This window comes from Streptomyces pratensis (genome assembly GCF_037137275.1).
In the GTDB taxonomy this organism is placed as follows: Bacteria; Actinomycetota; Actinomycetes; order Streptomycetales; family Streptomycetaceae; genus Streptomyces; species Streptomyces pratensis_B.
On the sequence record NZ_JBBBEN010000059.1, the window covers coordinates 1 to 56,007 of the forward strand.

The window sequence follows — 56,007 nt, forward strand, 5'->3', positions numbered from 1 at the left end:
GTGGTCAGTCCTCCGAGGGGGTGAGGCGCTGGAGCTCTGCCTGGGTCGACTTGAGCAGGTCGTTCCAGGCCGCTTCGAACTTGTCGACGCCTTCGTCTTCCAGTAGCTGGACGACTTCGTCGTAGGAGACGCCGAGGTTCTTGAGGGTGTCGAGGTCGGTGCGGGCCTGGTCGTAGCCGCCGGCGACGGTGTCGCCGGTGATCTCGCCGTGGTCGGCGACCGCTTCCAGGGTCGCTTCCGGCATGGTGTTGACCGTGTTGGGGGCGACCAGGTCCTCGACGTACAGGGTGTCCTTGAGGGAGGGGTCCTTGACGCCGGTGGAGGCCCACAGCGGGCGCTGCTTGTTGGCCTGTGCCTTGTCCAGGGCGGCCCAGCGGTCGCCCGCGAAGACCTCTTCGTAGGCCTCGTAGGCCAGGCGGGCGTTGGCCAGGGCGGCCTTGCCCTTGGCGGCCTTGGCCTCCTGGGAGCCGATGGCGTCCAGGCGCTTGTCGATCTCGGTGTCCACGCGGGACACGAAGAAGGAGGCCACCGAGTGGATGGCGGAGAGGTCCAGGCCCGCGGCCTTCGCCTTCTCCAGGCCCGCGAGGTAGGCGTCCATGACCGCGCGGTAGCGCTCGAGGGAGAAGATCAGCGTCACGTTGACGCTGATGCCCCGGCCGATCGTCTCGGTGATCGCGGGGAGACCCGCCTCGGTGGCCGGGATCTTGATGAGGGTGTTGGGCCGGTCGACCAGCCAGGCCAGCTGCCTGGCCTCGGCGACGGTGGAGCGGGTGTTGTGGGCCAGGCGCGGGTCCACCTCGATGGAGACCCGGCCGTCCTGGCCGCCGGTCGCCTCGAAGACCGGGCGCAGGATGTCGGCGGCGTCACGGACGTCCGCCGTCGTGATCATCCGCAGGGCTTCCTCGACGGTGACCCCGCGGGCGGCGAGGTCGGTGAGCTGCTGCTCGTACCCGTCGCCCGAGGAGATCGCCTTCTGGAAGATCGACGGGTTGGTGGTGACACCGACGACATGACTCTGATCGATCAGCTCGGCCAGGTTGCCCGAGGTGATCCGCTTGCGCGACAGGTCGTCGAGCCAGATCGCCACGCCCTCGTCGGAGAGGCGCTTGAGTGCGTCTGTCATGAGTTGCATCTCCTCCTAGTGGTATCTACCGGCGTCAGCGCGCTGCGGCTTCGAGGGATTCCCGTGCTGCCGCGGCCACGTTCTCCGCGGTGAAGCCGAACTCGCGAAAGAGGACCTTCGCGTCGGCCGAGGCGCCGAAGTGCTCCAGCGACACGATCCGCCCGGCGTCCCCGACATACCGGTGCCAGGTCAGGCCGATGCCCGCCTCCACGGCCACCCGCGCCCTCACTGACGGCGGGAGCACACTGTCCTTGTAACCCTGATCCTGCTCCTCGAACCACTCCACCGACGGCATCGAGACCACCCGGGCCGGCACCCCGGCCGCCTGGAGCTGCTCGCGCGCCTGGACGGCGACGTGGACCTCGGAGCCGGTCGCGATGAGCAGCACCCGCGGCTCACCGCCCTCGGCCTCGAACAGGACATAGCCGCCCTTGGCCGCGTCCTCGTTGGGCTCGTAGACCGGCACGCCCTGGCGGGTCAGCGCCAGACCGTGCGGCGCGCCCTCGCCGAACACCTTGGTGTGCCGGCGCAGGATCTCACGCCAGGCGATGGACGTCTCGTTGGCGTCGGCCGGACGCACCACGTTCAGACCCGGAATCGCCCGCAAGGACGCCAGGTGCTCCACCGGCTGGTGGGTCGGCCCGTCCTCACCCAAGCCGATCGAGTCGTGCGTCCACACATAGGTCACCGGCAGGTGCATCAGCGCCGACAGCCGCACCGCGTTGCGCATGTAGTCGGAGAACACCAGGAACGTGCCCCCGTAGACACGGGTGTTGCCGTGCAGCGCGATCCCGTTCATCGCGGCGGCCATCGCGTGCTCACGGATACCGAAATGGACCGTGCGGCCGTACGGGTCGGCCTCCGGCAGCGGGTTGCCCACCGGCAGGAACGAGGACGCCTTGTCGATCGTGGTGTTGTTCGAGCCCGCGAGGTCGGCGGAGCCGCCCCACAGCTCCGGCACGATCTCGCCCAGCGCCTGCAGCACCTTCCCGGAAGCCGCACGCGTGGCCAGTGCCTTGCCCGCCTCGAAGACCGGCAGCCTCTCCTCCCAGCCCGCGGGCAGCTCACCCGCCGAAATCCGGTCGAAGTCAGCGGCACGCTCGGGGTTGGCGGTGCGCCACGCGGCGAACTCCTTGTCCCACGCGGCCCGGGCCTCACGGCCGCGGTCGAGGGCCTGGCGGGTGTGGCCGATGACCGCGTCGCAGACCTCGAAGGTCTGCTCCGGGTCGAAGCCGAGGACCCGCTTGGTCGCCGCGATCTCCTCGGCGCCGAGCGCCGAGCCGTGGGCCGCCTCGGTGTTCTGGGCGTTCGGCGCGGGCCAGGCGATGATCGAGCGGGCCGCGATGAACGAAGGACGCCCGGTCTCGGCCCTGGCCGCCTGGAGCGCCGCGTACAGACCCGCCGGGTCCAGATCGCCGCTCGGCAACTGCTCCACCCGCTGCACGTGCCAGCCGTAGGCCTCATACCGCTTCAGGGTGTCCTCGGAGACCGCGGTCTGGGTGTCGCCCTCGATGGAGATGTGGTTGTCGTCCCACAACAGGACCAGATTGCCCAGCTTCTGGTGCCCGGCCAGCGAGGACGCCTCGGCCGCGATGCCCTCCTGCAGACACCCGTCCCCGGCCACCGCCCACACCATGTGATCGAACGGAGAACTGCCCGCCGGCGCCTGCGGATCGAACAGCCCCCGCTCGTAACGGGCGGCCATCGCCATCCCCACCGCGTTCGCCACGCCCTGCCCCAACGGGCCCGTCGTCGTCTCCACCCCCGCGGTGTGACCGTACTCCGGATGCCCCGGCGTCCGGGAACCCCAGGTCCTGAACGCCTTCAGATCCTCCAGCTCCAGGCCGTACCCGGCGAGGTAGAGCTGGATGTACAGGGTCAGGCTCGAGTGGCCGGCGGACAGCACGAACCGGTCACGACCGATCCACTCCGGGTCCGCGGGGTCATGCCGCATCACCTTCTGGAACAAGGTGTACGCGGCAGGAGCCAGGCTCATCGCCGTGCCCGGGTGGCCGTTCCCGACCTTCTGTACGGCATCCGCGGCGAGAACACGAGCAGTGTCCACGGCCCGCTGGTCCACATCGGTCCACTGCAAGTCTGTGGTGATCGGCTTGATGCTCACCCTGAGTCAGGGCTCCTCTCCACTGTTGTAGCCGGTGACCGTTACCGCACCGGGCGTGGTCGAGCCTACCCCCGCCGTACGCCGCGCTTCCCGAGTACTTTCCAGAGTGCGGGCACCCCCGGGAGTTCGCCTCCCGACGCAACGTTCCAGCCGCCGCGCCGTCACGTCCCGGCCGCCGCACAGTCACCCCCAACACGACCCCACCCCCGCGAAGGACGGCGTATCCGCAACGTTTAGAGTGGTCGGGTTCGCGCAAGTCTTCACCGGGCCTCCACGCCCGGAGCTTGCTGGGATTTCTCTGTCAGGGGTGTGCGTGACGGCCGTCGAGTCCCGACCCGCAGGGGTCGCCTTGACTCCGAGCCCGGGGGGCCATCGCCCGTTCGGGGCCCGTGTCAAGGCGTTCGTGGCGCTTACCAAGCCACGCATCATCGAGCTGTTGCTCATCACCACCGTTCCGGTGATGTTCCTCGCTGCCCAGGGCGTACCCGACCTGTGGCTCGTCCTCACCACCACCGTCGGGGGGTATCTCTCCGCCGGTGGTGCCAACGCGCTCAACATGTACATCGACCGGGACATCGACGCGCTGATGGACCGGACCTCGCAGCGCCCGCTGGTCACCGGCATGGTCAGCCCTCGCGAATGCCTCGTCTTCGGCATCGGCCTCGGGGTGGTCTCCACCCTCTGGTTCGGTCTGCTGGTCAACTGGCTCTCCGCGGCCCTCGCGCTCGGCGCCCTCCTCTTCTACGTCGTCGTCTACACGATGCTGCTGAAGCGCCGCACCTCGCAGAACATCGTCTGGGGCGGCATCGCGGGCTGCCTGCCGGTCCTCATCGGCTGGTCCTCCGTGACGAACTCGCTCTCCTGGGCCGCCGTCGTCCTCTTCGCCGTCATCTTCTTCTGGACGCCGCCGCACTACTGGCCGCTGTCGATGAAGGTGAAGGACGACTACGCCAGGGTCGGCGTCCCGATGCTTCCGGTCATCGCCTCCAACCGGGTCGTCGCCAAGCAGATCGTCCTCTACAGCTGGGTGATGGTCGCGGTCTCGCTGCTGCTCACCCCGTTGGGCTACACCGGCTGGTTCTACACCGCGGTGGCACTGCTGGCCGGCGGCTTCTGGCTCTGGGAGGCCCATGGGCTGCAGAACCGGGCCAAGGCCGGGGTGACCGGCGGCAAACTCAAGGAGATGCGGCTCTTCCACTGGTCCATCACCTACGTCTCGCTCCTCTTCCTGGCCGTCGCGGTGGACCCCTTCCTCCGCTGACGCGTTCGCCGGACCCTCTGCGGGCGGTTCGCGTGGCCCACGCCACGTGACCCGCCCGTCGCCAGTTGGTCTACTCGTCGGTAGCATCCTGTCCATGGCAGAGACGGCAGCAGACGCAAGCGACACGGAACAGACTCCGCGGACGGACGCCAGGAAGGCCGCGCGCGCGGAGCGCAAAGCGGCGAAGCTCGCCAGCGAGATCGGCTCCTTCGCCAAGGAGCACGGCGGCGCGGAGGGGCAGCTCGCCTACCTGGGCCAGGCGGGCACCCGTATCGTCCTGGTCGGCGGGGACGGCGCCTGGGGCGACCTCGTGGCACCGGCGTACGCCGTCGCCGAGAACGCGACGCGCAAGGCCGGCATCACGATGCACGAGACCTTCGACGGTGAGTTCGCCGCCAAGGTCCGCACGGGCCCGTACGAGTGGTCCCGCATGGCCGGGATGCAGATCGGCGGCCCTTCCAACGACCGCTGAACCGCCCGGCGCGGGCCGCCGGTGGGCCCGGGGGGAGCGCGGCGCTCACCGCGCCGCACGCGAGCGGGGAGCAGAACGAGGGGCGGCGGGCTGGAAAAGCCCGCCGCCCCTCGTTTCGTTCTGCCCCCGTCGGCCCGGTCAGACGGCCGTGGCCGAAGCCGCCTCCGGCCGTTCGGCGGGCGGCCGCGGCAGCGGGGCGCTCAGGTCGTCGGTGCGCTCACGCACGCTCAGGACGAGGCGGAGCACGGCGATCCACATCACGGCCGAGCCGAACATGTGGACGCCGACCAGGATCTCGGGGACGTCGCTGAAGTACTGCACGTACCCGATCGCGCCCTGGGCCAGCAGCACGACCAGCAGATCGCGGGCGCGGGCCCGGGTGTCGGCGGGTGCGTCGACCACCCGCAGGGCGAACCACATCGCGACGGCCAGGGCGCAGACCACCCAGGCGGCGATGGCGTGCACATGGGCGGCCGCGGACCAGTCCCACGGCATCCGCGGTACGTCGCTGCTGTCCCCGGCGTGCTTGCCGGAGCCGGTCACCGACGTGCCGAGCACGATCAGCACCACCGAGGCCGCCACGATCGCCCAGGCCAGCCGGCTCACCGGCAGCGGAACCCGGGGGCGGGGCGGTCCGTCGCCCTCGCCGATCCGCACCCAGGTGAGCACCGTGAGGGCGAGGAGCGCGTTGGCGAGCAGGAAGTGCCCGGCCACGGTCCAGGGGTTCAGCCCCGCCCAGACGGTGATCCCGCCGAGGACGGCGTTCGCCAGCACGACCCAGAACTGCGCCCAGGCCAGCCGGGTCAGCTTGCGGCGGCGCGGCTTCAGGCTGCTGACGGCGACGATCGTCCAGCCGACGGCGGCCGACAGGACGTAGGTCAGCAGCCGGTTGCCGAACTCGATCGCGCCGTGCAGCCCCTGTTCGGGCGTCGCGAACAGGCTGTCGTCGGTGCACTTGGGCCAGGTGTCGCAGCCGAGGCCCGAACCGGTCAGCCGGACGGCCCCGCCGGTGACGATGATGAGGACGCTCATCATGACGGCGGAGAGCGCGGCACGCTTCACCACCCGGGTGGACGGCGTCCAGCGCTTGGCGATGAGGGAGATGGGGGTTTCCACGCCGACCATGGTAGGACGGGGCTTGTGCACGATTTCACGAGGGGGGGTGGGTTTCCACCCGCTTGCCGTGTACGTCCCGGGGCGCGAGCCGGCTCGTGTCCCGTCGGCGGGAGCCCCCCGCGTCACTCCCAGCGGAAGAACCGGGCGGCGGCCCCCAGCCCCAGCACCGCCCACCCGGCGAGGATTCCCGCGTCCGCCCACGGCAGCGACGCGCCGTGCTGGAGCACGTCGCGCAGGCCCTCCGAGAGCGCGGAGACGGGCAGCAGCCCCAGCAAGGACTGCGCGGTGTCCGGGAACTTGTCCAGCGGGACGATCACCCCGCCGCCGACCAGCAGCAGCAGGAAGACCAGGTTGGCCGCGGCGAGTGTCGCCTCCGCCTTCAGCGTCCCGGCCATCAGCAGCCCCAGCCCGGAGAACGCGGCGGTGCCGAGCACGAGCAGCAGCAGCACGCTCAGCGGGCCGCCCTGCGGCGACCAGCCGAGCGCGAGGGCGATGGACGTCAGCAGGACGATCTGGAGCGCCTCGGTGACCAGCACCGACAGGGTCTTCGCGGTCATCAGGGCCCAGCGGGGCAGCGGCGAGGCGGCGAGCCGCTTGAGGACCCCGTAGCGGCGCTCGAAGCCGGTGGCGATCGCCTGGCCGGTGAAGGCCGTCGACATCACGGCCAGGGCCAGGACGCCCGGAGCCAGGAAGTCGACCGACGCGCCCGAGCCCGTGTCCACGATGTCGACGGTGCTGAACAGCACCAGCAGCAGCGTCGGGATGATCACCGTCAGCAGCAGCTGCTCGCCGTTGCGCAGCAGCATCCGGGTCTCCAGCGCGGTCTGCGCGGCGATCATCCGGCCGAGCGGGGCGGCGCCGGGGCGTGGGGCGTACGTACCGGCGCTCATGCGCGCAGCTCCTTGCCGGTGAGTTCGAGGAAGACGTCCTCCAGCGTGCGCCGCTCCACGGAGATGCCCTCGGGCATCACGCCGTGCTGGGCGCACCAGGAGGTCACGGTCGCCAGCAGCTGGGGGTCGATCCGGCCGGTGATGCGGTACGTGCCGGGGAGCGGCTCCGCGGCCTCGGAGCCGCCGGGCAACGCCTTGACGAGCGAGCCGAGGTCGAGCCCCGTCCGGCCGGTGAAGCGCAGGGTGTTCTCCGCGCCCCCGCGGCACAGCTGCTCCGGGCTGCCCCGGGCGATGACCCGGCCCGCGTCGATGATCGCGACGTCGTCGGCGAGGGCTTCGGCCTCGTCCATGAAGTGGGTGGTGAGCACGGTGGAGACGCCGTCGGCGCGCAGCTCGCGCACCAGGTCCCAGGTGGAGCGGCGGGCCTGCGGGTCGAGCCCCGCGGTCGGCTCGTCCAGGAAGACCAGCTCGGGGCGGCCCACGACCGCCATGGCGAGGGCGAGCCGCTGCTGCTGGCCCCCGGAGAGCCGCCGGTAGGCGGTGCGGCCGCAGCCGCCGAGGCCGAGGCGCTCGATCAGTGCGTCCACGTCGAGGGGGTGGGCGTGCAGTCTCGCCATGTGGCGCAGCATCTCGTCGGCCCGTGCGCCGGAGTAGATCCCCCCGGACTGGAGCATCACCCCGATCCGCGGGCGCAGCCGCTCCGCGTCGGCGACCGGGTCGAGTCCCAGGACCCGTACGGTCCCCGCGTCGGGGCGGCGGTAGCCCTCGCAGGTCTCGACGGCAGTGGTCTTCCCGGCTCCGTTGGGGCCGAGCACGGCGCTCACCGCGCCGGCCCGGACCACCAGGTCGAGGCCGTCCACCGCGGTCTTGGCGCCGTACCGCTTGACCAGGCCCCTGACCTGTACGACGGGCTCGTTCTCCATGGCGGGCCATTCTAGGCAGCGGCCGCCGGAGGGCCTGCCGCGGGGCCGGATTAGGTAACCCTAAGTGATGAACCGCACCGTAGATCGTTCCGGACCGTGGTTGTCAGGGCGGGGCGAATTACGCAACAATGGTGTTGTGAAATACGACGGACGGGCTCCTCAGGAGGACCTCGCGACCGGTGAGCGCTCGACGCGCAACCGGGTCGCGCGCTCCATCCTGGACCACGGCCCCTCCACGGTCGCCGATCTCGCGGGACGGGTGGGCCTCACCCAGGCCGCCGTCCGCCGCCATCTGGACGCCCTCGTCTCCGACGGCGTAGTGGAGGCCCGTGAGAAGCGGGTCTACGGGACACGGACCCGTGGCAGGCCCGCCAAGGTGTTCGCCCTGACGGACTGCGGCCGGGACGCCTTCGACCAGTCCTACGACAAGCTGGCGGCCGACGCGCTGCGCTTCATCGCCGAGTCCGGGGGGGACGAGGCGGTCGCCGCCTTCGCCCGCGCCCGGATGGCGGCGATGGGCGAGGCGTACCGCTCCGCGGTGGAGGCCGCGGAGCCCGAGCGCCGCACCGAGGCGCTGGCCGGAGCCCTGACCGCCGACGGGTACGCTGCTACGGCGCGAAGCGCGCCGGGCCCGCAGCAGGGCGAGCAGTTGTGCCAGCACCACTGCCCGGTGGCGCATGTCGCCGAGCAGTTCCCACAGCTGTGCGAGGCGGAGACGGAGTTCTTCTCCAGCCTCCTCGGGACCCATGTGCAGCGTCTGGCCACCCTCGCCCACGGCGACGGCGTGTGCACGACCTATGTGCCGCGCAGTGGCCACGCAGCACCCCCCAAGATCACCCATTCAGCATCTGCAAGCACGGCCGGGAGGAACCCCGCATGACGCTCCCCACGGAGACTGCCCACCCTGAGCTCGAGGGTCTGGGTACCTACGAATTCGGCTGGGCCGACTCCGACGCGGCAGGCGCGGCGGCGAAGCGCGGTCTGTCCGAGGCTGTCGTCCGCGACATCTCGGAGAAGAAGAACGAGCCCGAGTGGATGCTGAAGCTGCGGCTCAAGGGCCTCAAGCTCTTCGGCAAGAAGCCCATGCCCAGCTGGGGCTCGGACCTGTCGGGCATCGACTTCGACAACATCAAGTACTTCGTGCGGTCCACGGAGAAGCAGGCGGAGTCCTGGGAGGACCTGCCCGAGGACATCAAGAACACGTACGACAAGCTCGGCATCCCCGAGGCGGAGAAGCAGCGCCTCGTCGCCGGTGTCGCCGCGCAGTACGAGTCCGAGGTCGTCTACCACCAGATCAACGAGGAGCTGGAGGCGCAGGGTGTCATCTTCATGGACACCGACACCGCGCTGAAGGAGCACCCGGAGCTCTTCAAGGAGTACTTCGGCACCGTCATCCCCGTCGGTGACAACAAGTTCGCCTCGCTGAACTCGGCCGTGTGGTCCGGCGGCTCGTTCATCTACGTGCCCAAGGGCGTCCACGTGGACATCCCGCTCCAGGCCTACTTCCGCATCAACACGGAGAACATGGGCCAGTTCGAGCGGACGCTGATCATCGTGGACGAGGACGCCTACGTCCACTACGTCGAGGGCTGCACCGCCCCGATCTACTCCTCGGACTCGCTGCACAGCGCCGTGGTCGAGATCGTCGTGAAGAAGGGCGGCCGCTGCCGCTACACGACCATCCAGAACTGGTCGAACAACGTCTACAACCTGGTCACCAAGCGGGCCGTGGCCTACGAGGGCGCGACCATGGAGTGGGTCGACGGCAACATCGGCTCCAAGGTGACCATGAAGTACCCGGCGGTCTACCTGATGGGCGAGCACGCCAAGGGCGAGACCCTGTCCATCGCCTTCGCGGGCGAGGGCCAGCACCAGGACGCCGGCGCCAAGATGGTCCACATGGCCCCGAACACCTCCTCCAACATCGTCTCCAAGTCGGTGGCGCGAGGCGGCGGCCGCACCTCCTACCGCGGTCTGATCGAGATCGGCGAGGGAGCGCCGGGCGCGAAGTCCAACGTGCTCTGCGACGCCCTGCTCGTCGACACGATCTCGCGTTCCGACACCTACCCGTACGTCGACGTCCGCGAGGACGACGTGTCGATGGGCCACGAGGCGACCGTCTCCAAGGTCTCGGAGGACCAGCTCTTCTATCTGATGAGCCGCGGACTCACCGAGTTCGAGGCCATGGCGATGATCGTGCGAGGCTTCGTCGAGCCGATCGCCAAGGAGCTGCCCATGGAGTACGCCCTGGAGCTCAACCGGCTGATCGAGCTGCAGATGGAGGGTTCGGTCGGCTAGGTCCTCGCCCGAGGACTCCCGGGGGCGGCCGCGCACGGCCGCCCCCGCCCCACCGCATCCCCCGACCTCTTGACTGAGAAAGCGAGCACTACGACAGCCATGGCTGAGGCTCAGAACACTCCGGCGGGCTCCACCACCGCCGGCTCTATCGCGGTGGCCGCCGAGTCGACCGTCGCCACCCGAATGAGCGCACCCCCTTCCTTCGACGTCGCGGACTTCCCCGTCCCGCACGGCCGCGAGGAGGAGTGGCGCTTCACGCCGCTGGAGCGGCTGCGCGGGCTGCACGACGGCACCGCCGTCGCCACCGGAGACGGTGTGAAGGTCGCCATCGACGCGCCCGAGGGCGTCACGGTCGAGACCGTCGGCCGCGACGACGCCCGGCTCGGCAAGGCGGGAGCCCCGGTGGACCGGGTCGCCGCCCAGGCGTACTCCTCCTTCACGCAGGCCTCGGTCGTCACGGTCGCCAAGGAAGCCGTGCTCACCGAGCCGATCCGGATCGCCGTGCACGGCGAGGGCGGCGTCGCCTACGGCCACCAGGTCATCGAGCTGGGCGCCTTCGCGGAGGCCGTCGTCGTCATCGACCACACCGGTGACGCGGTGCTCGCCGCCAACGTCGACTACGTCCTCGGTGACGGCGCGAAGCTGACCGTCGTCTCCGTGCAGGACTGGGACGACACGGCCGTCCACGTCGGCCAGCACAACGCGCTGGTCGGCCGGGACGCCTCCTTCAAGTCGGTCGTCGTCACCTTCGGCGGCGACCTGGTCCGCCTGCACCCCCGGATCGCCTACGCGGCCCCCGGCGGCGAGGCGGAGCTGTTCGGCCTGTACTTCACCGACAAGGGCCAGCACCAGGAGCACCGCCTCCTGGTCGACCACAACACCCCGCACTGCACGTCCAACGCGGTGTACAAGGGCGCTCTCCAGGGCGACGGCGCGCACGCCGTGTGGATCGGTGACGTCCTCATCCAGGCGGCGGCCGAGGGCACCGACACCTACGAGATGAACCGCAACCTCGTCCTCACCGACGGCGCCCGGGTCGACTCCGTGCCCAACCTGGAGATCGAGACCGGCGAGATCGTCGGCGCGGGCCACGCCTCCGCGACGGGCCGTTTCGACGACGAGCAGCTGTTCTACCTCCAGTCCCGCGGCATCCCGGCCGACGAGGCCCGTCGTCTGGTCGTGCGCGGGTTCTTCGCCGAGCTGGTCCAGCAGATCGGCCTGCCGGACGTCGAAGCGCGTCTCCTCGAGAAGATCGAGACCGAGCTGAAGGCGTCCGTCTGATGGCCTTCGTCAAAGCCTGTGCGCTGAGTGAGCTGGAGGACGACACCCCCAAGCGGGTGGAGCTCGACGGCATACCCGTCTCCGTCGTCCGCACCGAGGGGGAGGTGTTCGCGATCAACGACATCTGCTCGCACGCGAACGTGTCCCTGTCGGAGGGCGAGGTGGAGGACTGCGCGATCGAGTGCTGGCTGCACGGATCGTCGTTCGACCTCCGTACCGGCAAGCCGTCCGGCCTTCCCGCGACGCGCCCCGTCCCCGTATACCCCGTAAAGATCCAAGGGGACGATGTGCTCGTCTCCGTCACCCAGGAGTCCTGAGTCACCCATGGCAACGCTTGAAATCCGCGACCTGCACGTCACCGTCGAGGCGGACAACGCCACGAAGGAGATCCTCAAGGGCGTCGACCTGACCGTGAAGCAGGGCGAGACCCACGCCATCATGGGCCCCAACGGGTCCGGCAAGTCCACCCTCGCGTACTCGCTCGCGGGGCACCCCAAGTACACGATCACCAGTGGTTCGGTCACCCTGGACGGCGAGGACGTCCTGGAGATGTCCGTCGACGAGCGGGCCCGTGCCGGCCTGTTCCTCGCCATGCAGTACCCGGTCGAGATCCCCGGCGTCTCGGTCTCCAACTTCCTGCGCACCTCCGCCACCGCCGTCCGCGGCGAGGCCCCCAAGCTGCGCACGTGGGTCAAGGAGGTCAGGGAGACGATGGCCGAGCTCCAGATGGACCCGGCCTTCGCCGAGCGCAACGTCAACGAGGGCTTCTCCGGCGGTGAGAAGAAGCGCCACGAGATCCTTCAGCTGGAGCTCCTCAAGCCGAAGATCGCCGTCCTCGACGAGACGGACTCGGGTCTGGACGTCGACGCTCTGAAGACCGTCTCCGAGGGTGTCAACCGGGTCCGCGAGTCCGGCGAGGTCGGCACCCTGCTGATCACGCACTACACCCGCATCCTGAAGTACATCAAGCCCGACTTCGTGCACGTCTTCGCGGGGGGCCGCATCGCCGCCTCCGGCGGTGCCGAACTGGCCGACCAGCTGGAGAACGAGGGCTACGAGGCCTACACGAAGGGTGGCGCTTCCGCGTGACTGACGCCCGACAGGGGCTCACCGGCCTCCTCGACACCGAGGCGATCCGCAAGGACTTCCCCATCCTGGACCGCACGGTCCACGACGGGAAGAAGATCGTTTACCTGGACTCCGCGGCCACCTCGCAGAAGCCGCGTCAGGTCCTCGACGCGCTCAACGAGTACTACGAGCAGCACAACGCGAACGTGCACCGCGGCGTCTACACGATCGCCGAGGAGGCCACCGCGCTGTACGAGGGCGCCCGCGACAAGGTCGCCGCCTTCATCAACGCACCCAGCCGCGACGAGGTGATCTTCACCAAGAACGCCTCCGAGTCGCTCAACCTCGTGGCCAACATGCTCGGCTGGGCGGACGAGCCCTACCGGGTGGACAGCGACACCGAGATCGTCACCACGGAGATGGAGCACCATTCCAACATCGTGCCGTGGCAGCTGCTCGCGCAGCGCACCGGCGCGAAGCTGAAGTGGTTCGGCATCACCGACGACGGCCGGCTCGACCTGTCCGACATCGACGAGATCATCACCGAGAAGACGAAGGTCGTCTCCTTCACGCTCGTCTCCAACATCCTGGGCACCGTCAACCCGGTCGAGCAGATCATCCGCCGCGCCCAGCAGGTCGGCGCGCTGGTGTGCATCGACGCCTCGCAGGCGGCCCCGCACATGGTGCTCGACGTGCAGGCGCTCCAGGCGGACTTCGTGGCCTTCACCGGTCACAAGATGGTCGGCCCGACGGGCATCGGCGTGCTGTGGGGCCGACAGGAGCTCCTGGAGGACCTGCCCCCGTTCCTCGGTGGCGGCGAGATGATCGAGACCGTGTCGATGCACTCCTCGACCTACGCCCCCGCGCCGCACAAGTTCGAGGCCGGTACACCCCCGATCGCGCAGGCCGTCGGCCTCGGCGCGGCCGTGGACTACCTCTCGGCGATCGGCATGGAGAACATCCACCGGCACGAGAAGGCGATCACCGAGTACGCGGTGAAGCGCCTCCTGGACGTCCCCGGCCTGCGGATCATCGGTCCGGCGACGGCGGAGGACCGCGGGGCGGCGATCTCCTTCACACTCGGCGACATCCACCCGCACGACGTGGGCCAGGTCCTCGACGAGCTGGGCATCGCCGTCCGGGTCGGCCACCACTGCGCGCGGCCGGTCTGCCTGCGGTACGGAATTCCTGCGACGACGCGAGCGTCGTTCTATCTGTACTCCACGCCCGCCGAGGTCGATGCCTTGGTGGACGGGCTGGAGCACGTCCGGAACTTCTTCGGCTGAGGGTGGACTGGTGAAGCTCGATTCCATGTACCAGGACGTGATCCTGGACCACTACAAGCACCCCCACGGGCGCGGTCTGCGGGACGGCGACGCCGAGGTGCACCACACCAATCCGACGTGTGGTGACGAGATCACGCTCAGGGTGAAGTACGACGGCGAGACCATCGCCGACGTGAGCTACGACGGCCAGGGCTGCTCCATCAGCCAGGCCAGCGCCTCCGTGCTGAACGAGCTGCTCGTGGGCAGGGAGCTGTCCCAGGCGCAGCGCATCCAGGGTGCTTTCCTGGAGCTGATGCAGTCCAAGGGCCAGCTGGAGCCCGACGACGCGATGGAGGAGCTGCTGGAGGACGCCGTCGCGTTCGCCGGTGTCTCCAAATACCCCGCCCGGGTCAAGTGCGCGCTGCTGAGCTGGATGGCGTGGAAGGACGCGACGGCCAAGGCGCTGTCCGAAGGGAAGACCGCATGAGCGACAACGAGACCGCGACCATGAAGCCGGCCTCCGAGGAGGAGGTCCGCGAGGCGCTGTACGACGTCGTCGACCCCGAGCTGGGCATCGACGTCGTCAACCTGGGCCTGATCTACGGCATCCACGTCGACGACGCCAACATCGCCACCCTGGACATGACCCTGACGTCAGCGGCCTGCCCGCTGACCGACGTCATCGAGGACCAGGCGAAGTCCGCCACGGACGGCATCGTCAACGAACTGCGCATCAACTGGGTCTGGATGCCGCCGTGGGGCCCGGACAAGATCACCGACGACGGGCGCGAGCAGTTGCGCGCGCTGGGGTTCAACGTCTGACGCTTCGCTGAGCGCGGCCGGCTGCGGGACAGCACGTCCGCGACGCCACCCCAACGGCCATGCCCGCCAGGCACCCTGGCGGGCATGGCCGTTCGGCTGTTCCGGCACGAGGCCGGTCGGTGTCCGCGCGCCCCGCGTGCCGGGCGCGCCTCAGGAGGGGGAGGCCGGCGGCGGGCCGTACTGCTCGGGCAGCGACTGCGCCGCCTCGGCCAGGACCGGGCCCAGGTTCTCCGTGCGCATCCTGCGGTCCACGTACAGCAGCCCGACCACGAGCGGCGGGAAGAGCGCCGAGAAGAGCTGGGCGATCATCTGGCTGATCAGCGACAGCACCATGACGCCGCCGAGGACCGCGACGACCTCCCCGGCGCTCGGTTCGGACTCCAGGCCGCTGGGGTCGAACACGCCGGGGAGCATGCCGATCAACTGGAACGGCATCTGGATCATGTAGCCGACCACGGACGCCAGCCCGTAGGCGAGCAGCGTGATGCCGAAGACCCGCCACCAGCTGCCGCGCACCAGTTGTGCGGAGCGGCGCAGGGCCGCGACCGGGCCCTGGCCCTCGAAGACCACGACCGTCGGGGCCAGGGAGAACTTCACCCAGAGCCAGACCGCCACCGGCCCGAGGGCCAGCAGGCCGAGGAGGCTGCCCCACATCAGGGGGAGCGCGCCGTCCGCGTCGCCCAGCGAGACGAGGTAGACCATCAGGCCGACGACGGCTGCCATGAGGAGGACGACGGGGACGATCGCGGTCAGTGCCACCAGGAACACCGCGCCGATCATCGCCCGGACCCGCGACCAGGCGCGGCTCCAGACGGCCCCGAAGCGGATCGGGCGGCCCAGGACGGCCTCCTGGAGGACCACCGGGACCGCCGCCTGCGTGACGGCCGACGCCAGCAGGTACGTGATCACGCCGATGACCATCAGCACGCCGAACGCCACGCCCAGCGGGATCAGCTCGGCCGCGTCGGGAGAGCCCGGATAGTCGGACTCCGCCAGGTCGTCCAGGCCCGGCGCGATGGCCCCGAGTGCGACGGCCAGGGCGGCGACCATCACGAGTGTCGCCGCGCCGAACAGCGTGACAGCCATTCCGACCAGCGGCTTCCAGTAGCGTCCGAGCGTCGAGAAGGCGCCGCTGAGCATGTCCGAGACCCTCAACGGCGCCAGGGGTATCACCCCGGGTCTGGGCGGCGCCGCCCACCCGCCCGTCCAGCCGCCCGGTCCGTGCGCCCCTCCGTGGAAGGGCCCCCCGCCGTGAGGCGCGCCCCCGTACGGGCCGCCGCCCCACCCTGCATCCTGCGCCACTGCGTCTCCGTGATCTCGTCGGGCCCGTGCTGTCGGGCCGTGGTCCTCGGTCGGGCCACCGTAGCGCTCCCGTGTGATCGGATGATATGTACAGCCGTACGCATCGTTGGGTACGGTTGTACGTATGGGACACGCATACGGACTGCTCGCCGCCGCCATCGCGGCGGAGGTCGCCGGGACGACGGCGATGAAGTACAGCGACGGCTTCACCCGGCTCTGGCCCTCGCTCGGCACGGCGGTGGGGTACCTGATCGCCTTCACCCTGCTCGCGCAGACCCTCAAGACCCTCTCCGTGGGCACCGCGTACGCGATCTGGGCCGGTGTCGGCACGGCGGCCGTCGCCCTCATCGGCATGCTGTTCCTGGGGGAGTCCGGCAGCCTGGTCAAGATCGCGGGCGTCGCCCTGGTCGTCGCCGGGGTCGTCGTGCTCAATCTCGGCGGGGCGCACTGATGGCCCGGCGGTACGATCCGGACCGGCGGACACGGATCATCGACGCGGCGCTGCGCGTGGTCGCGGCCGACGGCATGGCCAAGCTCAGTCACCGCACCGTCGCCGCCGAGGCCGATGTGCCGCTGGGGTCGACCACGTACCACTTCCGCTCGCTCGACGAGCTGCTGGTCGCCGCCCTGCGCCGGTGCAACGAGAACTTCGCCCAGACCCTGCGCGACAGCGGGATACCGGTCGCCGGCGACGGGCCGGGCGCGGGTCTCGCCGACGAGCTGACCCGGGTGCTGGGCCAGTGGTTCACGGGCGACCGTGGCGCGATGGAGCTGGAGTACGAGCTCTACCTGGCGGCCCTGCGCCGTCCCGCGCTGCGCCCGGTCGCCGCCGAGTGGACCGAGGGCGCCGTGGAGGCGCTGTCCCGGCGCGTCGATCCCGCGACCGCGCGGGCGCTGGTCGCGCTGATGGACGGCGTCTGCCTCCAGGTGCTGCTGACCGGCGCCGACTTCGACGCCGGATACACCCGGGAGATGCTGGACAGGGTCGTGGCCGGCCGGGCCTGAGCCGCGGGCCCGGCCGCCCGGCCCGACCGGCAGCCGAGACCGGTTCGCCCGAGCGGGCCCCGGCCGGTTAGGTTGCTGTTCATGACCGACACGACTTCCCAGGGCTCTGTCCGCACCACCGGCGCCGTCGCCGCCGGCCTCGCCACCGTCGCCGGTGACGGCACCGTCCTCGACACCTGGTTCCCCGCGCCCGAGCTGTCCTCGGCCCCCGGCCCCGCCGGCACGCAGCGCCTCGGCCCGGACGAGACCGTGAACCGGCTCGGCGAAGGGGCCGCCAAGGCGGTGGGCGTGGACGCCCGGCGCGGCGTCGAGATCGTCGCCGTCTCCACGGTCATCTCCTCGCTCGACGACAAGCCGCTCGACGCGCACGACGCCTACCTGCGCCTGCACCTGCTCTCGCACCGGCTCGTCCAGCCGCACGGCCAGAACCTCGACGGTCTCTTCGGGCTGCTGTCCAACGTCGCCTGGACCTCGCTCGGCCCGGTCGCCGTCGACGACCTGGAGCGGGTGCGGCTCAACGCCCGCGCCGAGGGCCTGCACCTCCAGGTCTCCTCGGTCGACAAGTTCCCCCGGATGACGGACTACGTCGCCCCCCAGGGCGTACGCATCGCGGACGCCGACCGCGTCCGGCTCGGCGCGCACCTCGCCGCCGGGACCACGGTCATGCACGAGGGCTTCGTCAACTTCAATGCGGGCACGCTCGGCACCTCCATGGTCGAGGGCCGCATCTCCGCGGGCGTCGTCATCGGCGACGGCTCCGACATCGGCGGCGGCGCCTCCACGATGGGCACCCTCTCCGGCGGCGGCAAGGAGCGCATCATCATCGGTGAGCGCTGCCTGGTCGGCGCGGAGGCGGGCGTCGGGATCGCGCTCGGCGACGAGTGCGTCGTCGAGGCCGGCCTGTACGTGACCGCCGGCACCCGCGTCACCCTGCCGGACGGCCAGATCGTCAAGGCCCGCGAGCTCTCCGGCGCCTCCAACATCCTCTTCCGTCGCAACTCGGTCACCGGCGCCGTCGAGGCCCGTCCGAACAACGCGGTGTGGGGCGGGCTCAACGAGGTCCTGCACGCCCACAACTGACGCGGCCACGGCCCTGGCCGGCGTCAGGCCGCGAGGAGCTCCTCGTACGCCCTGCGCAGCCCGTCGGTCGCCTCGCGACCGGCGGGCAGCAGCGGTTCACGGACCGGCCCCGCGCCCAGGAGGGCCTTCACCGCGACGGTTCCGGGAACACCGCCCGCCATCACCAGCTCGGTGAGACGGACGGTGAGCCGGTTGAGCCGGGCCGCCTCGTCCGTGCGGCCCGCGTCGAACGCGTCCAGTGGCGCCCGCATCCGGCCCGGGACGACATTGGCGACCGTACTGACATAGCCCGCGCCGCCGAGCGCGTACAGCGGCAGGTTCAGCTCCTCGCACCCCGAGTAGTACGCGAGCGAGGTACGGGCCATCACCTTCGTCGAGCCGAGCAGGTCGTAGGCGCAGTCCTTCACCGCGACCACGCGCGGGTGCCCCGCGAGCCGCACCAGGGTGTCCGGCTCGATCCGGGTGCCGGTGCGGCCGGGGATGTCGTACAGCATCAGCGGAAGACCGGTGGACTCCGCGACCCGCAGGAAGTACGCCTCGACCGCGTCCTGCGGCGGGCGGCTGTAGTACGGGCTGACCACCAGCAGCCCGTCGGCGCCCGCCTCCTCGGCCTCGCGCGCCAGACGCACGGTGTGCGCGGTGTCCGCACTGCCGACGCCCGACAGCAGAGCCACATCGCCGCCGACCTCCGCGCGGACGGCTCGCAGCAGGGCGGCCTTCTCGGCATCCGTCGTGGTGGGGGACTCGCCGGTGGTGCCGCTGAGGACGATGCCGTCACAGCCCTCGGCCACCAGCCGGGCCGCGTGCCCCCGAGCGGCGTCCGGGTCCAGGGCGCCGGAGGCGGTGAAGGGCGTGATCATGGCGCAGAGGGTGCGGCCGAAGGGGCGCGGGGCAGTGGCGGTCATGTCCGCAGTCTCGGTCGCGGAACCGCCGGGGTCCACTTAGATCTTCTTGGCGGCACCGGCAAGAGACGCTGAAGTGTCCCGGCCCCTCCCGGGCCCTCTGGCATGATCGAACGCACAGGCGACGGACTGCGGTGAGGGGCGGACGGAATGGGCGAACGCGTACGGGCGCCGGGGGCGGCCGTCCTGTCGGCGGTGGCGCTGATGGCGCTGACGGGCTGCTCCGGCTTCCTCGTCCCGGCCGGTGAGGGCGTGGCGGGCCCCTCTCCGTCCGCCTCCCCGTCGGCCTCCCTCCCCGGCCCCGGCATCGTCCGCGCGAAGACGCCGCCCCCGGCGCCCGGGCAGAGCACGCCGGCCAAGGGCGCCTTGGGGCTGGAAGCCCCGGCCTCGCCCCCTCCCGGGGGCTGCCCCGCCTCCGGGGTCGTCGTGGACATGGGACAGGTGCAGACCGCGATGATGCACCGCGCCGTCGTGCTCACCCTCACCAACTGCGGCAGCGAGCCGTACGCCGTCGACGGCTACCCCTCGATCCGGGCCCTCGGCGAGGACGGCGGGCCCATCCCGGTCAAGGTCAACCTGGCCGGGTCGTACTTCGGCCAGGACCCGGGTCCAGAACCGGTGTCGCTGGCCCCCGGCCGCTCCGTGAGGTCGGTCCTCGCCTGGGTCTCCACCCCGGAGGGCGGCGACCTCATCGAGGGCGACGCCCTGGAGATCTCCGCCGCCCCGCGGGTCCCGGCGCGGGTCTTCCCTCTGGAAGGGCACGACATCCGGCTGATGGACGAACTCAACATGACCGCGTGGCGCACCGAACCGGCGACCTGACACGGGGCCTTTCCGGAACGACCTTGACCTCAAGCGGACTTGAGGTGCGACGGTGGGCGCACCGCCGCACCGAACGGCTGCGGCAGGAGAGGGGAACACCCATGAACACGCGCGTCACCGACCGCCCGGACCCGACCCGTACCGACGCCAGGATCGCCAAGGCCAGCACCTGGGACGTCGGCACGCCCGAGCGCCAGCAGCAGGCCGTCGACGCCATCCGCAGGACCTGGGAGCACCGCGAGTGGCCGCACCCGGGCCTGCTCTCGTACAGCGTCTACACGGGGGAGGACGGCGCCACCCTGCTGCACTACTCCCAGTGGACCGGCGAGCAGGCCTACCAGGACTTCGTACGGGAGAACCGGGACACCCGCAACGCCGAGATCGACGCCGCAGTCCCCGGCATCGAGCGCGTCCAGCTGCACACCTACGAGCTGTACCGCTCCGGGCTCCGGACCGAGGGCGACACCCGCGAGCCCGGGACCGTGGTCATCGTGGACGTCGAGTTCGACGGGCCTGACCCGGCCCGGCAACGTGCCTGGGTCGACGCGGTGTTCGAAGCGCTCGGCGACGACGGCGAGAAGCCCGCGGGCGGCATCGCCGCCCACTTCCACGTCAGCACCGACGGCGCCCGCGTCCTCAACTACGCCGAGTGGGAGAGCGCCGAGCACCACATCGCGGCCCTGGCCGCGCCCGGCGAGGGCATCGGCTCCCCCTCCCCGCTGTGGGAACGCGTCCAGAACTACCCGGGCGTGACCGGCGGCGGCGTCCACCGCTACACCCCCGCGCTGAGCCTGGAGCCGGAGGCGGGCGTGTAGGAAGCGGGCGTTCGGGCCGGCCCTGGTCAGGGTGCGGGCGGCGGCGAGAGACGCGGCCGCCGCCCCCGGCGGGTGATCCGCACGGCATCCGGGGGGAGTCCCCCAGGCTCTCCGGCCAACCCGCCCCTCGCTCACCCGAACCGGGCGGCATGCGGCGAAATACGTCTAGGCTTGGACGGCTGAACCGCGTACGCACCCCGTGCGCCCCCGAGCACGCACCGAGGAGAACCCCCGATGTCCGCAGAGCGCCCCTCCCTGCCGCCGGTGCGGCTGAACTCCGAGGCCGAACTGGCACGGGACGCGCTCGCCGCTCCGTTGCTCGTCCGCGCCGTCCGGCTCGCCCGCTGGGCCGGGCCGCGGACCCGTGTAGGGGCCGGCGGGGAGCTCGTGGAGGCGCAGTTGCCCGCGGCCGCGGAACACCTCGGGCTCCCGGCCGACGCGGAGGGCGCCGCCTACGCCAGCGAGGCCTGGCGGCTCGCGGTGGACACCGGTCTCCTCGACGTCACGGACCCGGAAGAGGAGGACGAGAGCGGCGAGGCCGAGGGGACCGTCACCGAGGGCGAGAGCCTGGCGCTGCTCACCGGCGGCTCCCCGCAGGACGTCCTGGGCATCTGGCTCGACGGCCTGGAGGCCGTGCACGCCGACGCCACCGCTCCTGTCCTGGACGACTTCGCCGACCTCGTCGGCGAGGACGGCTCGATCGACTTCGACGCCCTGGACTGGGACCCGGAGGCCGAGGCGGAGTTCCTCGACGGCGTTCTCGGCAACCTGTACCTGCTCACCCTCGCGGACAACGGCGCGGGCGAAGGGCCGGTGCCGCTGCCCGCCCTCGCCGCCTCCATGCTCGTCCCCGACGACATGGGCGAGCCCACCGACGACGTCCTGGAGCAGGTATCGGAGGCGATGGTGCGCCTCGACGACCAGTTCCGGCTCCTCGAACCGATCGGAATCGTCGAGTACCGGCCGGTCGACGAGGCCCTGCTGGTCGAGGAGGGCGACGCGCCGGTGGACGCCTCCGTCGCCGGGGCCGACGAGGAGGACGTCACCCGGTACGGCATGGTCAGGCTCACCCCTCTCGGCCTCTACGGCGTCCGGGCCCGGATGCTGGAGGCCGGCGTGGACGCCCCCGCCGTCGGCGACCTCGCGGGCAAGGGCGCCGACGCCCTCCTCGACGGCATCTCCCACTACCCGGAGTCCGCCGCCCGTGCCGAGGTGAAGCTCTGGCTCGCGGGGTACGGGGCCGAAGGCGCGGCGACGGCCGCGGCCGAGCTGCTCGCCGCCGCGCGCGGCACGGACGAGGGAGCGCCGCTGCGCCGCCTCCACTGCCAGCAGGCCCTCGCGCTCGTCGGCTCAGAGGCGGAAGCAGCCGTGCGCGCGGTGCTCGACGACGCCGAACTCGGCGGCCTGGCCCGCGTGTGGCTCGCGGAGCGGGGCGCGGCCGACGTCCCCGCCCCGCCGCAGAACATGATCTTCTGGCTGGCCGTCGACACCATCGCCGCACAGCTGGACGCGGACGGTGAGCTGGACGAGCTCCAGGGGCTGGTCGAGGGGCTCTCCTCGCAGCACACCGGCTTCTTCGACGAGGTCTGGCGCGTCGACCACCCGGCCACCGCCGACGTGCTGGAGGCCATGGGCCGACTGCACAGCGACAAGAAGGCCGCCAAGGACGCCCGCAAGGCGGCCTTCAAGGCCCGTTCCCGCGTGGGGGGCTGAGCGCCCGTTCGCGCGTGGGCGGCTGAGGGAAGCCGGAAACCGGGTCTCGCTCGGGGCCCGGGGCCAGGGGCCCGTCCGTGCGGAGCCTGTCCGGCCTCGCACGGACGGGCTCCGGTGGGAGAAGCACCACACGTTCGAGGGTCTTTCCGGGGCGGCGCTCCGCGGGATCGCGCCGTCGGGGAGGGGCTCCCGCGCTGACCGGGCGCGGTGAAGGCTGATTACGAATGCGGCACTTCTGCGGCCCCGGGGCGGGCGGGCATGGCGTCGGGCCTTTCCAGGGCGCATACTCGACGTAATGAAACAGTCAGCCGGATCCCGGCGTCACCTGCCCTCCAGTCCCTTCAACCGCCCGGCTCAGGACGCTCCACCGGTCGAATGCTTCGACGTGGGCGACCGGGTGTCGCACGACCAGTTCGGGCTCGGCAGGATTCTTGCTGTCGAGGGCGACAACGACGCAGTCCTCATCGACTTCTCGGGGCGCCAGGGAAGAATCCTGAGCCCGTACTCCAAGCTGACCAAGCTCTGAGAGGCGAGACGAGCACGAGCAGCGACCGTCTTACCCGGGTTCGGGGCGCCTGAGTCACCTCAGACGCCCCGGACTCCGTTGCGCCCGGCCTCCCGGAGGCCTTCGGGGCCGGAGGCAGGGACACCGGTGCGCTACAGGGACTTGGCGGCCGGCTTCACCATGCCGCGCACGGTGCGTGACTTCACGAACTCGCCCATCGCGGTCATCTCCCACTCGCCGGTGAACTGCTTGATGAGCTTGGCCATCATCACACCGGTCTGCGGCTCGGCGCCGGTCAGGTCGAAGCGGACCAGCTCTTCGCCGGTCGCGTCGTCGATCAGCCGGCAGTAGGCCTTGGCGACCTCGTTGAACTTCTGGCCGGTGAACGAGTTGACCGTGAAGACCAGGCCCGTCGCCTCGGCGGGGATGCGGCCCAGGTCCACGACGATGACCTCGTCGTCCCCCGCGCCCTCTCCGGTGAGGTTGTCGCCGGAGTGCGTGATCGCTCCGCCGAGGATGGAGAGCTTGCCGAAGTAGCAGCTGTCCAGGTGATTGCGGTGGGGGCCGTAGGCGATCACGGAGGCGTCCAGGTCGATGTCCTTGCCGCGGAACGCGGGCTCCCAGCCCAGGCCCATCCTGACCCGCGAGAGCAGGGGGGCGCCGCCCTTGACCAGGGAAACGGTCTGGTTCTTCTGGAGATTGACGCGGCCCTTGTCCAGGTTGATCTTCCCGGAGCCTGCGGGCGCGGCGGGGGCCGCCGGAGCGGCGGGCGCTGCCGGTGCGGCGGGCGCCGCCGACGGAGCGATGCGGGGGTCGACGGTGGCGGGGGCGGCCGGGGCCGCGGGGGCGGGCTCCTCGACCGAGACGCCGAAGTCCGTGGCGATCCCGGCCAGCCCGTCGGCGTAGCCCTGACCGACCGCACGGGCCTTCCACGCGCCGTTGCGCAGATAGATCTCGATGACCAGGAGCGCCGTCTCCGAGCCCAGCTGCGGCGGGGTGAAGGTGGCCAGCGCGGCGCCGTCGTCCGCGTTGCGCACGGTGGCGGTGGGCTCGACGCCCTGGAACGTCTGTCCTGCGGCGTCCGGGCTCGCGGTGACGACGATCTTCTCGATGCCGGGCGGGACCGCCGCGGTGTCCACCACGATGGCGTCGGGTGCCGAGCCCCCGCCGGAGCGGTAGGTCACACCGGGGCCCGTGGGCTGGTTGTAGAAGATGAAGTCGTCGTCGGAGCGCACCTTGCCGTCAGCGGTGAGGAGCAGGCCCGAGACGTCGAGCCGCACCGGAGCTGCGACGTCCACCGCCACACGGGCGACGGAGAGAGGGATGTTCGAGCCGGGGGTCATTGCGGTCATGCACGGGGTAACGAACGACCTCGCCCCGCCGTTCCCTCGTTTTTGCCGTTTCTTTGCCTCGGGGCGCTCCGGTCGTGCCCGGTGGCCGGCGACCCTCAGCCGCGGTTGCGCGGATGGGCGCGGGCCGTGCGCTCGTTGTCGGCCGACGCGGAAGTGTCAGTGCCTCCGACACCGGAAGTGCCAGTGGCCCGTACGCCTGTCGTCCGGCTCGGCGCGCTCCTGGTCCCGCCCGCCGGGGTGGTGGTGTCGAGTTTCTCGTGCAGGGCGGTGAAACCGATCTGCCGCTCGCGCAGGGCGGCGACCATGTTCACCAGGTCCGGGAGGCCGCGGCCGTACCGGTCCAGGGAGGGGACGACGAGGACGTCCCCTCCCTGGAGGAAGGCGTGGCAGGCCTTCAGCACGGGGCGCAGGTCGTTCTTGCCGGACTTCTTCTCGGGGAAGACGCGCCGGCGCCCCGCGAGGGTGAGGGCGCCGATCTGCCGGTCGAGCCTCTGACCGCCGGTGGAGCCCCGGGCGTAGCCGATGCGGATCTCGGTCGGGCGGAGGGGAAAGGCGCCCAGCGGGTCGTCGCCCAGCGTGCTGAGGGCGCTGGTGAGGCTGGTCACGTGGTGATCGTGCCATCTCTTGAGGCTGCGGTGGCCGCCTTTGCCCGGCGGCCGTCGCAGGGGGTTACGCGGTGGCCGTGTCCGGGCCGGGGGCGTGCGCGACGAGGGCGTGGGCGGCTGTGGGGTGGGCGGGCAACAGGGCGCCGATGCCGGTGAGACGCAGCAGCCGGTCAAGGCGGTCGGGGACGGCGGCGAGGACCAGGGTGCCGTCGGCGGTCTTGGCGCAGCGGTAGATGCCGATGAGGGCGCTGAAGCCCGTGGAGTCGCAGAAGGTGACGGCTGCGAGGTCCAGGATCAGGCGCCGGTGGCCTTGTTCGATCAGGGCCAGTGCCTGGGCGCGCAAAATGGGGGCGGTGGCTATGTCGAGTTCCCCGGCGACGTGGGCGAGGGCGAGGTCGCCGTCGGTGTGCTGTGTGGTGAGGTTGAAGTCGGTCACGGTCGGCTCTCCGGCGTCTCGCCGGCGGGGGCGATGGTGTGGGCGGTGGCGATCGCGGTGAGGGCGTCCGCGTCACGTGCGAGGGGGACGGACAGGGCCAGCAGGGCGACGTCGTCACAGGCCCCCTGGGGCGTGGCGTCGAGGAGGTCGACGGTGTCCCCTATGACCTCCGCCGCGCCGACGGGCCCGGTGCGTGCGGAGAGGAAGCGGGTCAGTCCCTCGTCTCCGATCATCTCTCCGCCCAGGACGCGGGCCTCGGTCAGTCCGTCGGTGTAGAGGAGCAGTCCTTCGCCCGGTGCGAGGTGGAAGGTGTGGGAGGCGAAGCGTGCTTCGGCGATGGCGCCGATGAGCATGCCGCCCTGAGGGCGTACCTCTTCCACCGTCCCCTGTCCGCGCAGGTGGTAGGCCGGAGGGTGCCCGCCGGTGGCCACCGTGACGGTGAACCCGTCGTTCTCGTGGGGTTCCAGGGCGCCGAAGACGGCGGTGCAGAACCGGGTGCCGACGGCAGGGTCGAGGAGCAGCGCCGTGTTCAGTGCGGTGAGGACTTTGTCGGGGTCGGGGTCGATCAGGGCGGCGGCGCGCAGGGTGTAGCGGGTCAGGGAGGTGACGGAAGCGGCTTCGGGGCCCTTGCCGCACACGTCTCCGAGGAAGAACGCCCACCTCGTGTCGTCGAGGGGGAAGACGTCGTAGAAGTCGCCGCCCACATCTCGCGGGGAGGCGGTGGCGTAGTGGCAGGCCAGTTCCAGCCCCGGGACCACCGGCAGTGCCGGCGGGAGCAGGGTGCGCTGGAGGGTGGAGGCGAATGCCTGGATGGCGGCCATGTCGCGTTCCGCGCGCTCGCGGGCTTCCTCCTGCTCGATGCGCCGCTCCTGCTCGGTGCGCAGGGTGTTCAAGGCCGCCAGACGCATCTCCAGCTCGTCGAGCACGATCGAGGCCAGGTCGGCGAGGGTGGCGGTGTCGTCCTCGGTGATCAGGCGCGGCTTGGTGTCGAGGATGTTGACGGTGCCCAGCCGGTGCCCGTCACGGGTGGTGATCGGCGCGGCGGCGTAGAAGCGGACCGCCATCGGTCCGGTGACCAGACCGTTGTTGACGGCGACGGGGTCGGTGAGAGTGTCCGGGATCACCAGCGTTTCGTCGGCGAGGATCGCCGAGCCGCACAGGCCCGGCTCACGGCTGATCTCGCTCACGCCCTCCAGACCGTGCACGGCCTTGAACCAGATCCGGTCCTCGTCCACGATCGTGACGCTCGCCACCGGCACCTTGAACAGCCGGGCGGCCATCGCCGCGACGCGGTCGAACGCGCCGTCGGGCGGGGTGTCGAGGATGTCGTAGCGGCGCACGGCGTCCATCCGGGCCGCTTCTTTCACCGCACTGAGCGTCTGCCTGCCCGGTGTGTTCGCCGGGCCGGTCGCGTGTCGCGCTTGCGGCATATGTGCCTTTCCTTGACACGCCGGCCTCGGTGGTCGGCGACTGTCGCAGCCTAGACCGGCCTTCTGCCGTCAAGAAGCGCGACGTCCTCACCGACGACGTCCAGTACGGCCTGCGCCTCATCGATTCCGACGGGACGACTGCCCACTGACACACCTCATCGGGACGACTGACACCAGCTGCCGGAGCCCACTGTCATCCTGATGTCGTCCGACACTCATTGCCGTGCTGGTACGCGCCGGTCCAGCGCGCCATCACCAGTTGGGCGTCGCCGTGCGGTTCGCAGGAGAATCCGGAAGGTCTCGGCATGCTCCCGACCTGCTCGGCGGGCCGCGTTTCCCTTGACCTGCTGTCAGAGGCTGTCCTAGCGTTACGGCGTTCAGCATGATGGACATCGATCAGATGTGTGCCCATCCGTATCTGCTCAGGGAGCGCCCGTGAGGTCCTCGGTCTTCCTCTATCCGTGGGACGTCGTCGGGGACCCGGCGGCCGCGGCCCGGATCGCGGACCTCGGCGTCGGCCAGGTCACCCTGGCCTCGGCCTACCACTCCACCCGGGCCCTGACCCCGCGCCACCCGCGCCACCGCATCGTCACCGCCGAGCACGCCGCAGTCCTCTACCCGCCCGACCCGGCCCGCTGGGCGGGGCGGGCCCTCGCTCCCCGGGCCCAGACCTGGGTGGAGGGCGACGATCCCTACCAGGAGGCGTCCTGCGCCCTGGCCGCCGCCGGGATCGAGGTCCACAGCTGGGTCGTCCTCGCGCACGACTCCCGCCTCGGCGCGGAGCACCCCGGCACCTCCGTGGTCAACGCCTACGGGGACCGCTACCCCTGGGCTCCGTGCATCGCCCGCCCCGCGGTGCGCGCGTATCTCGTGGAGCTCGCGGCGGAGGCCGCCGCCCGGCCCGGCGCGCGCGGCGTCGAACTGGAGTCCTGCGGCTGGTACGGCTTCGCCCATCTGCACGCCCACGACAAGGTCGCCGGGGTCGGGCTCGGCGACGCGGCGCAGTACCTCATGTCGCTGTGCTTCTGCGCCGACTGCCGCACCGGCTACGGCGACGAGGGCTGCGACCCCGGCGAACTGGCCGCCGCCGTCCGCAGCGCCCTGGAACCGGCCTGGTCGGGCAGCGGCTCCGCGGAGGCGGGCCGGGAAGGCGTCGAGAAGCTGCTGGGCCCACGCCTCGCGGACGCCTCCCTGCGGTGGCGCGTCCGGGCCGCCCGGGCGTTCCAGGAGTCCGTCGTCGCCGCCGTCCGCGCCGCGGCCCCGCCCGGCTTCCAGGTCCTGCTGCACGCCGACCCCATCCCTTACCGCACCGGGGCCAACGTCGGCGTCGACCCGGACCACGTCCTCACGGTGGCCGACGGCGTGGTGCTGCCCTGCACCGGGCCCGACGCCGTGCGTGAAGCGGTGCTCGGGCCGTTCGCGGGGCGTGCCGGGGTGCTCGCGGCCAACTTCGGCGTGGTCACCGCCATGGGCGGCAGCCCCCGCACCCTGGAGCGGGACGCGGCGCACGCGGCGTCGCTCGGCGCCGACCAGCTGCGCCTGTACCACGCGGGGCTCGCCTCCGGACCCGACCTGGAGTCCGTCGCCGCCGCGCTCTCACGGCTCGGGTGAAGCGGGGCGGCCGGACGCCGGAAGGCGACGGTGTGCCGTCACCGCCGCGACCAGGAGCCCGGCCCGCCCCGCCGGTCGCCGTCAGCGCCCCGGCGTCCACCGCCGCGGCCCGGTGCTCGCGACCCAGCCGTGCGGCTCGTGGTCCGGAGCGAGACGCCCCGCAGGCATGGGGCGGACGCCCCGGACGCCCCGGAAGCGTCGACCGCGACGGCCGCCGCCCCGGCGGCCTGGAGGGGCAGCGGCCCACCGGGCGTGGGACGGTCCGCCGCCTCGAAGGCCCCGCCCCGAGCCGCCGGCGTAGGCGGAGCCGGGCCGTGGCCCTCACCGTCCCAGCGCCGCCCTCATCATCTTCTGGGCGACCGGCGCGGCAAGGCCGTTGCCGCTGACCTCCGAGCGCGCAGAGCCGGAGTCCTCGACGATCACCGCGACCGCGACCTCCTTGCCGTTGGAGCGGTCCTTCGCGTAGGAGGTGAACCAGGCGTACGGAGTGTTGCTGTTGTCCACGCCGTTCTGCGCGGTCCCCGTCTTTCCGCCCACCTCGGCCCCGGCGATCCGGGCGTTGGCGCCGGTGCCCTCCTCGACGACCGTCACCATGGCACTGCGCAACTGCTCTGCGGTCGACTCCTTCACCACGCGCTTCGTCTCGCCGTCCCCGGTCTCCTCCAGGGTGGAACCGTCGCCGTCGGTCACCCGGGACACCATGTGCGGCGCGGCCAGTTCACCGCCGCCCGCCAGGGCCGAGGCCACCATCGCCATCTGGAGCGGGGTGGCGGTGACCTCGAACTGGCCGATGCCCGTCAGCGCCGTCTGCGCCCGGTCCATGCCGGTCGGGTAGACGCTCGTCGCGGCCCGCACCGGGATGTCCAGTTTCTCGGTGTCGAACCCGAACGCGTCCGCCATCTCCTTGACCTCGTCCTGGCCGAGGTCGGCGGCCGCCTTCGCGAACACGTTGTTGCAGGAGTACTGGAGGGCGGTGCGCAGAGTCGCGTTCTCGCACGGGGCTGACGCGTTCTCGTTGCGGAGCACGGTGGTGGTGCCGGGCAGGGTGTACGGGTCGGGGCTCTCGGTGGCCTCGTCGACCGACCCGTACAACCCGTTCTCCAGCGCGGCGGCCGCGACCACCAGCTTGAAGGTGGAGCCCGGCGCCAGGGGCTGCCGCAGCGCCCGGTTGACGAGCGGCTTGTCCTCGTCGTCCAGCAGTGCCTTCCAGGTGTCGCCGTCGGCCGATCCGCTGATCCCCGCCGGGTCGTAGGAGGGGGTGGAGACCATGCCGAGGACGCGCCCGGTCTTCGGGTCGAGGGCCACGGCCGCGCCCTTGTCGTCGCCGAGCGCCTCGTAGGCCGCCTTCTGGACGTCCGGGTCGATGGTGGTCAGGACGCTGCCAGGCGCGGCCCGCTCGCCGGTGATCAGGTCCGCCGGATTCTTCAACCGGTCGTCCGTGCCGTCCAGGACGTTGCTGTAGACGCCTTCGAGCTGGGTCGCCCCGAACGCCTGCGAGCTGTAGCCCGTCACGGCCGCGTAGAGCTCGCCCTGCGGGTAGGTGCGCTGGTAGCGGAGGTCGCCGCCGCTTGACTCCTTCGATCCGGTGACCGGCGAGCCGGCCACGATGATGTCCCCGAGCGGGCGCGCGTACTGCGCGATGGTGTTCCGCCGGTTGTGCTCGTCGTCCGCGAGCGCCCTGGCCTCGTATGCCTGCACCCAGGTCGCCCGCACCAGCAGCGCGAGCACCATCAGCAGACAGCAGACCGAAGCGTGCCTGATTGTCTTGTTCATCCCGCTGGAGGGACGAGTGGGGCCGCCGGGGACGTTCCCGTTCGTGCGCGTTCTCACCGTTTTCTCACACGGCGCCGGGTCCCGCACGGCTCGCCCCGGCGTGCAGGGACCGGACGCGTACGCCGCGATGACGGCCTGGGCGAGGTCCCGCGCACCGGGCTTCGCGAGCACGGCCGTCGGCGTGCGCACCGCCGCAGGGGGGAGGCGCGAGTCGCCGCCCGCGAGCAGGCCCGCCGCAGCCCCGCGCGGGGCGCGGGCGGCCCCGCCGGTTCAGAGCCGCCGGGTCGCGAGGGTGAGCCGGTCCCGGGCGTCGAACAAGGCGTCCTTGACCGTCTGTTCGTGTCCGGGGGTGAGCCGGGCGACCGGCACCGAGCAGCTGACCGCGTCCCGCGCCGGCGTCCGGTAGGGGACCGCGACGCCGAAGCAGCGCAGGCCGAGGGTGTTCTCCTCGCGGTCGACCGCGTACCCCTGCTCGCGGACCAGGCGAAGTTCTTCGATCAGCTTCTCCCGGTCCGTGATGGTGTGCTCGGTCAGCGCCGGCAGTGTCTCGGGCAGCATCGAGCGGACCTGCTCGTCGCTGTGGGTGGCCAGCAGCGCCTTGCCGAGCGAGGTGGAGTGGGCGGGCGGCCGGCGGCCGACCCGGGTGAAGGGACGCAGGTGGTGCGGGGACTGCCGAGTCGCGAGGTGGACGACGTTCGTTCCGTCGAGGCGGGCCAGGTGGATGCTCTCCGCCGTGTCGTCGGCGAGCCGGTCGAGGGCGGGCCGGGCGGCGGCCACCACCTCGTCGCCGTCGATGTACGACGTGCCCACCAGCAGGGCGCGCACTCCGATCCCGTACCGGGTGCCGGTGGCGTCCGTCTCCACCCAGCCCAGCTCCACCAGGGTGCGCAGCAGCATGTAGAGGCTGGACTTGGGGTATCCGACGGCCTCCTGCACGGCGGCCAGCGGGTGCATGCCGGGCCGCCCCGCGAAGTATTCGAGGAGCTCCACCGTCCGCACCGCGGACTTGACCTGTGCTCCACCGGACTCGGCGACCGACATCGCCCACGCCCCCTTCTCCAGCTCTGCGGCTCTTCCCGCGCATCATCGCCCGAGAAGCCCGCCCCTGCGGATTGCCAACACGGAACGTGCGGAAATAGAGTTCCGGTACATTCACATCCAGGAACGCCGTTCAGAATACCGAACACTTTCTGAGGTGGTCCCAGGACCGGGAAGGAATCACGGTGAGCGCAGCACCAGTCTGGAGTGTCGACCCCCGAACCGGGAACCCGCGTGAGCAGGTCGCGGTGGAGGCCACCGCCGAGGAGGTCGGCCGAGCCGTCCGAGCGGCCCACGCCGTACGCGACGCCCTCGCCGACCGGACGGCGCGCGCCGCGTTCCTGCGGGCGGCGGCCGAGCTGCTGGAGGAGACCGGCGAGCACATCGTCGAGGTCGCCGACGCGGAGACCGCGCTCGGACCGGCTCGACTCGGCGGCGAACTCGCCCGTACAGCAGCCCAGTTGAGGGCGTTCGCGGAGGTCGTCGACGAAGGCGCCTATCTCGACGTCCGCATCGACCACGAGGACGGCAGCCGGACCCCGCCCTGGCCCGACCTGCGCCGCTACAAGATCCCGCTCGGGGTCGTCGCCGTCTACGCGGCGAGCAACTTCCCGCTCGCCTTCTCCGTGCCGGGCGGCGACACCGCCAGCGCGCTCGCGGCCGGCTGCCCGGTCGTCGTCAAGGCGCACCCGGACCACCCGGCGACCTCCGAGCTGTGCGCCTCGGTCCTCAGGCGCGCCGCCGCCCGCGCCGGGCTGCCCGAGGACGTGGTGGTCCTGGTGCACGGCTTCGACGCGGGCGTGGCGCTGATCCGCCACCCGCTGGTGAGCGCCGCCGGGTTCACCGGGTCGGTGCGCGGTGGCCGGGCCCTGTTCGACGCCGCCGCGGCCCGGCCCGTCCCCATCCCCTTCCACGGCGAACTCGGCTCCCTCAACCCGGTCGTCGTCACCGGGGCGGCGGCCGCGGAGCGCGCCGAGGAGATCGGCGCCGGGCTGGGCGGCTCGGCGACCCTGGGCGTCGGCCAGTTCTGCACCAAGCCCGGCTTCGTCCTGGTGCCCGCGGACGGGGACGGCGACCGGCTGCTCAAGGCCCTCGCCGAGACGGTCAGCGGCGCCGGCGCGGGCGTCCTGCTGGACCACCGCATCCGGGACGCCTTCCTCACCGGCGTGCGCGAGCGGGCCGCACTGCCGGACGTCGAGGCACCCGTCACCCCCGGCGCGGGCGGCGAGCACACCGTCTCCGCCGGATTCCTCACGGTGCCCGCCGCCCGGTTGACCGCCGAAGGCCCGCACGACGCGCTGCTGGAGGAGTGCTTCGGGCCGGTCACCGTGATCGCCCGGTACACCTCGCAGGAGGAGGCCGCCGCCGTCCTCGCCCGGCTTCCCGGGAACCTCACCGCCACCCTCCAGGCCGCGACCGCCCGCCCCGACCCCGCCGCGGCCCCGCTGCTGGCCGCCCTCGCCCCGCTCGCCGGACGCGTCCTGGTCAACGGCTGGCCGACCGGTGTCGCCGTCGCCCCCGCCCAGCACCACGGCGGCCCCTACCCGGCCGCGACGTCCCCCTCCACCTCGGTCGGCGCCACCGCGATCGAACGCTGGCTGCGCCCGGTCGCCTACCAGAGCACGCCCGAGGCGCTCCTGCCGCCCGAGCTGCGCGAGGACAACCCGCTGGGCCTGCCCCGCCGGGTGGACGGCCGCCGCGCGTAGACACCGCCCGAGGCCCCCTCTCTTCGCCCTGGGCCACGGGTCGGCCCCCGGGCCCCACGTCGGTCCCCGGGTTCCGGCGGGCCCGGGAGCCGACGTGGGAATCACCCGGCTCCCTCCCGTGTTCGCTCATGAGACCCGGCGCACGGAGGGGCCCTCCGTGCGCTGTCGCGACCCCTGGAGAGAAGAAGAGTCATGCGCGTCGAGATCTGGAGCGACATCGCCTGCCCTTGGACCAACAGAGCCATAGGTTAGCGCGCCCGGTCTGACCTGGGTAGATGCACGAAGAGGCCCCGCTCATGCGCCACGGGGGAGGCACACGAACGGGGCCGTCAAGGGGGTGCAGCCGGTCAGCCGGGGGCGCGTACCGATGCCGTCTGAGAACGCAGCTCCGCGAGACGACGTTGGTACAGCGGGCCGATGGCATGTGCGCCCCGCGCCTCACTCGGAGTGGCCTGTTCGATCAGGTGATGGGACACCGCCCGGAGGTGCGCGGCCCACGCGATGACGTGCTGTTGAGCCGTCCGCCCGCATTCCTGCGGTTCACCAGGGAGGCACAGCGGGAGATCCGGCCCGAGCTTGTTGGCAGCGTGCCGGACGTACCGAGCGATGGTCAGCCATTCGTCCTCGGTTTGTTGAATGGCGTTTCCGTCGCCCTCCCACCCCCAAGGGCCGAAGTCGTCCCCGTGATCGTCCATGTGTGCGCTCCCTCATGATCAGCGGATTAGGCCGGTGCGCCGATCGTAGCGGCGCTCTCCGCCTCCCTGGGGTCGCAGTGCCCGACCGAGGGAACGCACGGACCGCACGGCCCGCACATGGGCAGGAATTGCGGAGGAGTGCACGACTGGACACCATCGTCGTGGACCGACGCGATATCGGCCGCAACCTCGGCCATCTGTGCGCCGCCCCAGATATCGGAGATCGGCTTTTCCAGCACGTTGCCGAGAGTCAGGAACCGACCGAGGACACACGGCCACACGTCGCCGGTCGGGCCGATGGCGCATTTCTCATGGGCACAATGCCCGCACAGATCAGCGATGGTCGGCGCGGCCCCCTGACTGGCTCTCCCGAATGCGCGGGTACGGTCTCCGCCGACCGTTCCGACACCGAGCGCCGTAAGGTCCTGCGCCGCTTCCTGTACCCGCTGTCCGTCCCGCACGGCGACCACTCCGCCCCGCAGCGGAATACCGAGGGAAAGCGCCTTTTGCGCGTTGGCGCGCGTCTTCTTGTGCGCCCCTCGGAGTTGCGTCACCGCGTCGTGTTCCTCGGCGCTGTCCGAGTAGTACGACGTGGCGAGCTTGACGCCGAACTCCCCGAATGCGTCCCACAGTTCCGGGCGAATATGGGTCATGTTCGAGAACACCTCGATACCGAGGCCCCGTCCGTGAGCGTGCTTGATCAGCGCGGGCAGACGCGGGTAGAGCGTCGGCTCTCCGCCGATGAACTGGACATCCACGGTTCCCATGTCGGCAAGCTGGTCTATCACGTTCAACCAGTCCCGCACGGTCATGGTTCCGTGTGTTCCCTTGGGCCCGCTGTCGGCGTAGCAGTGATCACAGAACTCGTTGCAGAGTCCCGTGATCTCCAGCCACGCGAATAAGAGACGGTTTCCGGCAGTGCTCATTGCAGCTCCTTATGACCGTTGGTGTTTGGTGCCCCGCCCCTGTCGAGAATGCGGATGCGCGGGGGACGAATCCGGATGCGTTCGACAGGGGCGGGAGTTCACAGGCGGCCGGTAGCGGCCAGTGTGAGAATCGCCGTACCCGACGCGGCGACCGTGAACACGAACACAGACCAGCCGAACCGGCGTACGTACTTCACGCGCTGTCCAGCGGCACGCAGTTGGGGCAGTCGTCGGGGGGAACGGAGACGGGGGATGAGTCGGGCCGGGGAGGTAGACCATCCCGGAACGCTTATCCAGCGCACCGTTGTAGCGCGTCCACCAACCGGCCGGAGAGCCCCTGTACGGGCTTGCGGGGCCGTCTGTGAGGCTGACTGGCTTCGGGGGCGACAGAGGGCGCGTACGTGGCTGCTGTGCCTTCGCGGCGGCCGTCACCGCTTGCCCAGTCGCTTGGTCCCGTCCGGGTCGGCGCAATCGATGTGCCGATAGATCGTGACGGGGGAACCGGACTGCCGCTCGATCGTTCCGCGTCGGCAGCGCTCAAGGGTCTTGACCGGCTTCATGCAGGCCGGGCAGGTCTCACCCGAGGGGGCGAACGTCGTGTACTCCCACTGTCGTGCGTCGGTGTCTTCCGTGGTCGCGCTCGCCATGGTTCGCCTTCCCATCAAGTCCGCTGGTAGTGCTGGGTGTTGGCCTAGGCAAGCGCGGCGAGACGGCAGGGACCACAGCAGAAAGGCCGCACTCATGCCGCACCCTGGCCGCACTGGATACGCTGGCCAGGGCAGACGGGTATTTCCCGAGAGGAGACCGGCCACGATGACCAGCAGGCGGCGGAGGTTGGCGGAGCGCCGGAAAGCGTGCGGGTACAACCAAGAGGAATTTGCGGAAGCGGTCGGCGTCGATCGCTCAACAGTCCAGCGCTGGGAAAGCGGAAAGACTGACCCGCAACCCTGGCAGCGACCGAAGATCGCAAAGGCGCTGTCGCTCACCTCGGCGGAACTCGACGCACTGCTAGTCCCGGACGCGTACGCACCGCCACAGTCGCGCACTGCTTGGATTTCTGACGCCTCGTCAGATAGTGACGACGAATTCGATGCGCTCGAATTGGCGCGACGCGTATCCGCTAGCGACGTGGGAAAAGAAACGCTAGGTCGCCTAGAACACGCATTCGATGAACTGGCAATGAAATACCCGGTGTCACCACCACAGGACTTGCTCGAAAGAGTAAGGAAGCATTCCGCTTATGTCTCGCACCTCATGGATGCGCGCATGACCCTTGCGGAGCAGCGCCGCCTCTACGTCGTTGGGGGGTGGTTCCAACTCTTGGGGGCCACGCTGCATATCGACCTGAACCAGGAACACGCGGCGACGGCTCGTTTGCAGACAGCGGCCACCCTTGCGCAGCACGCAGACCACCGCGAAATCGAAGCGTGGTGTTACGAGACTGACGCTTGGCGAGTGCTCACCGATGGCGACTACGCACGCGCGCTAGAACTCGCACAGATTGCACAGGAGTTGGCTCCGGCCGGAACGTCTGCTGCCATTCAAGCGACAGCGCAGGAGGGCCGGGCGAGAGCGCGACTCGGGGAGGGGCCCGAAACTTATGCAGCCATTGAGCGAGTGCAACGCATGTCGGCCGCAATGGTTCCACGCAAGGGCACCGAGCATCACTACCAGTACGATCCCGGTAAGGCGCTGGCCTATACGGCAACGACGCTGGCATGGGTGGGAGATCCCGCAGCGGAGGACTACGCGCGACAGGTAATCGCGCGACTCGCTCCTGCTGAAGATGTGGAGAAATGGCCGCGCCGAGTGGCATCCGCGAACATCGATTTGGCGCTGGCATTGCTCGGAGGTGACCGACTGGATGAGGCGTGCAACGCAGCACAGCGGGCCATACTGTCCGGCCGTATCGTGCCGTCGAACCACTGGCGTGCGCTTGAGGTAGTCAAGGCCGTGGAACAACGACAGCTCCCGGAAGCGTCAGACCTGCGGGAGGCATACCAGGGGTTGAAGGCACTCCCGCGCGGTGAGAGCACCTAGGAACGTTCCTAGGTGAACTCCTTCCCCGCGTTTGCCACGCCTTCAAAACTTAGGTGGCGAAAGTCCTTGGGACCGTTGGGCCGTGCCGCGCAAGGACCCTTGATTGCTTTCGCTGCTGCTGCCTCTCGCTGCGTCTTTTGCGTGTGGTGCCAGCGGCAGATCAATTGGAGATTGTCCAGGGCGTGTCAACGTCGGTACCGGGTGCCTCGCAGCGCTCGCCAATGTGCACTAAGCCCCCCTCGCAGCGACCCCCCCCGCCCGTCGAATTGTGCGGGCCCGCAGACGCCCCCAGTTGGCCGGTAGCCGGTCGCGCCGGTTGCTCGTCTCCCATCCCATGGGGCGGGTCCTTTCAGGCAGCGAGCGGGGCCGGTGGCGTCCTTCCAGCCGACCCCGCAACACCCCATGGCTAGATGGTTGCCCACTCGTTCTCTCGGGGGTCCTTGCGCTCCTCTCCATGGTCATCCGTTCGCCGAAGTCGGACCGCTCCGGCGTAGGGGTTGGCCGTGCGTCTCCGGCGTTTACGAGCGAGCCCGTTAAGCGAAAACCCAAGAGAATCGGTAAAACTCCTGGTCAGAGCGGTGTGGCTCCGTTGGTCCATGGGTGCCCGTGGTGCTACATCGGCAAGGCCCGTTTCGAGAAGGGCCTCGCCGAGTTCCCCCACCGGGACGAGGTCGAGGTGGTGCACCGCTCCTTCGAGCTCGACCCCGGGCGAGCCAAGGGCGACACCGCGCTCGTGGTCGACATGCTGGCCGACAAGTACGGCCGCACCCGCGAGGAGGCCGCCGCCATGGAGGCCGGCGTCGCGGCCACCGCGCAGGCCGAGGGGCTCGGCTACCGCACCGGGGGCCGGGACCACGGCAGCACCTTCGACATCCACCGGCTGCTGCACCTGGCCAAGGCCCGGGGCCGCCAGGACGAGCTGCTGGCCCTCGCCTACCGGGCGAACTTCGCCGAGGAGCGCTCCGTCTTCGACGACGAGGTGCTGGTCGCCCTGGCCGTGGAGGCCGGTCTCGACGCCGCTGAGGCCCGCGCGGTGCTCGCCGACCCCCAGGCCTATGCCGAGGACGTCCGGACGGACGAGCGCGAGGCGTCCGAGCTGGGCGTCGGCGCCGTGCCGTTCTTCGTCCTCGACCGTCGCTACGGGATCTCCGGCGGCCAGCCGTCGGAGGTCTTCGCCCAAGCGCTGGAGCAGGCCTGGAGGGATCGCCCCGCCCCTTCGCCGACCGCCGTCGGCGCAGACGCGGTGGCCTGCGACGCGGACGGGGCCTGCGAGGCTACGGGGCGCTGAGTCCTGACCCGAGGCATCCTGATGCCGCCGAGAGGCGAGCCATAAGCCATTCTATGAGTGCCCCTTAACTCTGCGTCATTGACTTTGTGTCGAGGGCGCTACAGGGTTGGGGGCATGAGGATCTCCACGCTCAGTCGGGCGGTCGCCGCCGAGTTCGCACCCGAGGTCACCTACCTCAACACCTCCAGCTGGGGTCTGCTGCCCCGCCGGACGATCGCCGCCGTCAAGGCCCTGGCCGACGAGAACGCCGCCGGCCGCCGGGTGGGGGTGGGCGACTTCGAGGCGGTGGAGGCCGCCCGCGTCGGTTTCGCGCGGATCGTTGGGGTCCACCCGGACCGGGTCGCCACCGGGAGCTCGGTCACCGTGCACGTCGGGCTGATCGCGGCCTCGCTCCCACCGGGAGCCGAAGTGCTCTGCCCCGAAGGCGAGTTCACCTCCGTGATCAGTCCCTTCGCGCACCGCGGCGACCTGAGCGTGCGCTACGCCCCGCTCGCGGGCCTCGCCGACGCGGTGCGTCCGTCGACCGCGCTCGTCGCCTTCTCCGCGGTCCAGTCCGCCGACGGCCGGGTGGCGGACCTCGACTCCGTCCGCGCTGCCGCGGCGGCGCACGGGGCCCGGACCCTGCTGGACTGCACCCAGGCGGCCGGCTGGTTCCCGCTGGACGCCGGGGCGTACGACTACACGGTCGCCGGCGGCTACAAGTACCTGCTCTGCCCCCGCGGCACCTCGTTCCTGACCGTGACGGAGGAGGCGCAGAGCACCCTGCCACGCCTCTTCGCCGGCTGGGTCTCCGCCGGGCCGCCCTGGACCAGCAACTACGGCCCGCAGCAGCGTTTCGCGCCCAGCGCCCGAAGTTTCGACGAGCCGCCCGCCTTCCTCTCCTACCACGGGGCCCAGCACTCCCTGGCGCTCCTCGCGGAGATCGGCCCCGACGCGCTGCACGCCCACGCCACCGGGCTCGCGGCCCGCTTGCGCGCGGGGCTGGCGGAGCTGGGGCACCCGGCGGTCTCCTCGGAGTCGGCGGTCGTCGCCGTGCCGGGGCTCGACGACCGCGCCCCCGGCCTGGTGGAGGCCAAAGTCGCGGTGTCGGCGCCGGCCGGGAACCTGCGGATCTCCTGCCACCTCTACAACACCGAGGCCGACGTGGACCGGGTGCTGGAGCTCCTGGCCCGAGGGGTGGCCGAGCGCTGAGCGCGGGGCCCTATCCGGCGTCGGTCGCGGTCCGCTCGCCCTCCGGCGGCGCGCCGTGCCACCGCCACGAGGCCTGGCGAGGGCGGCCCGGCAGCTCGGCCCGACCGGTGGCCCACAGCAGGACGGCCCACCGGTCGCCGCCCGCAGGGGCGTCCGGGAAGAGCCTGGCCAGCACCCGGTCGCACAGTGCGGGGGGCGGTGACCAGGGCAGGCCCAGGCCCTCGGCGACGTCATAGGTGTGCACCAGGGCCTCCACCACGCCCATCGCGGCGAAGCCCTCCGGGTCGCAGACCCCGAACACGTGGTACGAGCGCACCTCGGACGGCGTCGTGCGCACCATCGAGGACAGCAGCGCGCCGCTCGCCTCCAGCGTCGACAGGAGCCCGGCCGGGCCGGCGGCGGGGTCGGCGAAGACCGCGTTGAGAGGGCCGCCCGGGCGGTCGGCGGCCCGCCGGAAGGGGACGTTGGCGTCCAGCGCGGGCGTACGCGGGCCGAGTTGCACGGCGTACGTGAAGAGAGCGGTGCCCAGGTGCTCCACTGTCTCCCGGCAGGACCAGGTCAGGCCGCCCGCCGGCGCGTCCCAACGGTCCGCCGGGGCCTCGGCCAGCGTGTCCACCGCCACTCGGACGGCGGAGCTCACGTCGTCGGCGGTCACCGGCAGCCGGGCCCCGCTCAGCGCCGCCCGCTCTGCCGCGCCGCACTCCACGCAGAACTCGTTGCCCTCGGGGTCGGCGAGCGTCGCCCACCCCCGCCCGTTGGGCTTGCGGTGGTCCTCCACCAGCGTCGCGCCGAGCGCGAGCAGCCGCTCGACCTCCTCGTCCCGCGAGCGGTGGTCCGGCTGGATGTCCAGATGGATGCGGTTCTTGCCCTGTTTCGGCTCGGGTACCCGCACGAAGAGGAGTTCCGCGCCCGGGGCCTCCACCAGGGCCTCCGGATCGCCGGGGGCGTCCTCGTCGGAGAGCGGGGCGCCGAGCACCTGGGCCCAGAAACCGCCCAGCGCGTAGGGGTCGGAGCAGTCGACGGTGATGTGGCGTATATGCGAACTCATGGGGGACACCCTGGCCGGTCGCGGCGTTCCGGTCCAACGGGTTACGGCCCTTCCGCGCGCACGGGGCGCCGGGGCCACGCGGAGGGGGCCGGAACGGCGTACCGTCCCGGCCCCCTCGTCACTCACGCGGCCGCTACTTCACCGGGGTGAAGTCCCGCGCCCCGATGAACTCCGGGCGGCGGATCGGAGCCGCGAAGGGCTCCTGCGCCTCGTTCTCCACGCTGTTGAAGACGATGAAGACGTTGCTGCGCGGGTACGGGGTGATGTTGTCGCCCGAGCCGTGCATGCAGTTGCAGTCGAACCAGGTCGCCGAACCGGCCTTGCCCGTGAAGAGCTTGATGCCGTGGCGGTCGGCCAGGCTCGTCAGCGCCTCGTCCGAGGGGGTGCCGGCGTCCTGCATCTGCAGCGACTTCTTGTAGTTGTCCTTCGGCGTCTCGCCCGCACAGCCGAGGAACGTCTTGTGCGAGCCGGGCATGATCATCAGCCCGCCGTTGGTGTCGAGGTTCTCGGTCAGCGCGATCGACACGGACACGGTCCGCATGTTCGGCAGACCGTCCTCCGCGTGCCAGGTCTCGAAGTCCGAGTGCCAGTAGAAGCCCGACGCGCCGAAGCCCGGCTTCACGTTGATCCGGGACTGGTGCACGTACACGTCGGACCCGAGGATCTGGCGGGCGCGGCCCACCACCCGCTCGTCGCGGACCAGCGCGGCGAAGACCTCGCTGATCTTGTGCACCTCGAAGACGGAGCGCACGCTCTGCGACTTCGGCTCGATGATCGAGCGCTCGTCGGCGCGGACCGCCGGGTCGGCGATCAGCCGGTTCAGCTCCGCCGTGTAGACGGCGACCTCGTCCGGCGTGATGAGCTGGTCGACGGTGAGGAAGCCGTCCTGCTCGTAGCCCTGGAGGTCCTTGGCGGCGATCGGACCCGATGCGCCCGGCGCGGACCAGATGACCGGGTCCTGGCGGGGAGTGGTCATCTCGGCGGCGCCGCGCGAAGGGTACAGGTCGGCGCGAACTTCGGTGGTCATGGGTTCAGCCCTCCTCGGTCAGCAGTGGATAGACACCGTTCTCGTCATGGTCCTCCCGTCCGGTGACGGGAGGGTTGAAGACACACACGCAGCGGAAGTCGGTCTTGGGCCGCATGGTGTGCCGCTCGTGTCCGTCCAGCAGGTACATCGTGCCGGGGGAGATCCAGTGCGTCTCGCCGGTCTCGTCGTTGGTGAGCTCTGCCTCGCCCTCGGTGCAGAGCACCGCCTCGATGTGGTTCGCGTACCACATCGACGTCTCCGTGCCCGCGTACAGCACGGTCTCGTGGAGCGAGAAGCCCACCTTCTCCTTGGCGAGCACGATGCGCTTGCTCTCCCAGGTCCCTGAAGCGGCCTTCACATGCCGGTCGGTGTTCTCGATGTCACTGAACGATCGGACGATCACGGTGCGCGGTTGCCTTTCTCTCTTCATCGTCCCGGGCCTCGCGGCCCGGGACTTCTCTTCTCCGCCTGCCCCGGCGTGCCGGGTCAGGCCGTTTCGCGGACACAGCGGGCCAGCGTGCGCAGGCCCTCGTCCAGTTCCTCGGGGGTGACGGTCAGCGGGGGCAGCAGCTTGACGACCTCGCTCTGCGGGCCCGAGGTCTCCAGCAGGAGCCCCAGCTCGAAGGCGCGGGCGCAGACCGCGGAGGCGCGCGCCGGGTCCTGGAACTCCATGCCCCAGACCAGGCCGCGGCCGCGGAGCTGCGCGGTCGGCTCCTCCGCGCAGACGGCCAGCAGGGCCTGTTCGACCTGCTCGCCGCGGGCCAGGGTCTGCTTCTCCATCTGGCCGTCGGCCCAGTAGGCGTCCAGCGCGGCGGCGGCCGTGACGAAGGCCGGGTTGTTGCCGCGGAAGGTGCCGTTGTGCTCGCCCGGCTCCCAGACGTCGAGCTCGGGCTTGAAGAGGCAGAGCGCCATCGGCATGCCGTAGCCGCTGATGGACTTGGACAGCGTGACGATGTCCGGGACGACGCCGGCCTCCTCGAAGGAGAAGAAGCCACCGGTACGGCCGCAGCCCATCTGGATGTCGTCGACGATCAGCAGCATGTCCTGGCGGTCGCACAGCTCGCGCAGCGCACGCAGCCACTCGGGCCGGGCGACGTTGATGCCGCCCTCGCCCTGGACCGTCTCCACGATCACGGCGGCGGGCTTGTTCAGGCCGGAGCCCTGGTCCTCCAGCAGCCGCTCGAACCACAGGAAGTCGGGGACGGTGCCGTCGAAGTAGTTGTCGAACGGCATCGGGGTCCCGTGGACCAGCGGGATGCCGGCGCCGGCGCGCTTGAAGGCGTTGCCGGTGACGGCGAGCGAGCCCAGCGACATGCCGTGGAAGGCGTTGGTGAACGAGACGACGGACTCGCGGCCCTTGACCTTGCGGGCCAGCTTCAGCGCCGCCTCGACGGCGTTGGTGCCCGTCGGGCCGGGGAACATGACCTTGTACGGCAGGTCGCGCGGGCGCAGGATGACGTTCTGGAACGTCTCCAGGAAGGCGCGCTTCGCGGTGGTGGCCATGTCCAGGCCGTGGGTGATGCCGTCGCGCTCGATGTAGTCGATCAGCGCGCGTTTCAGCACCGGGTTGTTGTGGCCGTAGTTGAGCGAGCCGGCCCCGGCGAAGAAGTCGAGGTAGGAGTGGCCGTCCTCGTCGGTCAGCCGGGCGCCCTGCGCGCGGTCGAACACGGCGGGCCAGCCGCGGCAGTAGCTCCGGACCTCGGACTCCAGGGTCTCGAAGACGCTCAGTGCGGGCGGGGTGATGGTCACAGCGGATCTCCTGCGTGAGGGGGTGTGACGGGCGGTGGTCGGTGCTCCGGGCCGGGATGAGCGGCCGGGGCCGCGCCGGATGGTCGGCCGGCGCGAAAGGTCGTGGGGGCCGGGCGTACGGGTCGGGCACGCCGGGCCGTGGCCGGAGGGCCGGGGGCTCAGGGGCTGAACGGGCCGATCCGGTAGAGGACCTCCGGCAGGTGCGTCTCTTCGGGGAACAGCTCGCCGGCGAAGAGCACCTCCTGCTCCAGCGGCACGTCGTGGCGCTGGGCGAAGGACGTGAACAGTCGGTTGGACGCTGTGTTGTCCGGGGTGATCGTCGTCTCGACGGACGAGAGGCCCTGGTTGGCGGCGACCCGGGCGGTCAGCGCGTCCAGCAGCTTGGCGGCCAGTCCCTTGCCGCGGTGCGCCTGGTCGACGGCGACCTGCCAGACGACGAGGGTACCGGGGCGGTCGGGCCTGATGTAGCCCGTCACGAAGGCGATCGGCTCGCCGTCCTCGCCGCGGGCGACGACGGAGGTCGCGGCGAAGTCACGGCACCACAGCAGGTAGCTGTACGAGGAGTTCAGGTCCAGAACCTCGGAGTCGCGGGCTATACGCCAGATCGCGGCTCCGTCCTCCACTCGTGGGGTGTCGATACTGAGGAATTCGCTTCGGGCACGGGCAAAATCTGCTGGTGCGGCGGTCATGGGAATTGAATTTACCCAGCAAATTTCCAAATTGCATCGACGTAGAGGGTTGGGCAATGGGCCTGGATGTGTTATCAGGCGGGCGCGTGCTCGACACTGATCCAGTGGAGCTTTGTCGCCCTTTCGCCCGAATTTTTCGGGCAAAACGCCGTGACTATGGAGTCGGTCACAGGGTTGTAACTCTCGTGCAACGTGTCCAAAATGTTACGTTCCTGCAGGGGGAAAACTTCTGCGTTTAGAGGGAAGGAAAGCGGGAAGAAGAATGCGGGGAGCTGCTCGGAATAAAGCAGCTCACCGCATTATGAATATCAGAGGCTCATCCAGGTTTCCGATACCGCCCGACGGGCAGCCTCGTGGTCGACCCGCAGGCCGGCGTCGGCCAGCGCGGTCCCCAGAGCCGCGAGCGAGGCCAGCACCGCGCCCCGCGTCGCCTCCGCCCCGTAATGGTTGACCCGGATCATCTCCTTGGACAGCGCCCCGCCGCCCGCGACGAGCGGCGCCGCGGGGTCCGTCGACCGCGCCCGGGCGACCAGCGCGGCCGCGTCGGTCCCGGCTGGTGCGCGCAGCGTCGTTGCCACCGGAGCGGCGTCGCGTGCCTCGTGGACGTACGGCTCCAGGCCGCCGCCCAGGGCCGTCGCCCCGGCCCGGGTCGCCGCGGCGGCCGAGGCGTGCCTGGCCATCACGGTCTCCACGCCCTCGGTCTCGATCCGCTCCACACAGGCTTCCAGGGCGAGCATCTCCAGCTGGGCGGGGGCGTGCGGCAGTGCGGCGCGGCCTGCGTCGATCCAGCGCTCCTTCCAGTCCAGGAGGGAGAGGTAGGAGCGGCGCGGCGCGGCCGGGTTGGCCGCGATCCGCTCCCAGGCCCGCTCGCTCACCGACACCGCCGACACCCCGGCGGGCCCGCCCATCGCCTTCTGCGCGCCGATCACGCACAGGTCCACGCCCCAGGCGTCCGGCAGCAGCGGCTCTGCGCCCACCGACGCCACCGCGTCCAGCATGAACAGCGCCCCGTGCGCCCGCACCGCCTCGCCGATCTCCGCGACCGGGTTGGTGTTGCCGGTCGCCGCCTCCGCGTGCACCAGCGAGACGAAGTCGATCTCCGGGCGCTCGGCCAGCGCCTCGGCGACCTGAGCCGCGGTCACGGCGGTGTGGAAGGGCACCCTGAGGTCGACGACCTCGGCGCCGCAGTCCCGCAGCCAGTCACCGAAGGTCTGCCCGTAGGGGCCCGTGACCACGTTCAGCGCGGTCGAGCCGGGTCGCGCGCCGCTGCGGACGCAGCCCTCCAGAGGCAGCAGCGCCTCGCCCTGGGTGATGACGACGTCCTGCTCCGTGGCGAGGAGCCGGGCCACGCGCCGCTCGATCGCCGCGAAGTGCGCGGCGGTGAGCGGGGCGAGATCGAGGAAGGGGTGCGTCACGGTGGTGCTCTCTTCGGGTCGGACGGACGGCGGTCGGTCGGCGGGGCGGCCTCGGCCGGTGGCCGGTCGTGGGCGGCGCCCCGTCGCAGCCTACGACGGCCTCGTACAGTGCCGCGTATGAGCGATCAGGAGGGGCAGCGGGTGCTGCGGGTGAAGGGCCGGGTCCTCGTCGGCCCGAACGAGGTCCGGGACGAACTGTGGGCCGTCGACGGGAGGATCTCCTACGAGCGGCCCCCGGGCGCCGACGGGGCGGTGACGGTCACCGGCTGGGCGCTCCCCGGCCTGGTCGACGCGCACTGCCACGTTGGCCTCGACGGGCACGGGCCGGTCGACGCCGCGACGGCGGAGAAGCAGGCGCTCGCCGACCGGGAGGCCGGGGCCCTGCTCATCCGGGACGCCGGGTCGCCCTCCGACACCCGGTGGATCGACGACCGCGAGGACCTGCCGAAGATCATCCGGGCCGGCCGCCACATCGCCCGTACCCGCCGCTACATCCGCGACTACGCCCACGAGATCGAGCCGGGCGACCTCGTCGCGTACGTCGCCCGGGAGGCCCGGCGCGGCGACGGCTGGGTGAAGCTGGTCGGGGACTGGATCGACCGGGACGCCGGGGACCTGACCGCCTGCTGGCCGCGCGGCGAGGTCGAGGCCGCCATCGCGGAGGCGCATCGGCTGGGCGCCCGCGTCACCGCGCACTGCTTCGCCGAGGAGTCGCTGCGCGACCTGGTGGAGGCGGGGATCGACTGCATCGAGCACGCCACCGGGCTCACGGAGGAGACCATCCCGCTGTTCGCCGAGCGCGGGGTCGCGATCGTCCCGACGCTGGTCAACATCGCCACGTTCCCGGACCTCGCGTCGGGCGGCGAGGCCAGGTTCCCCCGCTGGTCGGCCCATATGCGCCGACTGCACGAACGCCGTTACGACACGGTGCGCGCCGCGTACGACGCCGGCATCCCGGTCTACGTCGGAACCGACGCGGGGGGCTCGCTGGCGCACGGCCTGGTGGCGGGCGAGGTCGCCGAGCTGGTGAAGGCGGGCATCCCGGCCTTGGAGGCCCTCTCCGCGACCGCGTGGGGGGCCAGGCGGTGGCTCGGCAGGCCGGCGCTGGAGGAGGGGGCTCCGGCGGACCTCGTCGTGTACGACCAGGACCCTCGCGCCGACGTCCGGGTGCTGGCGGCCCCCCGGCACGTCGTGCTGAACGGGCGGCTCGTCGGCTGAGCGGCGCCGGGTTGACGGGCGGTGACGGACGGGCCCCCGGCTCGTTGTGACACTTCTGCGCATGGGGCGGGCCTGCCCCGGCGTGCGCGACGGCGGGACGGCTCGCGCTCGGTCAGTCGGGTGAACGGGTGATGACACAGAGAACGTGCGTGCCGAAAGATTCGAATATGCGCGCGGAAACCACCCTTTGGGGTGAACTGACGCCAGGTGTCCACCGGTTCACTCTCCGTACGTAAAGATTCACGGAGTCGAGGCCCCCGGCGCAAGCGATGTCCCCCATTGGACTGCGTCGGCGGCTCCATGTCTCTTGTGGGGGTTCCACCACCGTGAACAGCAACACCTTCCGTCTCGCCGCCCTGGCGGTCGTCGCCGTCCCCGTCGCTCTGCTGGCCGCCGTCCCGGCGCACGCGGCCCCGGCGACGCCCGCCACCGGCGGTGAGGGCCGGGCGAGCGCGGTCGTGCTCCGCACCGGGCTCGACGTCTCGCTCCTCAACAAGTCCGTCCAGGTGCCCCTGAAGGCCACGCTGAACGAGGTGCAGGCGCCGGCCGGCGCCGAGAAGACGGCGCTCAGCGTGAGTCTGGACGGCGTCGAGAACGGACGCCCGGTCGACGTCCTGCGCGCCGACGTGGCCACCGCGAACGCCACCGTCGACGCGCGCCGGGCCGAGGGCCGCACCAACCTGGCGAAGGCCCGCGTCCATGTGCCCGGCCTGCCGCTGCTCTCCCTCATCGAGGTCGAGAAGGTGACCTCCAAGGCGGTCTGCGAGACCGGCGAGCAGCCCGTCGCCGAGTCGAACGTGCTCGGTCACGTCTCGGTGCTCGGCAGGAAGGTGACGCTCAGCGCGGGCGGCCCGACCCGGGTGGCGGTCCCGGGCGTCGGCGAGGTGACCCTCGACCTGTCCCGGACGGCCACCACCACCCGTACGGCCGCCGCGACGGCACTCCAGCTCAAGGTCTCGGTCAACCCCCTGGATCTCAACGTCGCCGAGGTGACGGGCGAGGTCACCCTCGCCGAAGCGACCTGCGAGACGCCCGCGGAACCGAAGACGCCCGAGAAGCCGGGCGGCACGGACGGCGGTTCCACGGACGGCGGCTCCACCGGCGGTGACACGGGAGACGGCCAGGGCGACGGCGACGTGACGACGCAGACCGGCTCCGACTCCGGCGCCGAGCCCACCACCGCGAACCTCGCCGAGACGGGAGGCAGCTCCACCACCCCCTACCTCGCCGGCGGAGCGGCCCTGCTGCTGGCCGTCGGCGCGGGAGCGACGATGGTGGCCCGCAGGCGCGGCGCCCGCGGCTGACCGGCACGACCAGGGCCGGGGCGCAAGGCCGGGCCCGGAGGGCGGCGGGAGCGTGGTGCGGTGGTCGTACGGCCCGACACCGCACCACGGGGCGGCCGCCCCCGGCTCCTTCGCCCGGCCCCGGTCAGCGCCGGGATCGCGCGGGCAGCGCCTGTACGGCCTGGTCCAGAGCCTGGAGGAAGCGGTTGGTGGTGGCCCGGTCGCGTACGGCGAGCCGCAGCCACTGCGGACCCAGCCCCGGGAACGTGTCCCCGCGACGGGCCGCGAAGCCCAGTAGCCGCAGCCGCTCCCGCACCTCCGCCGCCCGCTCCAGGCGCACCAGGACGAACGGCCCCCTCGCCGCCTCCACCGCCCGCACCTCGCTGAACTCGGCCAGACCGGCCAGCAGATGGGCCCGGTCCACCGTGATCCGGTCCGCCGCCTCCGCCGCCTCCACCAGCGCCCGCGGCTCCATGCAGGCCTCGGCCGCCGCCAGTGCCGGGGTCGACACCGGCCACAGCGGCTGCGCCTCGGCGAGCAGCCCCACGGTCTCCGGGGCGGCCAGCACATAGCCGATCCGCAGCCCGGCCAGCCCCCACGTCTTGGTGAGGCTGCGCAGGACGACGAGCCCCGGGACGTCCGTCCGCCCGCACAGCGCCTCGCGCTCACCCGGTACGACGTCCATGAACGCCTCGTCGACCACCAGCGTCCGCCCCGGCCGCGCCAGCCGCTCCAGCAGCGCCGCCGGATGCAGCACGGACGTCGGGTTCGTCGGATTGCCGACCACCACGAGATCCGCTTCCTCGGGAACCGCCGCCGGATCGAGCCGGAAGCCCTCCTCCGCCCTCAGCAGCACCCGCTCCACGGTGTGGCCGGCCGCCCGGAGCGCCGCCTCCGGCTCGGTGAACTGCGGGTGCACCACGACCGGGCGCCGGGCCGGCAACGACCGGGCGATCAGGACGAACGCCTCGGCGGCCCCCGCCGTCAGCAGCACCCGCTCGGCCGGCAGCCCGTGCCGCTCTGCGACCGCGGCGCGGGCCGGCGCCCCGTCGGGGTAGGCGGCAAGCGAGGTCAGCGACGCGGCTATCCGCGCGCGCAGCCACTCCGGTGGGGTCTGGGTGCGGACGTTGACGGCGAGATCGGTCAGATTCCCGCCGCGCACCTCCGCGTCGCCATGGTGCCGCAGGTCGGGCCCGGTGCTCTCGATGTTCCGCGTGGGGGGCTTCATGGCTGCCATGGTGAACGGGCGGCGGCCTCCCGTCACCGGTGAGGTGGAAGTTTTCCCACCGGAAACATCACGGGGCCCCGCGGTGGCGGGGGAGCGGCGGGCCACCGCACAGGTCACCCTGCCCTTCGCCGCTCGGCCGACCCCTCCGGCAGCGGTCTTCGCCACCACCAGTTCGTCCGCGTCGATCAGCGCCGCCGCCTCGGCCACCGACGGCGTGCCCACCGCCGCGCCCACCGTGCCGGAGGGGTGGGGGACCCGCACCTCGGCCAGCGCCGCAGCCGGATGCGTCCGCACCGGCGCCCCGAGCCGGGCCGCCGCCGCGAGGAGCCCCGGCTCATCCGCTTTCGCGTCGGCCGTCGCCACCTCCGCGACGTCCGCCGCGCACAGCCCCGCCCTGCCCAACACCGCCTCGATCAGGGCGAACACCTCGTCCCCCGGAACGCCGCGACGGAGGCCGACCCCCACCACCAGAGTGCGGGCGCCGGCCGAGGGCGCCGGGTCGACGGATGCTCCGGTCATGGGCGGAGACCTGCCTTTCGGGTCGAGCTTTCAGGAGGTACGGGCAAGGGGCGGACCCGGCCCGTATACGGCCACGGGCCCGGTGGCGCGGGCCGGCGGGCGACCCGCCGGGAGCGCTCCGGGTAAGGGCACCCTGAGATGCGGACGCGGGGCCCGATCGGCTAGCAAGACCCCATGGCGGTGTTCGTCGCGCTCGGCGCGTTCCTGATGACTCTGGCCGGCGGCTGGGTCGCGCAACGCGTCACCGACCGCCGCCATCTGGTGCTCGGCTTCGCGGGCGGCCTGATGCTCGGCGTGGTCGGCCTCGACCTCCTGCCGGAGGCGATCGAGGCCGCGGGCGGACCGGTGTTCGGGGTGCCCGCGGCCCTGCTGCTCTTCGTCGGCGGCTTTCTGGCGGCCCATCTGGTCGAGCGGCTGCTCGCCGTACGCCAGGCGGCACACGGGGCGAGCGGGCAGCGGGTGCCGCAGGTGGGGCTGACGGCGGCGGCCGCGATGGTCGGCCACAGCCTCATGGACGGCATCGCGCTCGGCGCCGCGTTCCAGGTCGGAGGGGGCATGGGCGCGGCCGTCGCCCTGGCCGTGATCAGTCATGACTTCGCCGACGGTTTCAACACGTACACCCTCACGAGTCTTTACGGGAACGCCCGCCGCAAGGCGCTCCTGATGCTGCTCGCGGACGCCGTGGCACCGGTCGTGGGCGCCGCGACGACGCTGCTGTTCACCCTTCCGGAGCAACTGCTCGGCTGCTATCTCGGCTTCTTCGGCGGAGCGCTGCTCTACCTGGCCGCTGCGGAGATCCTGCCCGAGGCGCACCACGCCCACCCCGCCCGCACCACCCTTCTCTGCACCATCGGGGGCGTGGGCTTCATCTGGCTGGTCGTCGGCATCGCCGAGTGAGCCCGCGTACGCCCGCGGGCCGAGACGCTCCCCCTGACGCGCCCCGGCCCACCGGGCTCACCGGGCCCGGCAGTGCTCGACGAAGCGCCGGGCCACACCGGGCGACGCGGCCCAGTGGGTGTGCAGATAGCTCGCGTGCACGCCCCGCTGGACGTACCCCTCGACCCGCCGCTCCGGCTGGTGCATGCCCCAGGCGGGCGTGGCCCCCGCCCCCGGCTCCAGCACCGTCCGGTGGAACTCGTGACCGCGCATCCGCGTCCCCGTCGCCGCCAGCGCGCTGTCCGAGACCGCCACCGCCTCCCGGTAGCCGAGCGTCAGGCGCTCCGACATCCGGGCCGCGGCGTCCAGCACCCCGCACATCGGCCGCCCGTCCAGCTCCCGCGCCAGATACAGCAGCCCCGCGCACTCGGCCGCCACCGGAGCACCGCCCAGGGCCAGCTCCGTCACCGCCCGCCGCAGCGGTTCGTTCGCCGACAGCTCGGGGGCGTACATCTCCGGGAACCCACCGCCGATCACGAGTCCCGCCGTGCCGGCCGGAAGCTTCTCGTCGCGCAACGGGTCGAAGACCACCACCTCCGCGCCCGCCGCCGCGAGCAGCTCCGCGTGTTCCGCGTACGCGAAGGTGAACGCCGCTCCACCCGCCACCGCGACGACGGGCCGGGCCGCGCCGGGCGTCGCCGCGGACGTCGGCGCCCACGCCTCTTCCGGCAGCGCCGGCGCGGTGCGGGCCAGCGCCATCAGCGCGTCCAGGTCGCACCCGGCGCGCACCCGGTCGCCCATGGCCCGTACGGCGTCCACCGCGTCGTCCTGCCGCTCGGCCACCGGAACCAGGCCCAGGTGCCGCGAGGGCGTCGCCACCTGGGGGGCCCGGCGCAGCACGCCCAGCACCGGGAGCCCCGACTCGTCCAACGCGTCCCGCAGCAGCGCCTCGTGACGGTCGGAGGCCACCTTGTTCAGGATCACCCCGCCGATCCGCACCTCGGGGTCCCAGGAAGCGAACCCGTGCACCAGGGCCGCCACCGACCGCGACTGCGAAGAGGCGTCCACCACCAGCACCACCGGCGCCCGCAGCAGCTTGGCCACCTGAGCGGTGGACGCCAGCTCGCCCTGCCCCGAGGCGCCGTCGTACAGCCCCATCACCCCCTCGACCACGGCGAGGTCGCAGCCGGCCGCCCCGTGCGCGAACAGCGGGGCGACCAGGTCCGTCCCGCACATGTACGCGTCGAGGTTGCGGCCGGGGCGGCCCGTCGCCAGCGCGTGGTAACCCGGGTCGATGTAGTCCGGGCCCACCTTGTGCGGCGAGACGGCGAGCCCCCGCGCGGCGAAGGCGGCCATCAGGCCGGTGGCGACGGTGGTCTTGCCGCTGCCGGAGGCCGGAGCGGCGATGACCAGGCGGGGCGTTCTCACCACTCGATGCCCCTCTGGCCCTTCTGCCCCGCGTCCATCGGGTGCTTGACCTTCGACATGTCGGTCACCAGGTCGGCGGCCTCGATCAGCCGGTCGGGCGCGTTGCGGCCGGTGATCACGACGTGCTGCGTGCCGGGCCGGTCCCGCATCACCTCGACGACCTCCTCGGTGTCGATCCACCCCCAGTGCAGCGGGTAGGCGAACTCGTCCAGCACGTACAGCTTGTACGTCTCGGCCGCCAGGTCGCGCTTGACCTGCTCCCAGCCCTCGCGGGCCTTCTCCTCGTTGTCGAGCTGGCCGTCGCGCTGGACCCAGGACCAGCCCTCGCCCATCTTGTGCCAGTCGACGGTGCCGCCCTCGCCGCTCGCGCCGAGGACCTTGAGCGCGTTCTCCTCGCCGACCTTCCACTTCGCCGACTTCACGAACTGGAACACCCCGATCGGCCAGCCCTGGTTCCAGGCTCGCAGCGCGAGCCCGAAGGCCGCCGTCGACTTGCCCTTCCCGATGCCCGTGTGGACGAACAGGAGCGGGCGGTTGCGGCGCTGACGGGTGGTGAGTCCGTCGTCCGGTACCGAAGTCGGCTGTCCCTGCGGCATTAAGCGGCCCTCCCGGTTGCGGTGATGTCCTTGACGAGCCCGGCGATCGAGTCGGCCCGCAGCTCGTCGAGCGTGACGGCGGCGCCTCCCAGTTCCCGGGCGAGCTCCCCGGCGAGACCGAGGCGTACGTACCCCGACTCGCAGTCCACGACGACCGAGGCCGTCCCTTCGGCGTGGTGCAGCCGTGCGGCCCGCCCCGCGAGCGCCACCGGCTCCGGGCCGCCGGTCGCCCGGCCGTCCGTCACCACGACCAGCAGCGGCCGCCGCGACGGGTCGCGCAGCCGCTCCACCCGCAGCACGTCGTGCGCCTTCAGCAGCCCGGCGGCCAGCGGGGTGCGGCCCCCGGTCGGCAGCGACTCCAGACGGGCGGCCGCCGCGTCCACGGACGAGGTCGGCGGCAGCGCCACCTCGGCGCCCGTGCCCCGGAAGGTGACCAGTCCGACCTTGTCCCGCCGCTGGTAGGCGTCCAGCAGCAGCGACAGCACGGAGCCCTTCACCGCGCTCATCCGCTGCCGGGCGGCCATCGACCCGGAGGCGTCCACGACGAACAGGACGAGGTTGCCCTCACGCCCCTCGCGGGTCGCCTGCCGCAGATCGTCCCGGCGGACCACGAGACCGCGCCCGGAGCGCCCGCGCGAGCGCTGGTGCGGCGCGGCGGCCTGCACGGTCGCGGCGAGGTGCAGCTTGGTCAGCGCCCCCTGCGGGCGGCGCGCGCCGGTCGTACGCCCGTGCTCGGTACGGGCCCGGGAGCGCCGTCCGGCCGCTCCCTCGCCGAGACCGGGCACGCTGAGCATCTTCGTACGGAACGGCTCTGCGGACGCCACCGGCTGCTGCTCGGCGCCGGTGGACCGTCCGGGCGCGTCGGGGCCCTCCTCCGGGGCCCGCGACGGCGTGTCGCTCTCGCCGCCCTGCGGCGGCACGCCACCGCCGCCGCCGTCACCGCCGCCCCCGTCGGAACCGTCCCCGTCAGGGCCGCCCCCCTCAGGACCGGGTCCGTCAGGGTCCGGCTCGGGCCCGTCGTCGTCCCCGCCGGGCTCCCCGTCGCTCTGCCCCCGGTCCCCGGCCGTCTCGTCCAGGGTCCGGTCGAGCTTCTCCTCGTCCAGGCCCGGCGCGTCGAACGGGTTGCGGCGACGTCGGTGGGGGAGCGCCAGCAGCGCGGCCCGGCGCACGTCGTCGGCGAGCACCTCGTCGCGCCCCGCCCAGGCGGCCAGCGCGGTCGCCGTGCGGGCCATCACGATGTCGGCGCGCATCCCGTCGACCTCGAACGCGGCGCAGGTCGCGGCGATCTGCCGCAACACGCCGTCGCCCAGCACGACGCGGGGCAGCAGGGCGCGCGCGGTGGTGATCCGCTTCCGGAGCGCGCCCTCCTCCTCGGCCCAGCGCGCGGCGAAGCCCTCCGGGTCGTCGTCGTAAGCCAGCCTGCGCCGCACGACCTCGACCCGCTCGTCGGTGTCCCGCGACGCGGCCACCTCGACGGTCAGCCCGAACCGGTCCAGCAACTGCGGCCGCAGCTCGCCCTCTTCCGGGTTCATCGTCCCGACCAGCAGGAAACGGGCCGCGTGCCGTACGGAGACGCCTTCGCGCTCGACGTACGAGGCCCCCATGGCGGCCGCGTCCAGCAGCAGGTCGACCAGGTGGTCGTGGAGCAAGTTGACCTCGTCGACGTACAGGATGCCGCGGTGGGCGTCGGCCAGCAGGCCCGGCTCGAACGCCTTGACGCCCTCCGAGAGCGCCCGCTCGATGTCCAGCGCGCCCACGAGCCGGTCCTCGGACGCCCCGACGGGCAGCTCCACCGTCCGCGCGGCACGCGACACACCCGACGCCGCCGGGTGCGGCCCGTCGGGACACGCCGGATCGGGAGCGGCGGGGTCACAGGAGAACCGGCACCCCGGCACGACGGAGACCTCCGGCATGAGGGCGGCGAGAGCCCGTACGGCGGTGGACTTGGCGGTGCCCTTCTCACCCCGCACGAGCACCCCGCCGACGGCCGGACTGACCGCGTTCAGCAGCAGCCCGAGCCGCAGGTCGTCCTGCCCGACGATCGCGGTGAAGGGATACGGCGTACTCACTTGGCCTCCTCGTCGACATGTACCTCGGTCGTTTTGGCCCCGGTCGGCCCCTGGTCCGCTCCCCGCGGCTCCGGCCGGGCCGTGCCGCACCCCTCCGGCGGTGGAGGCGCGGGGTCGGGGCCGGCGCCCCGGCCCTCCGGCGCACCCGTGCTCGTCCGCGGCGCCCCCGGCGGCACGAACGGCAGCCCAGAAGGCGCCCCGCGCTCGATCAGCCGCCACAACGCGTCCGTGTCCGCGTGCTCCTCCACCAGGTCCCCGAGCCGGTCCAGCTGCTCCTCGCGCAGCGCCCCGAAGCTCGTGTCCGGCGCGGCCACGAACCGCCGGCCCGCCGCCCGCGCCACTTCCGCCAGGAACCTCCGCCGAAACGCGTCGCTCTCCAGCGAGCCGTGCCAGTGCGTCCCCCACACCGCCCCCACCCGGCACCCGTCCAGAAACGGCTCGCCGCCCCGCACATCGGCGACGCCGTGGTGGATCTCGTAGCCCTCCACCGGCTCCCCGAGCGCCGAGGAGACCGGCCGCGCCAGTGTCTTGGCCCGGTCGAAACGGACGCGCACCGGCAGCAGGCCCAGCCCCTCCACGGTCCCGGCGCGCGACTCCACCTCGTCCTCGATCCGCTCGCCGAGCACCTGGAACCCGCCGCAGATCCCCAGCACCGGCCGGCCCTCCGCGGCCCGCCGTGCCAGCGCGTCCGCCAGTCCCCGCTCCCGCAGCCAGGCCAGCGCCTTCACCGTGCCGCGCGTCCCGGGCACGATCACCAGGTCCGCGTCGGCCAGCTCCTCCGCCCGGTCCACGAACCGCACGACGACGCCCGGCTCAGCGGCCAGCGCGTCCACGTCCGTGAAGTTCGACATCAGCGGCACCGCGCAGACCGCGACCCGCAGCACGTCCTCGCCGTACGGCGGCGCGACGACCGACTCGCGCACGGCCCCGCGCAGCGAGACCCGCAGACCGTCCTCCTCGTCGATGCCCAGGCCGTGGGCGAACGGCAGTACCCCGTACGTCCGCCGCCCCGTCAGCTCGCGCAACATGTCCAGACCCGGCTCCAGCAGCGAGACGTCGCCCCGGAACTTGTTCACCAGATAGCCCGCGACCAGCGACTGGTCCTCCGCGCTCAGCAGCGCGGTCGTCCCGAAGAACGACGCGAAGACCCCGCCCCGGTCGATGTCCCCGACGACCAGCACGGGGAACCGCGCGGCCCGTGCGACGCCCATGTTCACGATGTCGGTTCGCCGCAGGTTGATCTCCGCCGGGCTGCCCGCGCCCTCGCAGATCACCGCGTCGTACGTGGCCCGCAACTGCTCCAGGCAGTCGGTGACCGTGCCGAACAACGCCTCCTGCCGGCCGCCGTGATAGCCCCGGGCGCTCATCTCGCCGACCGGCTTCCCCAAAAGGACGACCTGGCTGGAGCGGTCGCCGCCCGGTTTCAGCAGCACCGGGTTCATCAGCGCGGTCGGCTCCACCCGGGCTGCCTGCGCCTGCATCGCCTGGGCGCGCCCGATCTCCGCGCCCTGCCGGGTGACGAAGGAGTTGAGGGACATGTTCTGCGCCTTGAACGGCGCGACCTTCACGCCCCGGCGCACCAGCCACCGGCAGATCCCCGCCGTGACGACGCTCTTGCCCGCGTCCGAGGTCGTCCCCGCGACCAGCAGTCCGCCGCTCATCCCCGCCTCCGTTTTTGTACGGCGGTCGGCGCCGCGGCCCGCCCCGCGATCATCCGGCCCGCCGCGCACACGACGAGGGCCAGCGCACTCACCCGGCGCGACAGCCGCACCGCGCGTTCGATGTCCGCCCCGCGCACGGCCCGGCCGGCCGCCGCGTTCAGCACCGGCCGGTGCTCGACGCGCCCGGCGTACGCCAGCGTCCCGCCCAGCCGTACGCCGAGCGCGCCCGCGAAGGCGGCCTCCACCGGCCCGGCGTTCGGGCTCGGGTGGCGTCCCGCGTCGGCCCTCCAGGCACGCACCGCGTCCGCGGGCCGGCCGCCCGCCG

General features: G+C 71.9%; 53 protein-coding genes (1 of these 53 only partly in view). 25 read left to right on the top strand and 28 right to left on the bottom strand.

What is annotated here, in order from left to right; genetic code table 11:
- Positions 1–4 precede the first annotated feature (4 nt).
- Both tal and tkt read right to left on the bottom strand, forming a co-directional pair.
- A complete protein-coding gene (tal, locus tag V9U70_RS03750) occupies positions 5–1,123 on the bottom strand; it encodes a transaldolase (RefSeq protein WP_336672899.1) in 1,119 nt (372 codons plus the stop codon).
- Positions 1,124–1,157: 34 nt separating this feature from the next.
- Positions 1,158–3,245: a transketolase gene (tkt, locus tag V9U70_RS03755; protein ID WP_336672985.1), complete on the bottom strand. Its 2,088-nt coding sequence runs from the start codon at positions 3,243–3,245 to the stop codon at positions 1,158–1,160.
- A 307-nt stretch (positions 3,246–3,552) separates the two neighbouring features.
- Here tkt and V9U70_RS03760 point away from each other — a divergent pair, with 307 nt between their 5' ends.
- Positions 3,553–4,506 carry a heme o synthase gene (locus V9U70_RS03760; protein WP_336672986.1) on the top strand — a complete coding sequence of 318 codons (954 nt, stop codon included), beginning with the start codon at positions 3,553–3,555 and terminating at the stop codon, positions 4,504–4,506.
- A 94-nt stretch (positions 4,507–4,600) separates the two neighbouring features.
- Positions 4,601–4,978 carry a hypothetical protein gene (locus V9U70_RS03765; RefSeq protein WP_336672987.1) on the top strand — a complete coding sequence of 126 codons (378 nt, stop codon included), beginning with the start codon at positions 4,601–4,603 and terminating at the stop codon, positions 4,976–4,978.
- 138 nt (positions 4,979–5,116) lie between these two features.
- Here the strand turns inward: V9U70_RS03765 and V9U70_RS03770 are convergent, their stop codons facing one another.
- The 3 genes from V9U70_RS03770 to V9U70_RS03780 form a co-directional block, all read right to left on the bottom strand.
- Positions 5,117–6,103 carry a COX15/CtaA family protein gene (locus V9U70_RS03770; protein WP_336672988.1) on the bottom strand — a complete coding sequence of 329 codons (987 nt, stop codon included), beginning with the start codon at positions 6,101–6,103 and terminating at the stop codon, positions 5,117–5,119.
- Between the two features lie 113 nt (positions 6,104–6,216).
- Positions 6,217–6,984: an ABC transporter permease gene (locus V9U70_RS03775; protein ID WP_336672989.1), complete on the bottom strand. Its 768-nt coding sequence runs from the start codon at positions 6,982–6,984 to the stop codon at positions 6,217–6,219.
- The gene (locus V9U70_RS03780; RefSeq protein WP_336672990.1) at positions 6,981–7,907 is read right to left on the bottom strand and encodes an ABC transporter ATP-binding protein; all 927 of its coding nucleotides are present in this window, start codon (positions 7,905–7,907) and stop codon (positions 6,981–6,983) included. Before V9U70_RS03780 ends, V9U70_RS03775 begins: the two co-directional genes overlap by 4 nt.
- Before the next feature lie 136 nt (positions 7,908–8,043).
- Between V9U70_RS03780 and V9U70_RS03785 the strand changes: the two genes are divergently transcribed.
- From V9U70_RS03785 to V9U70_RS03820, 8 genes are all read left to right on the top strand, one after another.
- Positions 8,044–8,787, top strand: a complete 744-nt coding sequence (locus V9U70_RS03785; RefSeq protein WP_336672991.1) for a helix-turn-helix transcriptional regulator — start codon at positions 8,044–8,046, stop codon at positions 8,785–8,787.
- Positions 8,784–10,205: a Fe-S cluster assembly protein SufB gene (gene sufB / locus V9U70_RS03790; protein ID WP_336672992.1), complete on the top strand. Its 1,422-nt coding sequence runs from the start codon at positions 8,784–8,786 to the stop codon at positions 10,203–10,205. Before V9U70_RS03785 ends, sufB begins: the two co-directional genes overlap by 4 nt.
- Before the next feature lie 99 nt (positions 10,206–10,304).
- The gene (gene sufD / locus V9U70_RS03795; RefSeq protein WP_336672993.1) at positions 10,305–11,486 is read left to right on the top strand and encodes a Fe-S cluster assembly protein SufD; all 1,182 of its coding nucleotides are present in this window, start codon (positions 10,305–10,307) and stop codon (positions 11,484–11,486) included.
- Positions 11,486–11,803, top strand: a complete 318-nt coding sequence (locus V9U70_RS03800; protein ID WP_336672994.1) for a bifunctional 3-phenylpropionate/cinnamic acid dioxygenase ferredoxin subunit — start codon at positions 11,486–11,488, stop codon at positions 11,801–11,803. Before sufD ends, V9U70_RS03800 begins: the two co-directional genes overlap by 1 nt.
- A 7-nt stretch (positions 11,804–11,810) precedes the next feature.
- Complete coding sequence (sufC, locus tag V9U70_RS03805) at positions 11,811–12,575, top strand: Fe-S cluster assembly ATPase SufC (RefSeq protein ID WP_336672995.1); 765 nt, start codon at positions 11,811–11,813, stop codon at positions 12,573–12,575.
- Positions 12,572–13,840 (top strand): cysteine desulfurase, encoded by a 1,269-nt coding sequence (locus V9U70_RS03810; RefSeq protein WP_336672996.1) that lies wholly within the window; start codon positions 12,572–12,574, stop codon positions 13,838–13,840. The genes sufC and V9U70_RS03810 overlap by 4 nt, the downstream gene beginning before the upstream one ends.
- 10 nt (positions 13,841–13,850) lie before the next feature.
- A complete protein-coding gene (gene sufU, locus V9U70_RS03815; RefSeq protein WP_336672997.1) occupies positions 13,851–14,306 on the top strand; it encodes a Fe-S cluster assembly sulfur transfer protein SufU in 456 nt (151 codons plus the stop codon).
- Complete coding sequence (locus V9U70_RS03820; protein WP_003969897.1) at positions 14,303–14,641, top strand: metal-sulfur cluster assembly factor; 339 nt, start codon at positions 14,303–14,305, stop codon at positions 14,639–14,641. The genes sufU and V9U70_RS03820 overlap by 4 nt, the downstream gene beginning before the upstream one ends.
- A gap of 150 nt (positions 14,642–14,791) precedes the next feature.
- Here V9U70_RS03820 and V9U70_RS03825 read toward each other — a convergent pair whose 3' ends face one another.
- Positions 14,792–15,781, bottom strand: a complete 990-nt coding sequence (locus V9U70_RS03825) for a DUF7847 domain-containing protein (protein WP_336672998.1) — start codon at positions 15,779–15,781, stop codon at positions 14,792–14,794.
- 286 nt (positions 15,782–16,067) lie between these two features.
- Between V9U70_RS03825 and V9U70_RS03830 the strand changes: the two genes are divergently transcribed.
- The 3 genes from V9U70_RS03830 (at position 16,068) to dapD (ending at position 18,028) form a co-directional block, all read left to right on the top strand.
- Positions 16,068–16,394 (top strand): DMT family transporter, encoded by a 327-nt coding sequence (locus tag V9U70_RS03830; protein ID WP_336672999.1) that lies wholly within the window; start codon positions 16,068–16,070, stop codon positions 16,392–16,394.
- Positions 16,394–16,948: a TetR/AcrR family transcriptional regulator gene (locus V9U70_RS03835; RefSeq protein ID WP_336673000.1), complete on the top strand. Its 555-nt coding sequence runs from the start codon at positions 16,394–16,396 to the stop codon at positions 16,946–16,948. Before V9U70_RS03830 ends, V9U70_RS03835 begins: the two co-directional genes overlap by 1 nt.
- Before the next feature lie 81 nt (positions 16,949–17,029).
- Positions 17,030–18,028: a 2,3,4,5-tetrahydropyridine-2,6-dicarboxylate N-succinyltransferase gene (gene dapD / locus V9U70_RS03840; protein ID WP_336673001.1), complete on the top strand. Its 999-nt coding sequence runs from the start codon at positions 17,030–17,032 to the stop codon at positions 18,026–18,028.
- A 23-nt stretch (positions 18,029–18,051) separates the two neighbouring features.
- Here the strand turns inward: dapD and V9U70_RS03845 are convergent, their stop codons facing one another.
- On the bottom strand, positions 18,052–18,933 hold the full coding sequence (locus tag V9U70_RS03845; RefSeq protein WP_336673002.1) for a 4-hydroxy-tetrahydrodipicolinate synthase family protein: 882 nt from the start codon (positions 18,931–18,933) through the stop codon (positions 18,052–18,054).
- A 147-nt stretch (positions 18,934–19,080) separates the two neighbouring features.
- Between V9U70_RS03845 and V9U70_RS03850 the strand changes: the two genes are divergently transcribed.
- From V9U70_RS03850 to V9U70_RS03865, 4 genes are all read left to right on the top strand, one after another.
- Positions 19,081–19,752 carry a DUF4232 domain-containing protein gene (locus V9U70_RS03850; RefSeq protein ID WP_336673003.1) on the top strand — a complete coding sequence of 224 codons (672 nt, stop codon included), beginning with the start codon at positions 19,081–19,083 and terminating at the stop codon, positions 19,750–19,752.
- Between the two features lie 101 nt (positions 19,753–19,853).
- Positions 19,854–20,567: an antibiotic biosynthesis monooxygenase gene (locus tag V9U70_RS03855; protein ID WP_336673004.1), complete on the top strand. Its 714-nt coding sequence runs from the start codon at positions 19,854–19,856 to the stop codon at positions 20,565–20,567.
- A gap of 234 nt (positions 20,568–20,801) precedes the next feature.
- Positions 20,802–22,280: a hypothetical protein gene (locus V9U70_RS03860; protein ID WP_336673005.1), complete on the top strand. Its 1,479-nt coding sequence runs from the start codon at positions 20,802–20,804 to the stop codon at positions 22,278–22,280.
- Between the two features lie 295 nt (positions 22,281–22,575).
- Positions 22,576–22,806, top strand: a complete 231-nt coding sequence (locus V9U70_RS03865; RefSeq protein ID WP_336673006.1) for a hypothetical protein — start codon at positions 22,576–22,578, stop codon at positions 22,804–22,806.
- A 131-nt stretch (positions 22,807–22,937) separates the two neighbouring features.
- Here the strand turns inward: V9U70_RS03865 and V9U70_RS03870 are convergent, their stop codons facing one another.
- From V9U70_RS03870 to V9U70_RS03885, 4 genes are all read right to left on the bottom strand, one after another.
- Positions 22,938–24,137, bottom strand: coding sequence for a TerD family protein (locus V9U70_RS03870; protein WP_336673007.1), 1,200 nt, complete (start codon positions 24,135–24,137; stop codon positions 22,938–22,940).
- A 95-nt stretch (positions 24,138–24,232) separates the two neighbouring features.
- Positions 24,233–24,742 carry a recombinase family protein gene (locus V9U70_RS03875; RefSeq protein ID WP_336673008.1) on the bottom strand — a complete coding sequence of 170 codons (510 nt, stop codon included), beginning with the start codon at positions 24,740–24,742 and terminating at the stop codon, positions 24,233–24,235.
- Between the two features lie 64 nt (positions 24,743–24,806).
- On the bottom strand, positions 24,807–25,178 hold the full coding sequence (locus V9U70_RS03880; RefSeq protein ID WP_336673009.1) for an STAS domain-containing protein: 372 nt from the start codon (positions 25,176–25,178) through the stop codon (positions 24,807–24,809).
- Positions 25,175–26,608: a PP2C family protein-serine/threonine phosphatase gene (locus tag V9U70_RS03885; RefSeq protein WP_336673010.1), complete on the bottom strand. Its 1,434-nt coding sequence runs from the start codon at positions 26,606–26,608 to the stop codon at positions 25,175–25,177. Before V9U70_RS03885 ends, V9U70_RS03880 begins: the two co-directional genes overlap by 4 nt.
- Before the next feature lie 435 nt (positions 26,609–27,043).
- Here V9U70_RS03885 and V9U70_RS03890 point away from each other — a divergent pair, with 435 nt between their 5' ends.
- Positions 27,044–28,219 (top strand): hypothetical protein, encoded by a 1,176-nt coding sequence (locus V9U70_RS03890; RefSeq protein WP_336673011.1) that lies wholly within the window; start codon positions 27,044–27,046, stop codon positions 28,217–28,219.
- 321 nt (positions 28,220–28,540) lie between these two features.
- Here the strand turns inward: V9U70_RS03890 and V9U70_RS03895 are convergent, their stop codons facing one another.
- Complete coding sequence (locus tag V9U70_RS03895; protein ID WP_336673012.1) at positions 28,541–29,992, bottom strand: peptidoglycan D,D-transpeptidase FtsI family protein; 1,452 nt, start codon at positions 29,990–29,992, stop codon at positions 28,541–28,543.
- Positions 29,993–30,262: 270 nt separating this feature from the next.
- Positions 30,263–31,033: an IclR family transcriptional regulator gene (locus tag V9U70_RS03900; protein WP_336673013.1), complete on the bottom strand. Its 771-nt coding sequence runs from the start codon at positions 31,031–31,033 to the stop codon at positions 30,263–30,265.
- A gap of 182 nt (positions 31,034–31,215) precedes the next feature.
- On the opposite strand from V9U70_RS03900, the gene V9U70_RS03905 reads away from it, so the two are divergent.
- Positions 31,216–32,736, top strand: a complete 1,521-nt coding sequence (locus tag V9U70_RS03905) for an aldehyde dehydrogenase (NADP(+)) (RefSeq protein WP_336673014.1) — start codon at positions 31,216–31,218, stop codon at positions 32,734–32,736.
- 347 nt (positions 32,737–33,083) lie between these two features.
- Here the strand turns inward: V9U70_RS03905 and V9U70_RS03910 are convergent, their stop codons facing one another.
- From V9U70_RS03910 to V9U70_RS03920, 3 genes are all read right to left on the bottom strand, one after another.
- On the bottom strand, positions 33,084–33,431 hold the full coding sequence (locus V9U70_RS03910; RefSeq protein ID WP_336673015.1) for a hypothetical protein: 348 nt from the start codon (positions 33,429–33,431) through the stop codon (positions 33,084–33,086).
- Positions 33,432–33,457: 26 nt separating this feature from the next.
- On the bottom strand, positions 33,458–34,357 hold the full coding sequence (locus V9U70_RS03915; RefSeq protein WP_336673016.1) for a radical SAM/SPASM domain-containing protein: 900 nt from the start codon (positions 34,355–34,357) through the stop codon (positions 33,458–33,460).
- 428 nt (positions 34,358–34,785) lie between these two features.
- Positions 34,786–35,004, bottom strand: a complete 219-nt coding sequence (locus tag V9U70_RS03920) for a hypothetical protein (RefSeq protein WP_336673017.1) — start codon at positions 35,002–35,004, stop codon at positions 34,786–34,788.
- Positions 35,005–35,170: 166 nt separating this feature from the next.
- Between V9U70_RS03920 and V9U70_RS03925 the strand changes: the two genes are divergently transcribed.
- From V9U70_RS03925 to V9U70_RS03935, 3 genes are all read left to right on the top strand, one after another.
- Entirely contained in the window at positions 35,171–36,397 is a 1,227-nt protein-coding gene (locus V9U70_RS03925) for a helix-turn-helix transcriptional regulator (protein ID WP_336673018.1), read from the top strand.
- A 589-nt stretch (positions 36,398–36,986) separates the two neighbouring features.
- A complete protein-coding gene (locus tag V9U70_RS03930; RefSeq protein ID WP_336673087.1) occupies positions 36,987–37,685 on the top strand; it encodes a DsbA family oxidoreductase in 699 nt (232 codons plus the stop codon).
- A 114-nt stretch (positions 37,686–37,799) separates the two neighbouring features.
- Positions 37,800–38,876 carry an aminotransferase class V-fold PLP-dependent enzyme gene (locus V9U70_RS03935; RefSeq protein WP_336673019.1) on the top strand — a complete coding sequence of 359 codons (1,077 nt, stop codon included), beginning with the start codon at positions 37,800–37,802 and terminating at the stop codon, positions 38,874–38,876.
- 10 nt (positions 38,877–38,886) lie between these two features.
- On the opposite strand, the gene V9U70_RS03940 is transcribed toward V9U70_RS03935, so the two are convergent.
- The 6 genes from V9U70_RS03940 to V9U70_RS03965 all read right to left on the bottom strand — a co-directional run bounded on the left by V9U70_RS03940 (position 38,887) and on the right by V9U70_RS03965 (position 44,804).
- Positions 38,887–39,924 carry a VOC family protein gene (locus V9U70_RS03940; RefSeq protein ID WP_336673020.1) on the bottom strand — a complete coding sequence of 346 codons (1,038 nt, stop codon included), beginning with the start codon at positions 39,922–39,924 and terminating at the stop codon, positions 38,887–38,889.
- A 133-nt stretch (positions 39,925–40,057) separates the two neighbouring features.
- Complete coding sequence (gene thpD / locus V9U70_RS03945) at positions 40,058–40,951, bottom strand: ectoine hydroxylase (RefSeq protein WP_336673021.1); 894 nt, start codon at positions 40,949–40,951, stop codon at positions 40,058–40,060.
- Positions 40,952–40,955: 4 nt separating this feature from the next.
- A complete protein-coding gene (locus V9U70_RS03950) occupies positions 40,956–41,354 on the bottom strand; it encodes an ectoine synthase (protein ID WP_336673022.1) in 399 nt (132 codons plus the stop codon).
- A gap of 83 nt (positions 41,355–41,437) precedes the next feature.
- Positions 41,438–42,700 (bottom strand): diaminobutyrate--2-oxoglutarate transaminase, encoded by a 1,263-nt coding sequence (ectB, locus tag V9U70_RS03955; protein ID WP_336673023.1) that lies wholly within the window; start codon positions 42,698–42,700, stop codon positions 41,438–41,440.
- 158 nt (positions 42,701–42,858) lie between these two features.
- Positions 42,859–43,389 carry a diaminobutyrate acetyltransferase gene (ectA, locus tag V9U70_RS03960; protein WP_336673024.1) on the bottom strand — a complete coding sequence of 177 codons (531 nt, stop codon included), beginning with the start codon at positions 43,387–43,389 and terminating at the stop codon, positions 42,859–42,861.
- A gap of 308 nt (positions 43,390–43,697) precedes the next feature.
- Complete coding sequence (locus V9U70_RS03965; RefSeq protein WP_336673025.1) at positions 43,698–44,804, bottom strand: pyridoxal-phosphate-dependent aminotransferase family protein; 1,107 nt, start codon at positions 44,802–44,804, stop codon at positions 43,698–43,700.
- Between the two features lie 117 nt (positions 44,805–44,921).
- Here V9U70_RS03965 and V9U70_RS03970 point away from each other — a divergent pair, with 117 nt between their 5' ends.
- Positions 44,922–46,022, top strand: coding sequence for an amidohydrolase family protein (locus V9U70_RS03970; RefSeq protein ID WP_336673026.1), 1,101 nt, complete (start codon positions 44,922–44,924; stop codon positions 46,020–46,022).
- 326 nt (positions 46,023–46,348) lie between these two features.
- A complete protein-coding gene (locus tag V9U70_RS03975) occupies positions 46,349–47,326 on the top strand; it encodes an SCO1860 family LAETG-anchored protein (protein ID WP_336673027.1) in 978 nt (325 codons plus the stop codon).
- A 124-nt stretch (positions 47,327–47,450) separates the two neighbouring features.
- Here the strand turns inward: V9U70_RS03975 and cobC are convergent, their stop codons facing one another.
- Positions 47,451–49,052 carry an Rv2231c family histidinol phosphate aminotransferase CobC gene (gene cobC, locus V9U70_RS03980; RefSeq protein ID WP_336673028.1) on the bottom strand — a complete coding sequence of 534 codons (1,602 nt, stop codon included), beginning with the start codon at positions 49,050–49,052 and terminating at the stop codon, positions 47,451–47,453.
- 174 nt (positions 49,053–49,226) lie between these two features.
- Here cobC and V9U70_RS03985 point away from each other — a divergent pair, with 174 nt between their 5' ends.
- Complete coding sequence (locus V9U70_RS03985) at positions 49,227–49,949, top strand: ZIP family metal transporter (protein WP_336673029.1); 723 nt, start codon at positions 49,227–49,229, stop codon at positions 49,947–49,949.
- 57 nt (positions 49,950–50,006) lie between these two features.
- Here V9U70_RS03985 and V9U70_RS03990 read toward each other — a convergent pair whose 3' ends face one another.
- The 5 genes in view from V9U70_RS03990 to V9U70_RS04010 are tightly spaced (each overlapping or abutting the next) and all read right to left on the bottom strand, a layout consistent with a single transcriptional unit that may run on beyond the window.
- Positions 50,007–51,359, bottom strand: a complete 1,353-nt coding sequence (locus tag V9U70_RS03990; protein WP_336673030.1) for a cobyrinic acid a,c-diamide synthase CobB — start codon at positions 51,357–51,359, stop codon at positions 50,007–50,009.
- Positions 51,353–51,952 carry a cob(I)yrinic acid a,c-diamide adenosyltransferase gene (cobO, locus tag V9U70_RS03995; RefSeq protein ID WP_336673031.1) on the bottom strand — a complete coding sequence of 200 codons (600 nt, stop codon included), beginning with the start codon at positions 51,950–51,952 and terminating at the stop codon, positions 51,353–51,355. The genes V9U70_RS03990 and cobO overlap by 7 nt, the downstream gene beginning before the upstream one ends.
- Entirely contained in the window at positions 51,952–54,021 is a 2,070-nt protein-coding gene (locus tag V9U70_RS04000; protein ID WP_336673032.1) for a putative cobaltochelatase, read from the bottom strand. Before V9U70_RS04000 ends, cobO begins: the two co-directional genes overlap by 1 nt.
- Positions 54,018–55,682: a cobyric acid synthase gene (locus V9U70_RS04005; RefSeq protein WP_336673033.1), complete on the bottom strand. Its 1,665-nt coding sequence runs from the start codon at positions 55,680–55,682 to the stop codon at positions 54,018–54,020. Before V9U70_RS04005 ends, V9U70_RS04000 begins: the two co-directional genes overlap by 4 nt.
- A protein-coding gene (locus V9U70_RS04010; protein ID WP_336673034.1) for a cobalamin biosynthesis protein crosses the window boundary here: on the bottom strand, positions 55,679–56,007 show its end. Its footprint extends 646 nt past the window's final position; only the last 329 of its 975 coding nucleotides appear in the window; its start codon lies beyond the right edge, outside the window; the stop codon is at positions 55,679–55,681. Before V9U70_RS04010 ends, V9U70_RS04005 begins: the two co-directional genes overlap by 4 nt.

Coding starts and splice junctions, on each gene's coding strand:
- V9U70_RS03870 (WP_336673007.1), bottom strand. CDS start 24,137: ATGACCGCAATGACCCCCGGCTCGAACATCCCTCTCTCCGTCGCCCGT.
- V9U70_RS03970 (WP_336673026.1), top strand. CDS start 44,922: ATGAGCGATCAGGAGGGGCAGCGGGTGCTGCGGGTGAAGGGCCGGGTC.
- cobO (WP_336673031.1), bottom strand. CDS start 51,952: ATGCCGCAGGGACAGCCGACTTCGGTACCGGACGACGGACTCACCACC.
- V9U70_RS03985 (WP_336673029.1), top strand. CDS start 49,227: ATGGCGGTGTTCGTCGCGCTCGGCGCGTTCCTGATGACTCTGGCCGGC.
- ectA (WP_336673024.1), bottom strand. CDS start 43,389: ATGACCGCCGCACCAGCAGATTTTGCCCGTGCCCGAAGCGAATTCCTC.
- sufC (WP_336672995.1), top strand. CDS start 11,811: ATGGCAACGCTTGAAATCCGCGACCTGCACGTCACCGTCGAGGCGGAC.
- V9U70_RS03895 (WP_336673012.1), bottom strand. CDS start 29,992: ATGAACAAGACAATCAGGCACGCTTCGGTCTGCTGTCTGCTGATGGTG.
- V9U70_RS03835 (WP_336673000.1), top strand. CDS start 16,394: ATGGCCCGGCGGTACGATCCGGACCGGCGGACACGGATCATCGACGCG.
- V9U70_RS03925 (WP_336673018.1), top strand. CDS start 35,171: ATGACCAGCAGGCGGCGGAGGTTGGCGGAGCGCCGGAAAGCGTGCGGG.
- V9U70_RS03855 (WP_336673004.1), top strand. CDS start 19,854: ATGAACACGCGCGTCACCGACCGCCCGGACCCGACCCGTACCGACGCC.
- V9U70_RS03910 (WP_336673015.1), bottom strand. CDS start 33,431: ATGGACGATCACGGGGACGACTTCGGCCCTTGGGGGTGGGAGGGCGAC.
- sufB (WP_336672992.1), top strand. CDS start 8,784: ATGACGCTCCCCACGGAGACTGCCCACCCTGAGCTCGAGGGTCTGGGT.
- V9U70_RS03885 (WP_336673010.1), bottom strand. CDS start 26,608: ATGCCGCAAGCGCGACACGCGACCGGCCCGGCGAACACACCGGGCAGG.
- V9U70_RS03900 (WP_336673013.1), bottom strand. CDS start 31,033: ATGTCGGTCGCCGAGTCCGGTGGAGCACAGGTCAAGTCCGCGGTGCGG.
- V9U70_RS03920 (WP_336673017.1), bottom strand. CDS start 35,004: ATGGCGAGCGCGACCACGGAAGACACCGACGCACGACAGTGGGAGTAC.
- V9U70_RS03940 (WP_336673020.1), bottom strand. CDS start 39,924: ATGAGTTCGCATATACGCCACATCACCGTCGACTGCTCCGACCCCTAC.
- thpD (WP_336673021.1), bottom strand. CDS start 40,951: ATGACCACCGAAGTTCGCGCCGACCTGTACCCTTCGCGCGGCGCCGCC.
- V9U70_RS03845 (WP_336673002.1), bottom strand. CDS start 18,933: ATGACCGCCACTGCCCCGCGCCCCTTCGGCCGCACCCTCTGCGCCATG.
- V9U70_RS03860 (WP_336673005.1), top strand. CDS start 20,802: ATGTCCGCAGAGCGCCCCTCCCTGCCGCCGGTGCGGCTGAACTCCGAG.
- V9U70_RS03915 (WP_336673016.1), bottom strand. CDS start 34,357: ATGAGCACTGCCGGAAACCGTCTCTTATTCGCGTGGCTGGAGATCACG.
- V9U70_RS04005 (WP_336673033.1), bottom strand. CDS start 55,682: ATGAGCGGCGGACTGCTGGTCGCGGGGACGACCTCGGACGCGGGCAAG.
- V9U70_RS03800 (WP_336672994.1), top strand. CDS start 11,486: ATGGCCTTCGTCAAAGCCTGTGCGCTGAGTGAGCTGGAGGACGACACC.
- V9U70_RS03765 (WP_336672987.1), top strand. CDS start 4,601: ATGGCAGAGACGGCAGCAGACGCAAGCGACACGGAACAGACTCCGCGG.
- V9U70_RS03770 (WP_336672988.1), bottom strand. CDS start 6,103: ATGGTCGGCGTGGAAACCCCCATCTCCCTCATCGCCAAGCGCTGGACG.
- V9U70_RS03775 (WP_336672989.1), bottom strand. CDS start 6,984: ATGAGCGCCGGTACGTACGCCCCACGCCCCGGCGCCGCCCCGCTCGGC.
- V9U70_RS03865 (WP_336673006.1), top strand. CDS start 22,576: ATGAAACAGTCAGCCGGATCCCGGCGTCACCTGCCCTCCAGTCCCTTC.
- V9U70_RS03825 (WP_336672998.1), bottom strand. CDS start 15,781: ATGCTCAGCGGCGCCTTCTCGACGCTCGGACGCTACTGGAAGCCGCTG.
- V9U70_RS03850 (WP_336673003.1), top strand. CDS start 19,081: ATGGGCGAACGCGTACGGGCGCCGGGGGCGGCCGTCCTGTCGGCGGTG.
- V9U70_RS03820 (WP_003969897.1), top strand. CDS start 14,303: ATGAGCGACAACGAGACCGCGACCATGAAGCCGGCCTCCGAGGAGGAG.
- V9U70_RS03780 (WP_336672990.1), bottom strand. CDS start 7,907: ATGGAGAACGAGCCCGTCGTACAGGTCAGGGGCCTGGTCAAGCGGTAC.
- V9U70_RS03830 (WP_336672999.1), top strand. CDS start 16,068: ATGGGACACGCATACGGACTGCTCGCCGCCGCCATCGCGGCGGAGGTC.
- sufD (WP_336672993.1), top strand. CDS start 10,305: ATGGCTGAGGCTCAGAACACTCCGGCGGGCTCCACCACCGCCGGCTCT.
- V9U70_RS03935 (WP_336673019.1), top strand. CDS start 37,800: ATGAGGATCTCCACGCTCAGTCGGGCGGTCGCCGCCGAGTTCGCACCC.
- dapD (WP_336673001.1), top strand. CDS start 17,030: ATGACCGACACGACTTCCCAGGGCTCTGTCCGCACCACCGGCGCCGTC.
- cobC (WP_336673028.1), bottom strand. CDS start 49,052: ATGACCGGAGCATCCGTCGACCCGGCGCCCTCGGCCGGCGCCCGCACT.
- tal (WP_336672899.1), bottom strand. CDS start 1,123: ATGACAGACGCACTCAAGCGCCTCTCCGACGAGGGCGTGGCGATCTGG.